Source organism: Streptomyces sp. NPDC059582, assembly GCF_042735715.1.
Taxonomy (GTDB): Bacteria; Actinomycetota; Actinomycetes; order Streptomycetales; family Streptomycetaceae; genus Streptomyces.
Window position 1 is genome coordinate 1 of sequence record NZ_JBHWCC010000048.1, and the last position, 57,671, is coordinate 57,671.

The window sequence follows — 57,671 nt, forward strand, 5'->3', positions numbered from 1 at the left end:
ACGATTTCCGGGACATCAAGATCTCGGTGAAGCACAACGACCCGGTCATCATGGTCGAGGCGTACCGGCAGCTGGCCGCGCAGTGCGACTACCCGCTGCATCTGGGGGTGACGGAGGCGGGTCCGGCGTTCCAGGGCACGATCAAGTCGGCGGTCGCCTTCGGCGCGCTCCTCTCCCAGGGCATCGGCGACACCATCCGTGTGTCCCTGTCGGCGCCTCCCGTGGAGGAGGTCAAGGTCGGCAACCAGATCCTGGAGTCCCTCAACCTCAGGCAGCGCGGCCTGGAGATCGTGTCCTGCCCGTCCTGCGGCCGTGCCCAGGTCGACGTCTACAAGCTGGCCGAGGAGGTCACGGCGGGGCTGGAGGGTATGGAGGTCCCGTTGCGGGTCGCGGTCATGGGCTGTGTGGTGAACGGTCCGGGCGAGGCGCGGGAGGCCGACCTGGGTGTCGCCTCGGGCAACGGCAAGGGGCAGATTTTCGTCAAGGGCGAGGTCATCAAGACCGTTCCCGAGTCGAAGATCGTCGAGACCCTGATCGAGGAAGCGATGAAGATCGCCGAACAGATGGAGCAGGACGGCGTCGCGGCGGGGGAGCCGGCCGTCACCGTGAGCTGAACAGCACGGACCGAAGGGGGCCCGAGCGTGACGATTCTGGAGAGCATCCGGGGACCACGCGACCTTAAGGCGCTGTCCGAGGCGGATCTCGGCGAACTGTCCGAAGAGATCAGAGAGTTCCTGGTGCACGCGGTCGCCAGGACCGGTGGGCACCTCGGACCCAACCTGGGAGTGGTGGAACTCTCCATCGCGATCCACCGGGTCTTCGAGTCACCGGTGGACCGCATCGTCTGGGACACCGGTCATCAGAGTTATGTGCACAAGCTGTTGACGGGTCGTCAGGACTTCTCCAAGCTGCGCGGCAAGGGTGGCCTGTCCGGCTATCCGTCGCGTGAGGAGTCCGAGCACGACATCGTCGAGAACAGCCACGCCTCCACCGCGCTCGGCTGGGCGGACGGCCTCGCCAAGGCCCGCCAGGTACTGGGGGAGAAGGGCCACGTCGTCGCGGTCATCGGCGACGGGGCGCTCACCGGCGGTATGGCCTGGGAGGCGCTCAACAACATCGCCGCCGCCAAGGACCAGCCGCTGATCATCGTCGTCAACGACAACGAACGCTCCTACGCGCCGACCATAGGCGGCCTCGCCAACCACCTGGCGACCCTGCGCACCACCGACGGCTACGAACAGGTCCTGGCCTGGGGGAAGGACGTACTGCAACGGACCCCGGTGGTCGGCCACACGCTCTACGAGTCGCTGCACGGTGCCAAGAAGGGCTTCAAGGACGCGTTCGCGCCCCAGGGCATGTTCGAGGACCTGGGGCTGAAGTACGTCGGACCGATCGACGGGCACGACCTCAAGGCCGTCGAGTCCGCGCTGCGCCGTGCCAAGCGCTTCCACGGGCCGGTCCTCGTGCACTGCCTCACCGAGAAGGGACGCGGCTACGAACCCGCCCTCGCCCACGAGGAGGACCGCTTCCACACCGTCGGCGTGATGGACCCGCTCACCTGCGAGCCGCTCACACCGGCCGGCGGACCGTCCTGGACCTCTGTGTTCGGCGACGAGATCGTCCGGATCGGCGAGGAGCGGGACGACATCGTGGCGATCACCGCGGCCATGCTGCACCCGGTGGGCCTCGGCAAGTTCGCCGCCCGCTTCCCGGACCGGGTGTGGGACGTCGGCATCGCCGAGCAGCACGCGGCCGTCTCGGCGGCCGGTCTGGCGACCGGCGGGCTGCACCCCGTGGTCGCCGTCTACGCCACCTTCCTCAACCGCGCCTTCGACCAGCTGCTGATGGACGTGGCGCTGCACCGCTGCGGAGTCACCTTCGTCCTCGACCGGGCCGGCGTCACGGGCGTCGACGGCCCCTCGCACAACGGCATGTGGGACATGTCCGTGCTCCAGGTCGTCCCGGGTCTCAGGATCGCCGCGCCGCGCGACGCGGACCAGCTCCGTGCCCAGCTGCGCGAGGCGGTCGCCGTGGACGACGCGCCGACGCTGGTGCGCTTCCCGAAGGAGTCGGTGGGCCCACGGATCCCGGCCGTCGGCCACGTGGGCGGCGTCGACATCCTGCACCACGGCCCGGACACGCCCGAGGTGCTGCTGGTGGCCGTCGGCGTCATGGCGCCGGTCTGCCTCCAGGCCGCCGAGCTCCTCGAAGCGCGCGGCATCAGCTGCACCGTGGTCGACCCGCGCTGGGTCAAGCCCGTCGACCCGGCGCTCCCCGGCCTCGCCGCCGCACACCGTCTGGTGGCCGTCGTCGAGGACAACAGCCGTGCGGCCGGCGTCGGCGCAGCGGTCGCGCTGGCACTGGGCGACGCCGACGTCGACGTACCCGTACGGCGGTTCGGCATCCCGCAACAGTTCCTCGCACACGCCAAACGCGGCGAGGTGCTCGCCGACATCGGCCTCACCCCGGTCGAGGTCGCCGGACGGATCAGCGCAAGCCTGGCAGTCAAGGAGAAACCCGAATGACCGAGGAGTTCGACCTCGCCGCGCTGCTGGCCGAGCGCGGAGCCGAGCGTTACGAACTGCACGCCAAGCACCTCAACCACCAGCTCCCGCGGATGCTGCACACCATCGGCTTCGACAGGGTCTACGTGCGGGCCGAGGGCGCGTACTTCTGGGACGCGGACGGCGACGACTACCTGGACATGCTCGCCGGGTTCGGCGTGATGGGCCTGGGGCGCCACCACCCCGTGGTCCGCAAGGCGCTGCACGACGTCCTCGACGCCGGCCTCGCCGACCTCACCCGCTTCGACTGCCAGCCGCTGCCCGGACTGCTGGCCGAGAAGCTGCTCGCGCACAGCCCGCATCTGGACCGGGTGTTCTTCGGCAACAGCGGTACGGAGGCGGTCGAGACCGCGCTGAAGTTCGCCCGGTACGCCACCGGCAGGCCGCGCATCCTGTACTGCGACCACGCCTTCCACGGGCTGACCACCGGCTCGCTCTCGGTGAACGGCGAGTCCGGCTTCCGGGACGGGTTCGCGCCGCTGCTGCCCGACACGGCGGTCCCGCTCGGCGACCTCGACGCGCTGGCCCGCGAGCTGAAGAAGGGGGACGTGGCGGCTCTCGTCGTCGAGCCGATCCAGGGCAAGGGCGTGCACGAGACGCCGCCCGGCTATCTGCGCGCCGCGCAGGAACTGCTGCACCGGCACAAGGCGCTGCTCATCGCCGACGAGGTGCAGACGGGGCTCGGCAGGACCGGCGACTTCTACGCCTACCAGCACGAGGACGGCGTCGAGCCGGACCTCGTGTGCGTGGCCAAGGCGCTCTCCGGCGGCTATGTACCGGTGGGCGCCACGCTCGGCAAGGACTGGATCTTCAAGAAGGTCTACTCGTCCATGGACCGGGTGCTGGTCCACTCGGCGAGCTTCGGGTCCAACGCCCAGGCGATGGCCGCCGGGCTCGCCGTGCTGTCGGTCATGGAGAACGAGCAGATCGTCGCGAACGCCCGCGCCACCGGGGACCTGCTGAGGTCCCGGCTCGCCGCACTGACCGACAAGTACGAGCTGCTCGCCGACGTCCGCGGCCGGGGCCTGATGATCGGTATCGAGTTCGGCAGGCCGAAGTCGCTGAAGCTGCGCAGCCGCTGGACCATGCTCCAGGCCGCGCGCAAGGGACTGTTCGCGCAGATGGTGGTCGTGCCGCTGCTCCAGCGGCACCGGATCCTCACCCAGGTCTCCGGAGACCATCTGGAGGTGATCAAGCTGATCCCGCCGCTGATCGTCGGCGAGCGGGAGGTGGACCGGTTCGTCGACGCCTTCACCGAGGTGATGGACGACGCCCACAGCGGTGGCGGTCTGATGTGGGACTTCGGCAAGACGCTGGTCAAGCAGGCGGTGGCCAACCGATAGCAGGCGGTGGCCGACCCGGTGGAGGAGTGGCCGGGGACGTTCCGGGGCGAGTACGTTGCCGTGCGCCGAGGCGGGTTTGCCTCTGAGGCAAGAAATTTGCCGCAGAGGCAATAATCCGGCTCAATGGTGTGCATGAGCTCCCCCGAAGCCGTGCCCGACCCACCGCTCGGACCGACCGCGGAGCCGCGCCACGGCCCGGCCGCGGAGCCGCCGCACAAGCCTACCGACGAACCGTCGCACGGGCCGGCCGACGTGCTGCCGGTCGTCGCGCCGCAGCTGCGCTCCCTGCGCCGCCGGGCCGCCCTGACCCTGGAGGCCGCGGCCCGCGCCGCCGGGCTGTCGCCCGCCCATCTCTCCCGTCTGGAGACCGGGCAGCGCCAGCCCTCGCTGCCGATGCTGCTCGCGCTCGCCCGTATCTACGGTACGACGGTCTCGGCACTGCTGGGCGAGACGGTCCCCGACCGGGACGCCGTCATGCGGGCCGGTGACATGGAACCGACCGTGGCGGGCGGCTGGACGTACCGCCAGGCCGGGTCGCCCGGACGCGGGATGCAGGCCCTGCGGGTGCACGTGCCGTACGGCTCCCAGGGCGACATCGTGCGCGTGCACCCAGGCGAGGAGTGGCTGTACGTCCTCGCCGGGCGGCTGCGGCTGCGCCTGGGCGACGCCGCGCACGTGCTGGAACCGGGCGACAGCGCGCACTTCGACTCGCTGACCCCGCACCGCATCGCCGCACAGGATCCCGAAGGCCTGGAGCTCCTGTTCGTCCACACCCTGTTGCAGAGCCCGACGGCCGCGCTGTGCCTCGGCCCGACCACTGGAGAGACGTCATGAGCGACATCGAGGAGAAGTTCCCCCGCTCCCTCTGGATCCGGCTGATCATCTACATCGCCGTGGGGCATGTCCTCGCCGCGTTCATCTGGCTGCTCTTCGAGGTCGGCGCCCAGCAGTAGGCGCAGGCGCGGCGGCGGGCCCGCGTGGCGTCGGCGCCCAGCAGTAGGCGCAGGCGCGGCGGCGGGCCCGCGTGGCCGGGCGTCAGTCGAGCAGCCGCTCGCGCAGCCGCTCCCGGGTCTCAGGCGCCAGCCCGAGCCCCTGCTCCAGGTAGGTGTCGACGCCGCCCCAGGTCTCCTCGACGGTTTCGAGGGCCGCGCCCAGATACTCCGCGCGGGCGTCGAACAGGGGGCTGAGCAGCTCCATGACCTCGGGTGAGTAGCCCGCCGAGGAGGAGCCGCTGCGGCGCACCTTGTAGCGACGGTGCTTGGCGTTGGACTCCAGGTAGTCGGTGAGGATCGCCTCGCGCTCCACGCCCAGGGCGAGCAGCGTCACGGCTATGGAGAGTCCGGCGCGGTCCTTGCCCGCGGCGCAGTGCATCAGGGCGGGGACGCTGTCCTCGGCGAGCGAGTGCAGCACCTGGGAGTGCTCCCGGGTGCGCTCCCGGACGATCGTGCGGTAGGACGTGATCATCCGGTGCGCGGCCTTGCCCTCGCCGAGGAGGGTGCGCAACTGGTCGATCTCGCCGTCGCGGACCATCTTCCAGAACTCGGAGCCGTCCGCCGGGTCCGACAGCGGCAGGTTCACATTGCGCACGCCGGGCAGGTCGACGTCCTGGCCCTCCAGCTTCTGGTCCGCCGCGTTGCGGAAGTCGAAGACGGTGTGCAGTCCCAGGGAGGCGAGGAACGCCGCGTCCTCGTCGGTCGCGTGCGCGAGGTGGCCGCTGCGGAAGAGCACACCGTGGCGCACCCGCCGTCCGTCGACGGTGGGCAGCCCGCCCACGTCACGGAAGTTGCGCACTCCGGCCAGCTCGGGTTCGGTCGACGGGACCTGCTGCGTCAAGGGGGGCTCCTCCCGCTCGCCCCGGCGGCGCGGCTCGGCGGGTGGCCGACGGGGATGCGCTCTCGACGATACGACATGGATTCCTGGGGCAACGGGTTGTCCACAGCAGGGGCGGCCAGGGCGGACGCCGGCGACGACTTGTCCACAGGCGAGGGCCGGGACGCCGGTCCGTGGCGAGGACTTGTCCGCAGGACATTGCCCGGGAGGCCCCGAGCCCTTGATGATGTTGGGACCTGTTCACGTCTGTTCGACTCTGTGAGGCCTTGATGCTGGAGATCGCGGGAAACGGCCGTACATGGCTGCTGTCGGGACCGCAGAGCAGTTACGCCGTCCATCTCACCGGGGACGACGAGCTCCTGCACCTGCACTGGGGCCCCAGGATCGGGCTGGCCGACGCGGAGGCCCTCGCGACCCGCCCGCTGCCCGACTACTGGCCCTTCGAGTCCCCGCTCGACGGACGCGAGGAGTACCCGGCCGAGGGCGGTCCCCGCTTCGTCCGGCCCGCCCTGTCCCTGCGCACCGACGAGCGGCGGGGCACCGAGTGGAGCTTCGACGGGGACGAGACCGAGGGTGACGAGCTGCGGCTGCGGTTCCGGGACGCGGAGACGGTCGTCACGCTGCACTACCGGATGCGTGACGACGTCGTCGAGCGCTGGGCGACCCTGGACAACCAGGGGCCCGCGCCCCTGGAGGTGCTGCGCGCCGACTCCGCCGTCTGGACCCTGCCCGACCGGGACGGCTGGCGCCTGTCCCAGCTGCACGGCCGCTGGGCCGCCGAGTCCCGGCTGACGCGCTCCGAGCTCACCTACGGCGAGCAGGTCATCGGCAGCCGCCGCGGCCACACCGGACACCAGCACCTGCCCTGGGTCGCGCTCGACACCGACGCCACCGAGGAACGCGGCGAGGTCTACGGCTGTGCGCTGGGCTGGTCGGGGTCCTGGCGGATCGCCGTGGCGCAACTGCCCGACGCGCGCGTGCAGATCACCGGCGGCGCGGGGTACGACGAGTCGGGCCTGCTGCGGCTGGCCGCGGGGGAGTCCTTCACCACGCCGGTCTTCGCCGGGCTGTGGAGCGACGGCGGATTCGGCGGTGCGAGCCGTGCCTGGCACGACTACCAGCGGACGTACGTCGTCCCGCAGGCCGACCGGGACCGGCCGGTGCTGTTCAACTCCTGGGAGGCCACCGAGTTCGACATCTCCGAGGAGCAGCAGCGGGCGCTGGCGCGGCGCGCCGCCGCGATCGGCGTCGAGCTGTTCGTGGTCGACGACGGCTGGTTCGGTGCCCGCACCAGCGACCGGGCCGGGCTCGGCGACTGGACGCCCAACCCCGACCGCTTCCCGGCCGGCCTCAAGCCCCTCGCCGACGATGTGCACGCCCTCGGCATGCAGTTCGGGATCTGGGTCGAGCCCGAGATGGTCAACGCGGACAGCGACCTGTACCGGGCACACCCCGACTGGGTGCAGTACCAGACGGGACGAAAGCGGACAGAACTGCGCAATCAGCTCGTGCTGAACCTCGCGCGCGAGGATGTCCAGGAATACCTCTGGGAGCGGCTCGACGCCCTGCTCAACAGTGCCCCGATCGACTACGTGAAGTGGGACTTCAACCGCTGCTTCACCGACGCCGGCTGGCCCGGTGAACCCTATCCGCAGCGGCTGTGGGTCGACCACGTGCGCGCCCTGTACGCCTTGTTGGACCGGCTCCGGGCGGCCCATCCGGGCGTCGCCTTCGAGTCCTGCTCCGGGGGCGGCGGCCGGATCGACCTGGGGATCATGAGCCGTACGGACCAGGTGTGGACCTCCGACAACACCGATCCGCTCGACCGGCTCGCCATCCAGCACGGCTTCAGCCAGATCCACCCCGCGCGAGTCATGGCCGCCTGGGTCACCGACAGCCCCAACGTCCAGCTCAACGGCCGGGCCAGCTCGCTGCGGTTCCGGTTCGTGAGTTCCATGGCCGGGGTGCTCGGCGTCGGCGGAGACCTCACCCGGTGGACCGAGGAGGAGCTCGCGGAGGCTGCGGACTGGGTCGGTCTCTACAAGGAGATCCGCCCGCTCGTGCAGCACGGCGACCTCTACCGGCTGCGGGCCCCGCAGGGCGGACTCAGTGCCGTGCAGTACGTCCGCGGGGACGAGACCGTCGTCCTCGCCTGCCTCCAGGCGCAGCGGTACGGCGAGCCCGTGCCCGCGCTGCGGCTGCGCGGCCTCGACCCGGAGGCTTCGTACAAATGCCATGAAACGGGCGAAGTTCACCGAGGGGCGGTGCTGCTGCATCACGGGATGCGTACGGGGCTGCGGGGCGACCTCGACGCGACGGTCATCCGTCTCCGCCGCGTCTGAGCGAAGTGCCCGGATTGCGGCTTTCGTTAGAAATCGCCGTGGAATAAGGGAAATCGTCGAGGGGTGCGTGAGGAGCGTCATACCGGTGACCGTGAGTCGCCCGGCATGTTCACGTAATTCAGGAGTTCTCCCAGGGAATTACGGAAAAGGGGCTGAGGGAATTCACGGAGGGTGACCGTGAATTCCCGTCATGGATCAAGCAATTCGGGAACTTCCGAAAACACCTGCTTGTTCCCCTGCTTCCCACTCGCCTACGTTCGCCATCAATCCGGGCGAACGCCTAATCCTGCCGGCGCCCGGTGTCCGCACACTGACCCGTGCCCGGCAGGAGCGGGGGACCCACAGGCACGACCGCCTGTTCCGGTCTCCGGAACAGGCTCGGGGTACAGCCGCGCCGCGAGCGCGGCCGGGCATCTCCAGCCCGCACCCGACAGCTCACCTCGCAGGCGCCGGAGAGGAATTCGCCATGCCCGCGAAGGGTAAGCACCGCCGCCCCAAGGCCCAGCGCTTCACTCGCTCGATCGCCGTCGCCGGAACCGGCGGCGCCGCACTCGCCCTCCCGCTCATGGGGGCCGCCGGCGCGCACGCTGCGACGCCCCAGACCCCCGCCGGGTCCGTTGCCGGACAGGCCGCGCAGTCCGCTCCGGTGGCCCACGAGCAGACCGCCGTGAAGCAGGTCGCCGAGAAGGCCGCCGACAAGGGCGAGGGTGCCCGGACCTACACGGTGCGGACCGGCGACTACCTCTCGAAGATCGCCGACGCGCAGCACGTCAGCGGTGGCTGGCACCGGCTCTACCAGGACAACCGTGCGGCGGTCGGCGCCGACCCGTCGCTGATCCACCCGGGCCTGAAGCTCAGCATCGGCGCGAAGGCCCGCGCCGGGTCGGGTGTGGAGTCCTCGTCGGCGAAGTCGTCGGCGAAGTCGTCGTCCAAGGACGCCCCCTCCGTCTCGACGCCCGACCTCGAGCTCGCCGCCGCCACCACCGGCGGGGCTCCCACTACTTCCACCGGCACCTCCACCGGCACTACGACCGGCACTTCCACCGCCACCGGTTACACCCTCCCGGTCTCCGGCGGCGCCGTCGGCACCGCCTACCGCGTGGCGGGCGGCATGTGGTCCAGCGGCTACCACACGGGCGTCGACTTCGTCGTCCCGACCGGTACCCCGCTCAAGGCCGTGGGCGCGGGCACCGTCGTCTCCGCGGGCTGGGCCGGCGCCTACGGCAACCAGGTCGTCATCAGGCTCGCGGACGGCTACTACGCCCAGTACGGCCACCTCTCCCAGCTCTCCGTCTCCGCCGGGCAGACCGTGACCGCGGGCCTGCGGGTGGGACTCTCGGGCGCGACGGGCAACGTGACCGGCCCGCACCTGCACTTCGAGATCCGCACCACGCCCGGCTACGGTTCCGACGTGGACCCGGTCGCCTACCTCCGTTCGCACGGCGTCGCCGTCGGCTGACCGGAGTACCGCCGCCCGCGACGTCCTTATTCCCTGGTTGGCCAACTCTTTAGCAGTGGCTTATCTCACCGTCCGTCAACCCCTTCCTACGGTCGCGTAGGTCACATTCGAAGGGGAATCATGGGCCGACGTGGCAGACGATTCGAAGAGTGACAGCAGATCAGTGATCGGGTCGTACGTGGCGGTGGGGGACAGCTTCACCGAGGGCGTCGGCGACCCCGGCCCCGACGGGGCGTTCGTCGGCTGGGCCGACCGGTTCGCCGTGCTCCTCGCGGACCGGCGGCCCGAGGGCGACTTCACGTACGCGAACCTCGCCGTGCGGGGCAAGCTGCTCGACCAGATCGTGGCCGACCAGCTTCCGCAGGCCGTCGAACTCGCGCCGGACCTGGTCTCCTTCTGCGCGGGCGGCAACGACATCCTCCGCCCAGGGACCGACCCCGACGAGGTGGCCGAGCGGTTCGAGCGCGCGATCGCCGCGCTGACCGCCGTGTCCGGCACGGTCCTGGTGACGACCGGTTTCGACACCCGCGGTGTGCCCCTGCTCAAGCACCTGCGCGGCAAGATCGCGACCTACAACGGGCATGTCCGCGCCGTCGCGGACCGGTACGGCTGCCCGGTGCTCGACCTGTGGTCCCTGAAGTCCGTCCAGGACCGGCGGGCCTGGGACGGCGACCGGCTGCACCTCTCGCCCGAGGGGCACACGCGGGTGGCCCTGCGCGCGGGCCTGGCCCTCGGCCTGGACGTGCCGGCCGACCCGGAGCAGCTCTGGCCGGCGCTCCCGCCGCGCGGCACCCTGGAAGTCCGGCGCGACGACGTCCACTGGGCGCGCGAGTACCTGGTTCCGTGGATCGGCCGCCGACTGCGCGGGGAGTCCTCGGGCGACCACGTGACCGCCAAGGGCGCGCTGTCCCCGGACGACATCAAGGAGCGGATCGCGGCCGTGGCCTGAGCGGGCGAGCGGCATGGATGGGGGGCCGGTGCGGCTGCCGGCCCCACCGCTACGCCGTCAACGCTCCCCGGGCGAGTCCCAGTTCCCGGGCCAGCGCCTCGTCCACCCACTCCTGCGCACGGGCCCGGGACACGGCACCGGCGTACGACGTCAGCTGCACGGCGAGACCGTCGAGCAGCGCCGTCAGGCGCAGGGCCGTGCCGCCCGGGTCCGGGCAGGCGAACTCGCCGCCGGCCACGCCGTCCGAGATGACCTCGGCGATGGCCGCCTTCCACTGCCGGTCCAGGTCCCGTGTGACGTCCTGGAGCGCGGGCTCGCGCAGGGCCACCGCCCAGCCCTCGATCCACAGCCGCCACCCCTTGGCCTGCCCCGTGGGGGCGTACCAGCGCACGGCCGACCGCAGCCGCCGTACCGCGGTCGTCCGGCGGCCGAGCAGCTTGCGCAGCTGAGCCAGATCCTCCTCGGCGGCGTGGGTGAAGGCGGCGGCGACCAGCTTCTCCTTGGTCGAGAAGTGGTAAAGCACCAGCGCGTTGCTCACCCCGAGCGCCGAGGCCACGTCGGCGATCCTGACCGCCGCCACGCCCCGTGCCTCGATCTGCTCGACGGCGGCCCGCAGCAGCTCCTCCCGCCGCTGCGCCACACTCAACCGGACTCTCGCCACGCGGTCACCCTAGTCGGTCGCCCCCGGCCGCACCGCTCACCGGTACCAGCCGAACCGCTCCGCGATCACCGGCAGCCGGTCCGCGACGATGGCGTGCGCCGCGGCCCGCGGAGTCGTCCCGTCGGCCTGCGCGCGGGTCAGCATCAGCTCCACCAGGGCACGCATCGAACGGCGTGTGTACGCGAACGCCTCGTCGGCGTCCGGCCCGATGTCGCCGAAGAGCGTCCACCACCACCAGGCGTTCGTCCCGGAGTTGACCACGACGTCCGGCAGCACCGTCACCCCGCGTGCGGCCAGCAGCTCCTCCGCCTCGGGCAGGACCGGCATGTTGGCCGCCTCGACGATCCAGCGGGCCGTGATCCGCTCCTGGCCGGCGCTGTCGATCGCGTACGAGACGGCCGCCGGTACGAGCACCTCGGCGTCGGCGGACAGCCAGGCGTCGCCCGGCAGTTCACGGTCGGCCGGGCGCAGCGCAGCGCGGTCCACGGTTCCGTACGCGTCCCGTGCCGCGAGCAGCGCCTCCACGTCGAGCCCCGCCGGGTTGGCGATCGTGCCCTTGACGTCGGCGACGGCCACCACCGTCAGTCCCGCGCGGGTGAGGAAGCGGGCCGTGGCGCCGCCCATCGTGCCCAGACCCTGCACGGCGACCCGCGTCCCCCGGTGGGGCACACCGGCCCGGTCCAGGGCCGCGAGCACCGACTCGGCGACACCGCAGCCGCCGACGAGCTCGTCCAGGCCGATGCCGTCCACCTCGGTCGCGAACGCGTCCGCGAGCCGCCGCCGGGCCGCGGCCTCGTCCTCGAGCAGCGGATAGACGGCCTGGACGGAGGAGACCAGACCGGCTTCGGCCGCGGCCCTGTCCACCAGGTCCTGGGTGAGGCCGAGATCCTCGCCCGTGGTCCACACGCTCTCGACGTACGGCCGCATGGCCCGCAGGTAGCGCACCAGGAGCCCGTACGCCCCGGGGTCGCGCGGGTCGCAGTCGATACCGCCCTTGGCTCCGCCCAGCGGGATGTAGCGGCCCTCGGGGTTGTAGTGCAGGGCCTCCTTCATGGTCATGCCGCGGGCGAGCCCGGCGATCTCGTCCCGCGTGCAGCCCTCGCGCATCCGCAGCCCGCCGCTGGAGACGCCGCGCACCAACCGGTCGACGACCAGGAAGCCCTGGCGGCCGGTGACGTGGTCGGTCCAGGTGAGCGACAGCAGAGGGGAGGTCATGCGGACTCCTGGGGAGCGGGGGTGCCGAAGTTACTGAATGACGAGTCAGTATCCGGAGACCTCTCGCGGCCTGTCAACGCGGCTCGGCGCGTGACGGCGGACACGAGAGCGGTCCGGCCGGACGGGAAGGGACGACCGGGGTCCGGTGTTGTCGGAGGAGCCGACCATAATGGAACGCCCCGACCCCACCTGGAGGTGCCGTGACCGGTTTCCGTTCCCCGAGCTCCGGGCTCCGCGCGCTGCGGCCCGCAGCCTTCGGCGCGGACCCGAGCGGAGAACGCATGGCGCGCATCCGCCGATCACCCCACTTCAAGGACGGGGTCTTCCAGAACCCCGGCGGTGCCTCACGGATCCGGCCCTCGGGCTCGGCGTCGACCCTGGCGAAGACCTACTTCGACAAGGAGGCCAAGTCCCACCGCGCGCCCAGCGGCACGATCCCGGTCCACGCCACCACCCTCGCCGACCTGGCCCGGCCGCCGGCCACCGGACTGCGCCTCACCTGGATGGGACACTCCAGCGTGCTCGCCGAGATCGACGGCCACCGGGTGCTGTTCGACCCGGTCTGGGGCGAGCGCTGTTCTCCGTTCGCCTTCGCCGGACCCAAGCGGCTGCACCCGGTGCCCGTGCCGCTGGCCACGCTCGGCCCGGTCGACGTCGTCGTCATCTCCCACGATCACTACGACCATCTCGACCTGCCCACGATCAAGGAACTGGCCGGCACGGACACCCTGTTCGCGGTGCCGCTCGGCGTCGGCGCCCACCTCGAGCGCTGGGGTGTGTCCCCCGACCGGCTGCGCGAGTTGGACTGGCACGAGTCGACCCGGATCGGCGGGCTCACCCTGACCGCGACCCCGGCCCGCCACTTCTGCGGGCGTGGGCTGCGCAACACCCAGCACACGCTGTGGGCCTCCTGGGTCGTGGCCGGCGAGCGGCACCGGGTCTACCACAGCGGTGACACGGGCTACTTCGACGGCTTCAAGGACATCGGGGCGGACCACGGCCCGTTCGACGCCACGATGATCCAGATCGGTGCCTATTCGGAGTTCTGGCCCGACATCCATATGACACCGGAGGAGGGCGTCCGGGCTCACCTCGACCTGCAGTCCGGTGACCCGACGGCCGGCGTCATGCTGCCGATCCACTGGGCGACCTTCAACCTGGCCCCGCATCCGTGGGCGGAGCCGGGCGAGGGCACGATGCGCGCCCTGCACAAGGCGGGCGCGACACTGGCGGCACCGCGGGCCGGGGAGCCGTTCGAGCCGACCGAGGCATCGCCCGCGAACCCGTGGTGGCGCGCCGTCGCGAAGCCGCCCACCGGGGGCTGGCCGACCTGGCCGCCGGTCGCGTCGACCGGTCCGGAGCCGGCTCTCGCGGGGGAGTAACTCGCGAGGGAGTAAGGGGAGTAGCGGGAGCCGGGGGAGCGGCGGAGGCCGGTCCGGGACGACCTCCCTCCGCGGTCGCCGAAGCCCGCGTGCGCGGGGCGGTCGGGCGATGTCGGCGTTTCGGCCGACGCGTCATGCCGACCGTTGCCCTGATGTCGTCCGACACCGTCGTCGCGTCGGCCGGGAGACGACTGTTCCGGTCGGCCGGCCACTCCTCCGTCCGCCGCGAGTCGGTGCGCTCCACAGGCACAGGCACAGGTACGGGTACGGGTGCGGGTACCAATCCGCGCCCTTGCCGTGCCCCGGGACGGGAACGCGGTGCTTCCCGACCGCAGGCCCAGGCGCAGGTATCAGGGGTAGGCGCAGGGGTAGGCGCGAACGTGAGCGCGGCAATGAGTCGCTGTGAGAGCCACCCACGCACATTACCGACAGTGACCATTTCTGATCGGGTGAGACCGTTCATTGCCTCTTGGGAGGCCCTTCGGGAGCGAAGGTCTGAGGGGTTATCGGTCTGTCGTACGAGGCCTCATACCAGAGCGGGAAGCTCGCCGTAGGACTTTGTCAACTGCCCACCGCACGTGATGCGGTGACGACTACTGTGAGTGTCCGTCGGGCGACGTAGGGCCGAATTTCTCGGCTCTCGCGACCGACACCGCGATGGCGTATGCCCGAGCTGCGCATCACGCGCGAGCAACCAGGCCCGACGGACCAGTACGAGGACACCGATGTCTCACCTCCGCGCACCGGCCGCACGCGCAGACCGCCGTGAGGGCGGCGGGCGGCACGGACGGCCGGTAGCCCGCACCGCCCCTCCGCTGCCCGAGACCCACATACGGTCTCAACTCCTGCGCCTCGCCGTGCTTCCGCCGGTCGCGGTCGCCCTCAGCGCGTGCGCGGCGATCCTGGTCACCGTTCGCACCGCGGGGGCGGAACACGGTCTCACCCTGTGGGCGGTACTGACCGCGGCCCTCACGGTCAGCGTCGCCGGCATCGTGATCGCCGCCGTGGCCGCCGACCGCGCCGCCCGCTCGGTGAACGACCGCGTCGGCGCACTGCGCCGCAGCAGCGCGCGCGGCGAGGCCGAACTGCGCGCCGTGGTCGAGGCCTTGCGCCGTGGCGAGAACGCGCCCCAGCGCAAGCCGCGCGGCGGGCCGCCCGCGGACGCCGACGACTTCGAACTGCTCGCCGCGGACCTGGCCCGCGCGCACGACGGCGCCGTCACCGCCGTCGTGCAGGCAGCCCAACTCTCCAGCCAGACCGGCAGCGAACAGAAGCTGGAGGTCTTCGTCAACCTCGCCCGCCGACTCCAGTCACTCGTCCATCGCGAGATCTCGATCCTGGACGAGCTGGAGAACGAGATCGAGGACCCCGACCTGCTCAAGGGGCTCTTCCACGTCGACCACCTCGCCACCCGCATCCGCCGCCACGCCGAGAACCTCGCCGTGCTCGGCGGAGCGGTCTCGCGACGGCAGTGGAGCAACCCGGTCTCGATGACCGAGGTACTGCGTTCCGCGATCGCCGAGGTCGAGCAGTACTCCCGGGTCAAGCTCGTCCCGCCGATCGACGGCGAGCTGCGAGGGCACGCGGTCGCCGACGTCATCCATCTGCTGGCCGAACTCGTAGAGAACGCCACGGTGTTCTCCGCGCCGCACACCCAGGTGCTGCTGCGCGCCAACCTCGTCACCTCCGGGCTCGCCGTCGAGGTGGAGGACCGCGGCCTCGGCATGCCCGTCGAGGAACAGGGCCGGATGAACGCGCTGCTGGCCGACCCCGACCAGGTCAACGTCGCCCGGCTGCTGGCAGACGGCCGTATCGGACTGTTCGTGGTGTCCCAACTCGCCCGCCGGCACGGCATCAAGGTCCGCCTCCAGTCCAACATCTACGGCGGGGTCCAGGCCGTCCTGGTCGTACCCCAGGGGCTGCTCGGCACGATGCCGGGCGCCGACGGCGCCGTACCGCAGCAGCAGGCCCTGACGGACGGTGGGACAGGACCGCGGCCGCAGGCCCAGCCGGGCGGCCCGAGCGGACCGCCCCCGCGATCCGGCGCCGCGCCGTCGGGCGCACGGCACCGGCAGCCACGCGGCGGCGAGCAGGGATCAGGAGCCCCCGCCCACGGCAGGGGACCGGCCGCCGGGCCGGGAGGCGGCGGCTCGGCACCGACCCGGAACGGCGGCGGTCCGGCACCGACCGGGAACGCCCGGGGCCCGGCCCCGGCTCGGGTCCCGGGTTCGGCCGCGGGCCCTCCGGCTGCCGTGCCGGGCATCGGCGAACCGGTCCGGATGGCCGCGACCGGCTCCACGACCCTGCCGGGTGTCGGCGGTTCGGTCCCCGTGTCGGGCAGCAGCGGACCGGTGCCGGTACCCGTCTCCCGTGCTGGTGGCCCTACGACCTCCACCTCTGCCACGTCTGCCACGACCTCGACGCCCTCGACGACCCCGTCGGGCGTCGGCGGCCGGGGCCCGTTGCCGGGCGGCACCGGCGCCGCGGGCACGACGGACAGCGCCGGACCGTCCGCCGCGGCGCACGGCACCGGCTGGACCCCGCCGCCGAACGGCAGCGCGCAGGCGACGACACCACCGCACGGCACCGCATCGGTCCCGGCTCCGCCGAACGGCGGCGGCACGATCCCGATGCCCGGCCATGACGGCTCGCTCCCCACGGCGGTCGGCGGCGACGCGGCTCCGGCGGCGGACGGTGCCGCGGCGGTGTCGTTCGGGACCGGCGCCGGATCCGGACCGACCTCGTTCGGGAACGACGCGGGCCCCGCCGTCCAGCCGAACGGAGTCACCCCCGCCCCCCTCCCCGTCCGCGGCCCCCGGGGCGAGCGGTCCACCCCCGCCTCGGCCGTGCCCGGGATCCGCCCCGACGAACGGCGGACCGTCGCGGAGAACACGGCCGGGGGCCTGCCCGCCCCGCGCAACGGCGCCGTACGCGGCACCATGGGCAAGCCCCAACTGCCACGCCGCCGCGCTCAGGAGCACATCGCACCCCAGCTGCGCGGCGGCCCCGCGCCGCGCCAGGACACCGAGTTCGTCGCGGGACACGACCCCGGTCTGATGGCCGCCTTCCAACGGGGCGTCGGCCTCGCCGAGGCCCAGCAGAGCCTGGAGTCGGCGGCGCCGCCCGGCGCGTCCCTCAGCGACGTGGCGCTCGTGCCGACGCCGCCCCCCGCCGCCGTACCCCGGTCCTTCCTGGACACGACCGCCATAGCCCAGGCGCACCCCGCACACGCGCCCGCGTCCCCCGAGGCGCACGGCGCGCGTGACGGCCGGCCCGCGCCGGCGCCCGACCACCACACCACCCGGCACGACGGGAGCGCACCAGCCGGATGACCACCTCCGCGCACACCCCCACGTCCACCCCCACATCCACCCCCACCGCTCCCGCGGACCTTCGTACCCCAAGGAGTCGATCCACCATGGCGAGCGATGCGCCGACCGGTCAGGTATCCGATCTCGACTGGCTGATGAGCGGCCTCGTGCAGCGCGTGCCGCACACCACCAGTGCGGTCCTCCTCTCCTGCGACGGCCTGGTGAAGTCCGTCCACGGCCTCGACCACGACAGCGCCGACCACATGGCCGCCCTGGCCTCGGGCCTGTACTCCCTCGGGCGCAGTGCGGGCATCCGCTTCGGCGACGGCGGTGACGTACGGCAGGTGGTGGTCGAACTCGACTCGACCCTGCTGTTCGTGACCACCGCGGGCTCCGGTACCTGTCTCGCGGTGCTCGCCGGCCGCGAGGCCGACGCGGCGGTGCTCGGGTACGAGATGGCGATGCTGGTCAAGAGCGTCCGCCCGTACCTGGTGACCGCGCCCCGGCAGCACGCCGTCGAACCTCCGGTGATGAGGCGTTGAGCATGACGACGGCCGGCGACGGGCCTTGGCTCGACGACGCGGCCGGACGGCTGGTGCGACCCTTCACGGTCAGCAACGGCCGTACCAGGCCGAGCATCTCGCTCGACCTGATCTCGCAGGTGAGGGCCACCGGAGTCACCCCACTCGGCTATCTCGGCCCCGAGCACGCGCAGGCTCTCGCCCTTTCCTACGCGCCCGTCTCGGTGGCCGAGGTCGCCGCCCATCTGAAGCTGCCGGCGGCGGTCACCAAGGTGCTGCTGTCCGACCTAGTCGACTGCGGGGTGCTCACCACCAAGCCACCCGAGTTCCACCACAACCCCACCGACCGGGCCCTTCTGGAGGCAGTGCTCGATGGACTACGACGACAGCTCTGAGTACGAGGACCGGCCCGATCCCTTCCCCACCGCGTTGAAGATCCTGGTGGCGGGCGGGTTCGGCGTCGGCAAGACGACCTTTGTCGGCGCGGTGAGCGAGATCGCGCCGCTCAGCACGGAGGAGCTGCTCACCACCGTCAGCGCCGCGACCGACAACCTCGACGGCATCGAGAACAAGGTCGAGACGACCGTGGCGATGGACTTCGGCCGCATCAGCCTCGACCCGCAACACGTCCTGTACCTGTTCGGCACACCCGGACAGGAGCGGTTCTGGTTCATGTGGGACGAGCTCTCCGAGGGCGCGCTCGGCGCGGTCATCCTCGCCGACACCCGCCGGCTGGAGGAATGTTTCGCGGCCGTCGACTTCTTCGAGGAACGCGGCCTCGGCTTCATCGTGGCGATCAACGACTTCGACGGCGCCCACCGCTACGCCCCCGACGAGGTCCGCGCCGCGCTCGACCTCGGCCCAGGGACCCCCGTCGTCCGCTGCGACGCCCGGATCTCCGCCTCCGGCGTGCAGACCCTGCTGACCCTCGTACGCCATCTCATCGCCCATGCCCCGGCCGCCCCCGAGCCCAGCCGCGGCGCCCACATGTGACCCACACCGCCCACGGAGCCCGTAGATGACCCACGCCCGACCGGCCGGAGTCCGGCCATGAGCTACGACCCACCGCGCCCGGCGGGACGACTGCTGCTCACCCCCGAGGACAAGGAGGCACCCGCCCGTACCCGGCGGCTGCGCGGACTGGGACTGGGGAAGCAGCCCGAACCCGCGCTCGACGCCTTCGCGGACCGCCTTGCCCACCTCACCGGGGCGCCGTACGCCATGGTCAACTTCATCGACGAGGACCGGCAGTTCTTCGCGGGCCTGCACCTCCCGGAGGTCCGCCAGGCCGTCCCGGCCGGCCGGCCCGAGGTCGGCCGCTGGCTGCCGCGCGACCACGGCTACTGCCCGCATGTCGTCGTCCGGCGCAAGGCGCTGGTGCTGGAGGACGTCCGCGACTACCCGCGGTTCGCCGGCAACCCGATCGTCTACGAGTACGGCATCCACTCCTATCTGGGCGCCCCGCTGATCGACACCACCGGGATGGTGCTGGGCACGGTGTGCGTGGCCGACGCCGCACCCCGGCCCTGGGGGAGGACCGGGCTGGAGACCATCAAGTCGACGGCCGCCGAGCTGGCCGCCCGCCTGGAGCGGTGCGAGGAGGGCGGCCTCCCGCTCTGAGCGGACCGGGTCGACCGGGGAGTGGGCCGACGGGCGCGGGTGACCACGATCGGGCCGACCACGATCGGGCCGACCACGATCGGGCCGACCACGATCGGGCCGACCACGATCGGGCCGACACGGGGACCGGGTCCGCCGACACCCCGGGACCGGGTCCGCCGACAAGGGGACTGGGCCGACAGGGGGACGCCGGGACTGGGCCGACAGGGGGACCGGACGGGTCCGGTGGACCGGGCCGACCGGGCAGCGGGGGCGTGCCGGTGCAGGCCGGACGGGCGGGCGTGAAGGAAAGCTGCGGTTCCGCTTAAGAAAACCTCGATGGCCAAGGGCCCCGCGATGCGGCAGATTGCTAGGCGATTCCACTCCTCTCCCCGGATACGGACGCCTTCGGCATTCCCGCGGCCGGGACCTCACCCACAGGAGCCGTAGCGTTGAAGGCGCTGGTCAAGGAGAAGGCGGAGCCCGGGCTGTGGCTCACGGACGTCCCGGAGCCCGTCGTCGGGCCCGGTGACGTACTGATCAAGGTCCTGCGGACCGGCATCTGCGGCACCGACCTGCACATCCAGGCCTGGGACGGCTGGGCGCAGCAGGCCATCCGCACCCCGCTCGTGGTCGGGCACGAGTTCGTCGGCGAGGTCGTCGGGACGGGCCGCGATGTCACCGACATCAAGCCCGGCGACCGGGTCAGCGGCGAGGGCCACCTGGTGTGCGGCAAGTGCCGCAACTGCCTGGCCGGACGCCGCCACCTGTGCCGGGCGACCGTCGGGCTCGGCGTCGGCCGCGACGGGGCCTTCGCCGAGTACGTCGCCCTGCCCGCGACCAACGTCTGGGTGCACCGCGTCCCGGTGGACCTCGACATCGCCGCGATCTTCGACCCGTTCGGCAACGCCGTGCACACCGCGCTGTCCTTCCCGCTGGTCGGCGAGGACGTACTGATCACCGGTGCCGGCCCGATCGGCCTGATGGCGGCGGCGGTGGCCCGGCACGCGGGCGCCCGTCACGTCATGGTGACGGACGTCAGCGAGGAGCGCCTGGAGCTCGCCCGCAAGATAGGCGTCAGCCTCGCGCTGAACGTCTCCGGAGCCACCATCGCCGACGGCCAGCGCACCCTCGGCCTGCGCGAGGGCTTCGACATCGGCCTGGAGATGTCCGGCCGCCCCGAGGCCATGCGCGACATGATCGCCAACATGACGCACGGCGGCCGGATCGCCATGCTCGGCCTGCCGTCCCAGGAGTTCCCGGTCGACTGGGCCCGGATCGTCACCTCGATGATCACCATCAAGGGCATCTACGGCCGTGAGATGTTCGAGACCTGGTACGCGATGTCGGTGCTGCTGGAGGGCGGCCTCGACCTCGCCCCCGTGATCACCGCCCGGTACGGCTACCGCGACTTCGAGGCGGCGTTCGCCGACGCGGCGAGCGGCCGTGGTGGCAAGGTCATCCTCGACTGGACCGTGTGACGTCCTTCCGGCGCAAGCATTCCTAGGAGCTTTCCCCATGTTCGACTCCGTGCGCGACGACCTGCGCGCCACCCTCGACGAGATCCGCGCCGCCGGTCTGCACAAGCCCGAGCGCGTGATCGGCACCCCGCAGTCCGCGACCGTGAGCGTCACCGCGGGCGGCCGTCCCGGCGAGGTCCTCAACTTCTGCGCGAACAACTACCTCGGCCTCGCCGACCACCCGGAGGTGGTCGGCGCCGCCCACGAGGCACTCGACCGCTGGGGTTACGGCATGGCCTCCGTGCGCTTCATCTGCGGCACGCAGGAGGTGCACAAGGAGCTGGAGGCGCGGCTGTCCGCGTTCCTCGGCCAGGAGGACACGATCCTGTACTCCTCCTGCTTCGACGCCAACGGCGGCGTCTTCGAGACGCTGCTCGGCTCCGAGGACGCGGTGATCTCCGACGCCCTCAACCACGCCTCGATCATCGACGGCATCCGCCTGTCCAAGGCCCGCCGCTTCCGCTACGCCAACCGCGACATGGCGGACCTGGAGCGGCAGTTGAAGGAGGCCGGTGAGAGCGGCGCGCGCCGCAAGCTCATCGTCACCGACGGCGTCTTCTCCATGGACGGCTATGTGGCGCCGCTGAGCGAGATCTGCGACCTCGCCGACCGGTACGACGCGATGGTCATGGTCGACGACTCCCACGCGGTCGGCTTCGTCGGCCCCGGTGGCCGTGGCACCCCCGAACTGCACGGCGTCATGGACCGCGTCGACATCATCACCGGCACTCTCGGCAAGGCCCTCGGCGGTGCCTCGGGCGGCTACGTCGCCGCCCGCGCCGAGATCGTCGCGCTGCTGCGCCAGCGCTCCCGTCCGTACCTCTTCTCCAACACCCTCGCCCCGGTGATCGCGGCGGCCTCCCTGAAGGTCCTCGACCTGCTGGAGTCGGCCGACGACCTGCGGATCCGGCTGGCCGAGACCACCGCGCTGTTCCGCCGCCGGATGACCGAGGAGGGCTTCGACGTCCTTCCCGGCGACCACGCCATCGCGCCGGTGATGATCGGCGACGCGTCCAGGGCGGCCCGCCTCGCGGAGCTGCTGCTGGAGCGCGGTGTGTACGTGATCGGCTTCTCGTACCCGGTCGTCCCGCAGGGCCAGGCCCGCATCCGCGTCCAGCTGTCCGCCGCGCACTCCACGGACGACGTGAACCGCGCGGTCGACGCCTTCGTGGCGGCCCGGGCCGAGCTGGAGGCCTGAGCCGACAGCGGGGCCGGGGCCAGGGCGAGCGGACGGGGGGCGCCCGAGCAGGGCCATAGGGGTCATTTGAGAGAATCGACCCATGATCGAAGCGCGGCGGCTCCACATCCTCCGTGCGGTGGCCGACCACCGTACGGTGACGGCGGCTGCCGCCGCGCTGTATCTCACCCCCTCGGCGGTCTCCCAGCAGCTCGCGGCGCTGGAGCAGGAGACGGGCCACCGCCTGGTGGAGCGAAGCGCCAAGGGCGTACGGCTGACCCCGGCCGGCGAGATCCTGCTCGGCCACACCAACATGGTCCTCGCCCAGCTGGAGCGGGCGGAGGCGGAGCTGGCCGCCTACGGCTCGGGTGCGGCCGGGACGGTCACCGTCGCCGCCTTCGCCACGGGCATCGCCGAGGTCGTCGCGCCCGCGCTGGCCCGCCTCGCCACGGCGGCGCCCGGCATCCGCATCCGGGTCCAGGACGCCGAGGGCGACGCCAGTCTTCCCATGGTCCTGGACCGGCAGGTCGACGTGGCCGTCGCCGTCGAGTACCGGGGCGCCCCCGCCGCCGACGACCCCCGGCTGACCCATGTCCCGCTGTACGCCGAGCCCTTCGACGCGGTCGTCCCGGTCACCCACCGGCTCGCCGACGCCGCCGAGGTCCCCCTCGCCGAGCTGGCCAAGGACCCCTGGATCGGCCCCTATCCCGGCAACCCCTGCCATGACGTGGTCGTCCTGGCCTGCGAGAACGCCGGCTTCCAGCCCCGCCTGGAGCACTCCTCGGACGACTTCCGCGCGGTGGTGGCGCTGGCCTCGGCCGACGCCGGGGTGGCCCTGGTCCCGCGATCGGCGCTGCGCGGCATGGACCTGACCGCGGTGGTGGTCCGCCCGGTCGACGGAGTGGCCCCCACCCGCCGCGTCTTCGCGGCCGTACGCCGGGGAGCCGAGGAGCACCCCCTCATCCGCCCGGTGCTGGACGCTCTGGGCGAGGCGGCCCAGCTCTGAGGCTTGGACGCGGTGGGCGAGGCGGCCCAGCTCTGAGACCTGGACGCGCTGGGCGAGACGGCCCGGCTCTGAGACCTGGACGCGCTGGGCGAGACGGCCCGGCTCCGAGGCCCGACCCTCTCCGTCCCGTATCCGGGATATGCTCCCTGATATGAAACGGGAGAGCGGTGGGATCGGCGTGCCCGGCGGGCAAGGGCCCGGCGACGAGCGCGACGTCGACGTCCGGCTCGGAGCCCGGCTGGCCGAACTGCGGGCCGAGCGCGGCTGGTCGCTGGGTGAGCTGGCGGAGCGCAGCGGGGTGAGCCGCTCGACCCTGTCCCGCGCCGAGCGGGCGGAGACCAGCGCGACCGCCGCGCTGCTCAACCGTCTGTGCGCCGTGTACGGGCGGACCATGTCCCAGCTGCTCAGCGAGGTGGAGGCGGAGCCCGCCCTGCTGGTCCGGGCCGCCGGACAGCCGGTCTGGGAGGATCGGGCCTCCGGGTTCGTGCGTCGGTCCGTGTCGCCGCCGCACGCCGGACTGCGGGGTGAACTGGTCGAGGGGCGGCTCGCCGCGGGCGCCGACATCGCCTACGACCGGCCGCCCGTGCCCGGCCTCGAACAGCACATCTGGGTGCTCGAAGGGTCCCTGGAGGTGACCGCCCAGGACATCTCCCACCGTCTCGACACCGGCGACTGCCTGCGCCTGCGGGTGTGGGGGCCGACCCGGTTCCGGTGCCCGGGTGCCGTGGACGCCCGCTACGTACTGGCGGTGGTGCTGCCGTGACCGCGACCGTGACCCGCCTCGACGCACCCCAAGTGCTCGCCGCCGCGGATGAGTTGGCGGAGCTGCTGGCCGACACCGTGCACGGCGGTGCGTCGATCGGCTTCCTCGCGCCGCTGGGCCGCGCCGAGGCCGTCGCCTGGTGGCGGCAGCGGGCCGCGGGCGTGGCCGCCGGGCAGCTCGCGGTGTGGGCGGCGCGGGGGGCGGGACGCGTGCTGGGCACCGTCACCCTGGCTTTCGCCGACAAGCCCAACAGCCGCCACCGGGCCGAGCTCGTCAAGCTGATGGTGCACCGCGACGCTCGCGGCCAGGGTCTCGGCCGCACGCTGCTGACGGCCGCCGAGACGGCGGCCGCCGCGGGCGGCATCACCCTCCTGCACCTCGACACGGAGACCGACAGTCCCGCCGAACACCTCTACCGCGCCACGGGCTGGACCAGGGCCGGGACGATCCCCGACTACGCGGCGAGCCCGGACGGGGTGCTGCGGCCGACCACCCTCTACTACAAGCACCTGGGCGGGGCGGTCGCCCCCGGGTGACTGTCGGTGGCAGCCGCTACCGTGCCCCTCATGCCGGATGCCGAAGACGTACGCCGTGTCGCCCTGTCCCTGCCGGACACCTCGGAGAAGGTCGCCTGGAACATGCCCACGTTCCGGGTCGCGGGGAAGATGTTCGCCACGCTGCCCGAGGACGAGACCTCCATCGCGGTGCGCTGCCCCAAGGAGGAGCGCGACGAACTGGTCCTGGCCGAGCCGGAGAAGTTCTGGATCGCCGACCACGAGGCGCAGTTCGCCTGGGTCAGGACCCGGCTCGCCGCGCTGGAGGACGAGGACGAACTGCACGACATCCTCGCCGACTCCTGGCGCCAGGCGGCCCCGCCCGGGCTGCTGGAGACGTACCCGCGACTGGGCCGCCCGACGGCGGACTCGTGACCGTCGACGATGTCGTCGGCGGGCGTCGCCATTGCCGGTGCCGCGTGGCATGATCCGTCGGCGGGAGCGGGGCCCGGGGGGCCCGCAGGTCGTCGGGGAGGGCGAGCGGGTGTACGGCAAGGTGCGGCCGGTCTGGTCGCGGGACTTCGCGTTGTTCTTCGTCGCCCGTGCCGTCGCCCGGCTCGGCGACACCATGCTGCCGGTCGCCCTCGCCGCGGGCCTCCTCCAGCACGGGTACGGCGCGGGCGCGGTCGGTCTCGCCATGGCCGCGACGGCCGCGGCCTTCGCCGGGCTCGTCGTCTTCGGCGGAGTCGTCGCCGACCGCTTCAGCACCCGCAGGCTCATGATCGGCGCCGACCTGGTGCGGCTGGGCACCCAGGCCCTGGCCGCCGCCCTGTTCTTCGCCGACCACGTGGTGCTCTGGGAGATCTGCGTGATCGGCTTCCTCAACGGCGTGGCGGGCGCCGTGTTCCAGCCGGGCGTCGCCAGTACCGTGCCCCGCCTGGCCACCGACATCCAGGGCGCGAACGGCGCCATACGCATCGCCGAGTCCGCCGCGCAGCTCGCCGGGCCCGCCCTGGCCGGAGTGCTCGTCGGCTTCGCCTCGCCGGGCGGGGTGTTCGCGGCCCATGCCGCCACCTACGCCGTGAGCGCCCTGTGCCTGCTGCTGATCCGCCTCCCCGCGCCCGCCCCGGGCGGCGCCGCGTCCGCGGCACACGGCCCCGGCACCTTCCGGACCGATCTCGTCGAGGGCTGGCGGGAGTTCCGGGCCCGCACCTGGCTGTGGGGCGTCATCGCCGTCTGGTGTCTGTACATGGTCGCCGTATGGGGCCCGACCGTGCCGCTGGTGGCGACGGAGGTGGTGCAGCAGCACGGCCCCCGCGCCTACGGCCTGATCAACTCCGCCCTCGGCGCAGGCACCGTCGTCGGCGGTCTGCTCGCCCTGCGGCTGCGACCCCGCCGGATGCTGCGCGCCGGAGCCGTCGCCCTGTTCGCCTTCGCCGGGTTCCCGGCCGCCGTCGGCGCCGGTCTCGGCATATCCGCCATGGCGCTCGGGGCGGCCGTCGCCGGGGCGGGCATGTCGTTCTGGGGCGTGATGTGGGCGACCAGCGTGCAGACCCAGGTCCCGTCCGACGTCCTCAACCGCATCCACGCGTACGACGTCGCCGGCTCCCTGGCGATGATGCCCGTCGGTCAGGCCCTGGCCGGGCCCGCCGCCTCGGCCCTCGGCGCGGACCAGGTGCTCCTCGCGGCCGGAGTGGTCAGTCTCGTCGTCCCCGTCGCCCTGCTCGCCGTGCCCGCGATCCGTGACCTGGTCCGCGCCGACGCCGTCAGGCCGGGCGCCCCGGCCGTCCCCGCGCCCGCCGCGGAACCGCGCCGCCCGTCGCCCTCCGAGCACGGCTGACCTCTCTCGTCACCCGTCATCAGCCCCATCGGACAGGACCAGTCCCGGTAGCCGTACGTGCGGCCGGCTTCCCCGGGGATCGCCTTGGGCATCGTCATCCGGACGATCGCTCAACCTCGACCAAACTTGAGGTCAAGAGGGCGCGAAGAAACGAGTGCGCGACCACCGACCTGAGTGCGGTATTGTTTCCATGCGCGTTCGGCCGGGGGAAACCCCAGGTCAGAAGGCACCGGGACGTGGCGCAGCTTGGTAGCGCACTTGACTGGGGGTCAAGGGGTCGCAGGTTCAAATCCTGTCGTCCCGACAGTTCGAACGTATCGAACGTCGCAGGTGAAGGGCCGTTTTCACAACGGCCCTTTTTCTGTTTCCGGATCCGCTCCCTGGGAGCAATGGGGGGGAGCCAAGCTCCCTCCCAGCCCGCTTAACGGATGGCTCCCACTTGGGCCGCTGCCCACATATTCGATTTCTTGCCCACGCGTTCACATCCGTATCCGTTTTGTGAGCGCCGGCTCCCCGTCGTTCGGGGGGCGATGTCGGTTGCAGTGCGCCTCGTACTCGCGCAGGGTGTGCCGCAGGTGGGCCTCGTTCCAGACCTAGTGCCGCAGCAGGCAACGTTCGCCCCGTCGCGACGCCCGGCACGCACTCCCGCCGCACCGGACGAAAGCCCGAGTACGCCCAGTACGAGGACTTCCGGCCGGCCCGCCGGGAGCACGCACCGGACGCCGCTCCTTCACGGGCGAACGTTGTCTGCCACGGCACTAGGTCCGGTCGAGGAGTTCGTGGCGGCAGGTCTGCACCGGATCTCGGCGTCGGCGAGCAGCGCGGGGTACTTCGCATCCCGGTCCCGGATCAGGAACCTCGCCTTCACGCCCGCTTCCTCCAGATCCATGAGCAGGTTCTTCATCGTCTGGGTGACCCAGGCGTGACCGGGAGGGGCGATGGTGCCCCCAGGTCGGGTTCTCGCGTGGCAGGCGCAGGAGCCGCAGACGGATCGAGCGGATGGTGCGCGGCCGTCCGACACGGTTCGGCTGGGGCTCCTCGGCGTGCCGCGTCGTGTCAGGTCCCGCTGCCAGCGCAGCACGGTGTCGGGTCGGACCAGCAGCCGAAGGCGCTTGAGTACGGTTCGTGGCAGTGGGGACAGCGGCGCCGCCAGGAGTGCGCGGTCCTTGGGCGCGCACCGTACCCGGTCTCGCTGCAGTCGGTGCTCCAGGACCGCGAGTTGGTGACGGAGCACCAGGATCTCGGCGTCCTTGTCACGGTCGCTCATCGGCAGCAGTCGGAGCGCGGTGAAGGCATTCGTCATCGAGAGGCAGGCCAGACCCAGCGGCACAGCTGATCATGATGCCGCAGGCCGCCAGCACCACTTGACCAGGGTGGACGACATTCTCAGCAGGCGCAGCGTCGCCACTGGTGGACCGACTCCTCGCTCACCTGTAACTCCGGGGCTATGCACGGGACTTTTGCGGCCTCCTCGAAGAAGTCAGCGGCACACATGCGTACCTCTTCGCGACGCTTGTGCTGCTCGGCGGTCAGCGGTTCGGATGCCGCATATGTCCGGATTACCAGCCAAGACGGGCCCTGTCACCAGGTCCGGCGAAGACCCAGACGCTATGACACCAAGGTCAGTAACGTCGCCCGCGGGCGGTCCCGGCCCTGTACGGCTCACAGCTTCACGGACGGATGCGGTTTGCTCCACTGGTAGTGCGACTGCCCCGAACAGTCACAGCACAGGCATCCGAAGATCGACCAATGGCCGGACTCACCGCGCACGGTGCAGTGGTATTCGATCGCGGGCGCTCCGTCGCAGTCGTCGATCCGGCCTGCCGGGATGCCCTTGCGGACAAGCTGGCACTGCCATACGGCGGTCATGGGACGTCCGGCGTTCCACAGGGCCTGTTGCAGGATCTCGTCGCGGGCCGCCTCACTGGTCGGGGGCGGCTCATCGCAGGCGATCGCACCGGGATTCTTGCTGAAGCAGTCCCGCCGGCGACGCTCGCGCTCCTGTGATACGGCGTCAGGGGCGGGGTCTTTCCCGGCGAGCCAGTCCCGGACGACCGCCGGGTCCGGGTCCGGCGTGGCGGAGAAGGAGCCCGACGCGTGGGACGACGGTTGTTCGCGCGAGGGTAGATGACAACCACCCACGCACAGCGCCAGGGGCGATTCGAGGATCACCAGCCCTCCGTTACGCAATTCGTTCTGGAACTGACCAAGACTCCACAAGGAATACGCACAGGCGACGCATACCGCGACGAGGGCCGCGATTCCGACGGCGGCTCCCAAAGCCGCCGCCGACGGCGCCGCGCCGGAGGCGGGCGGGGGAGCCGAGGGAGGCACGAGACGCAGCTGCGGTACGGGAGCGACCGGGCGGACGAGTGCGAGTGCGGGGACCGCCATCGCGAGGCCGGCCTCTACCACGCCCCGATTCCCGCCGCTGGAATTGGCGAGAGCGTAGAGCCTGTGGGTCTCTTCGGCCGTCAGGAGCCGCCAACACGCCATGGCGCCCAACTCCCGGCAGCGGCGTACGGCATCCGCGCGGTGGGCGTCACCCTTTCGGCGGTACTGGTCCTCGATTTCCTCCCCCCACTTCTCTCGGCCCACGCCTGCAGTTGGCGGGTTGCTGGTCCGGACCGTGGTGTGGAGTGGGGCAGCGGCGGGTTGCCGCTGGATGCGCCGCGGCCGCGTGCCGCCGTCCTGCTGGACGACGTGTGCCAGTTCGTGGGCCAGCAGGCGGGCACCTGCGGCTGTGCCCGGAGCGTAGCGTCCGCCAGCGAAGACGACGTGCGGTGCCACGGTGAACGCGGCAGCTGCGACATGCGCAGCGGCCCGATCCGCGTCGGTCCCGGTGTGGACGCGGACGTGAGCGAAGTCGTGTCCGAAGTGTTGTTCGAAAACGGTCCGGACTGGGGTTTCCAAGGGCTGTCCCGGGGAGTCGAAGACAGCGTCCACCGATGCTCGTGACCGGTCGGCCGTGGGCAGCAAGCCGGTGGCCTTGCGTTGCAGCCGCTCTGCGTCGTTTTCGTGGCGGCAGGGGACGGGGCCGCAGCCGCCGGGGCATCGTTGCAGCCGGGTCCCGACGCCGGACGCGGGACCGACGTGTTGCCCTGTCGCGGCCCGCTCCGCGAGTTCGTCCGCTTCGCGCTCGTCGGCATCGCCGGGCGCACTCACCGGCAATCCGGCGAACCGGGATGGTGCGGAGGCAACCTCACGCCGGGTCATTGCGCTGGGGCGGGGGGCGTGTGGGGGCAGCGTCACCTGCTGCCGTTCCTGCGGAGCCAATCGTTCGTGCACGTCATCACTACCCAAGGCCGCACCCGACGAGTCCTGCTTCATTCAGTAAACGTTCGCCGTTCCAGGTCGTCCAATGGGCGGGGAGTTCGCGGAGGCGGCGGGCTTGAGCAGGCGTCGACGGGGCCCGGCGGTAGAATCGTGATCATGAGACCGGCTGCGCGCCGCCGGTCTCAGTGTGTGGGCCAAACCAATACGTCGGTGTTCGATGAGCGCGGGGGTGCGAGGGTTGGGGGTGCTGGTCGACGTGCGCGATCTGCTTAGGGAGTTTGCGAGTCGTGACGTGGCATTTCGTCGAGCCGGTGCCGGAGACGCAGGTTCGGGGCACTCGGGTTGCGGCCCGTTGCGCCCCGCGTAAGCATCGTAGGTGTAGAACTTTAGTCGGAAAACCCCCGATGGCCTCTTAGGATACCTTTCCACTTCTTCAAGTGGCCCTTATGCATCCTATGTGAGGGCTTTCAATTCACCCTGTAGGCCTTCCGCTTGGGGAAGTCAAGTAGCGCCGATCGGTTTCTGTGCTTGAGTAAGTGAACTGGGTGCGTGTACAGGAGTGGGCGCATGGCGAGTGACTGGATATCGTGCGAAAACTGCGGTAGCCGACAAAGGAAATCGCCTGCGGTCAACACATGCGCACGTTGTGGTTCCCGATTCGACCTCACGGATTTGTTTGACGATAGGGTAAACCCTCCGCCGCCACCGCCACCGCCACCGCCGCCGCCGCCGCCGCCGCCACCTCCACCTCCTCCGCCACCACCCCCACCTCCTCCGCCACCACCCCCACCTCCGCCGAAATTGGAAATCGTGGAGGGGGCGGTCCGTGATGTCCAGACCCGAACGCAGCACGGGGGGAAAGATTCGGCAAGCGTGTTCGTCGTGAATTTTCGGGTAGAGGAATACGACGCTGCCCTCGATCAGGTGAGACTCGTGCCGATCGAGATGCAGGGGATCATATTCGAAGGCTCTGTGGCCAACGGTGACCGGGTTCGCGCGAGTGGCCGGATGAGATCCGGGACGCTGCGCGTGAAGAAACTGCACAACCTGACGACCGGCGCGGACGTCTCTGCCAAGTCGTATTCGAAAATCGGGTGCGCCATCTTCCTGGTCTTCGTTGTGTGCATGGCCGTGTTCATCATCGTGACGTCACGCATCCAACCGTGAGGCTCGATGAAGGGCGCCGACCGCGGGGCCACTGACCCACCCTTGGTAGCCGTAGCCGTAGCCGTAGCCGTAGCCGTAGCCGTAGCCGTAGCCGTAGCCGTAGCCGTAGCGGATGTGCGGGAGCTTCGGCGGTCACTGCCGTCGATGAGGGAACGGCACCCGCAGATCCACCATGGTGTACTCGGTGGCGTTCTGGGGCAGTACGACTGCCAGGGGTGCGTAGTGATAGTCGATGCCCTGTGGTCGTTTCGGCTGAGGTCGGCCATTGAGCCCTTTGGGCCACTCGACGTCACCGGTGACGACCCGGACCGGAATCGTCCAGTAGTCACCCCGGCGGTACTGCGGGGCTCGCTCGACGTCTCCCTCGAAGCGCACTTCGACGCCGTCCTCGAGCACCAGCCAGGTGCCCTCCCTGATCTGCTGGGTACCTTCGCTGTCCACACCCGTGTAGGTGTCGGTGTCCCCCCGCTCCCTGCCTGCCGCCCCGTGGTCCCAGCGGCGAAGCAGCGGGTGACGTCCGGGGACCGTTCCGGCGTCCGGTTGGTACGGATCTCGGGCCGGCTCGTGGTCGAGGACGACCTTGCGCCTGGCGTGGTCGATCTCCTTGATGGTGTAGAGGCGAGGGCATTCCTCCTCCCACGCGTCGGCGGCGGCCCGGCAGACGGAAGCGTCGTCGACGATCTCCACCACGTCGTCGATCTCGAGCCCCAGTTTGTCGTCCCGGCCCAGCGTCTCCAGCTCGATAGACGCACCGCTGACCGCCCTGATCGGCAGAGTCACCGAGCCGTTTTCCCGGGACCACTTGAACGTCGCGGTCTCGGCGTTTCCGCCCCGGTGCACCTCGACTCGGTAGAGCTGATTCTCCGGCCCGCGATATCCGGACTGGGGCGGCACGTCACAAGGCGTGCTGTTGCCCTCGGGGTTGCGGACGCGGGCGGAGAGCAGTGGGCGAGGCCTGAACCTTCGACCGATCTGATCGCGCAGGAACTGCGGTGCGGTTTTCATGTCGGGAATAAAGGATTCAGAGCCCAGATCCATCCAGCACAGCTGCCAGACCACCCGGGTCCGGACCGTCGTGTCCGGGCCGTGCAGCCCCAGAGCGACCTCGCGAATGCGGGGTGCTTCCACAGCCGTGACCATGCGCTCCCACACCCGCAGGTAGACCATGAAAGGACTGGTCGGGAGCCGGTCACGCTCCCGCCCTCGGTCGAGGTGCCCGTCCGGCTGGCTCCAGTAGTCGGTGCCATCGCATTCGCACAGGATTCCATCCACGTAGATCCTGCCCGGCGTCACGGTGAAGTTGCCTCCGTCGAACGTGTCGACGCAGAACCCACCGGCGCTGTGACCGGGACCGGAAGGAAACGCGACCGGCCCGAGCAGGTCGGCGGCCAGGGTGCGCATGTAGTGAAGCAGGATCGCTGTCTGCTCGTTGATCTCGGAGTCGAGCTGTACCCGGCCCTGCTGGGAAAGTACGGCCGAGAAGCGCTGGGCCGGGTCGAAGGTGACCCGGGAGAAGTCTCCCTGCATGCGGTTGTGCTCCCTGAGTGAACGAACGTGTACCTATTGGTTGGTGACGACCCGTCAGCGCTCGGCCCGCTCGGGCGATGCGCTCATGTGGCCAGGAAGACTCCCGCGTTGCACCCGGCCGGGGTGTATTCGGCTAGGCGGGCACGCAGGTTGTCCTGACGCTGTGGACGGAACAGATCGTGCAGCGCCCCGGGTTCCGACCCGTCGTCCGCACCGCGCCGGATCTCCTCAGCGCATGCGTCGGCGAGTCGGACGTAGTCGGGTGTGCCGTACCGCGTGCTGGCGAACTTCAGCGCGACGCGGTCCGGGTCGCCCGAGTGCTCGGGCTGGCAATACAAACGACGCGGAGTACGGGAGCCGGGCGGCAGCCAGCAGAAACGCACGCGGCCTTTTGTCCGCTGGGCGATTTGGACGTCGCCGTCCAGCAGACAGTTCTCCACCAGGTCGACGGCGCGTGTGCGTACCGAGCCGATGACGGTGGTACGCCGTGCCGTGAGGAGAGCGTGAGCGTACCGCCCCTCCGGACCGGCCAGCGCCGCAAAGTCCCGGTAGGTGGCGTCGAGCACGCTGTCGGAGAGGAAGAGCCTGTTGGGTTCGGTCGCGGCCTCGTCCCGGCTGACGACGACAGTGCCGAGAATGCTGTGCTCGACCTCGACGCATACCGGCGTGTCGATCAGTTCCAGGCTTGCCTCCTCGGGTGACCGCGGCAGGCCATTTGCGCCGAGGTCCCAACCCGGTACGAACGTGCAGTGCCGGATGATGAGTTGTCCCACCTTGCCCCGGACCTGGACGCTGCCCCCGGTGACCATGAGGCCGTCGAGGACGATGCGCGGCAGGGGCCCTTCACTCGCCGCCGCTGTCGGCGTCCCGGTGCCGGTGATCCGCAAGGAGGCGGGGCTGCTCTCGGTCCGGTCGGGCAGTGCGAGTACCGGTCGTGAACCGTCCTCGGCGCGCAGGGTGAGACGGTCTTCCGGCTCGAGGAGGATGGTTTCGAGGTCACGATGGACGTCGTTCCCGGTGATTTCGATGATCGCTTCGGAGTTGTGCGGCCTTTCGGAGCGCCACCGCTCGATCGCATCGGTGATCCTGTGGTGTTCCTTGCCCGGACCGACCCGGTAGCGAGCGACGGTTGGGCCCGCCGTGTTCCCCGGACGGGGGTACTCACCGCCGCCGAAGTCACTCGAAAACGCATGGTGGTAGGTCACCCGGACGCCTCGCTCCAGGTCCGTCTGCTCGTGAAACTTGACGCGTCCGAGAACCGGGTCGAGAGCCACCTGTCCGGCGCGTGGGGAGTAGCTCCATTCGGACAGGTCTGCGGACACGATGCGGTCGAGGGCCACGACATCACGGTCGGGGTGTGGTCCGGTCCATACGCACACGCTCTTGAGCGGGCCGTAGTAGTCGTACAGCCGCTCGGTCAGAGCCCTGCGCCGGATACGCGCCGGGACATTCATCTCGTCCGCGACGTGGCAGGCCGACGGCTCGGGAACCGGCTTGGTGAACAGCTCGGTATCGTTCCCGAGAATGCTGAAGGTGTAGCACGACCGGACCTGGTCCACGCAGAGCGCCGGGGCCCGGGTCACCGGGTAGGCCCGCAGTCGCCACACGTGGAGGCCGACGCCGGGGATGTTGTACTGGCCGGCGCGGCGGGTGGCGTCGGTGCGGGGTACTTCGACGGTGTGAGCCAGCTCGTCGAACGGGCCGTCGATCCGGTCCAGGATGTTGATTCGGCGCAGGTCGACCAGGCCGCCTCGGCGCAGTCGCCGCCGTGCGTCGTCGTCCTCGCCGGTGTATCGGCGGATCGGTTGAGTGACAGCGAGCAGACGGCGGTATTCCACCGCCCGGCTGGGCCAGTCCGCCACATCGGTGGCCAGGTCTTCGAGGAGGGCAAGGGTGCCCTTGCGCCGGCGGTTGGCGACTGTGTTCGCGACCTCTCTGCGGGGCGCGGCTGCGGCGAGCAGCCCATACGCGGGCGAAGAGTTGTCGGAGAGCGCGGCGGTCGTCCCGGGCAGTATGCGGTAGCCGACGAGGTCGCCGATGTACGGCACCACCCAGTCCTCGCAGGTCTCGATGAACCAGTTGTCATAGAGCTGCTCGATGTCGTCCTGGACGACACGGGCCTGAGCGGCGATGACCGACAGCAGTTCGTACAGCTTGCTGCCGTGCTCCGCGTCGAGCCGTCGGTGGACGGCGGGCAACAGCGCGTACACCTGGTCGGGAGTCATGGGATCCTCCGCAGGACGAGAGTCTCGGGCACCGACGGATCGAGGAGTACGAGCTGGGCAGGGCGCAGGGCCCGCCGCACCACCATCGCGGTGCCGGGAGTTCGAGGGACGCCGTCGGGATTCAGCAGAGCAAGCTGCGCTTCGGTGAGTCCGTTGGCGGCGGCCACCGAGGCGCTCGTTTCCTCGGGGGCCGGTGTGTAGAGGGTCTCGCGGTACCCCGCCGGGTGGCCTGGCACGCAGGGGGCGGCGGTGAGTTCCCGGGCGAACCGGATGACGCCGGCCGCGTCGACATCGTCCCCCACACCGCCGAAGGCGTCGACATCCACGAAGTCGACCCCGGGGACTGCCTGCGCGGCCGCGATGGCGGCACTCAGGAAGACGGACTGGGCGAGCTTTGCCGCGGCGAATCCCAACCGGTCCAGGAGGGCGTCCCGGACAGCCTGTTCGACCACGTCCCGCGAATGGTCCGGCAACGTGCGGACACCGAGCGACAGTACAAGCCGTACCCGTTCGCAGACCTCCACGCGCACCGGCAACGCTGGATCCCCGTACCGGCTGAGAGCGGACTGAAGAGCGTCCAGGAGCAGCGAGCGGGCATCGAGGGGGGCGTTGTCGGCGGCGTCGACGGTCACGTGCACGAACTGACGAGCGCCGTCGGGGCAGCGGCGCGCGGCGGCTTTGCCGATGCCGGCGAAAGCCAGAGCGAAGTCCTCATAGTCGCGGACCGACACCAGTCGGTCGAGGGCGCTGAGCCGCAAAGGGATACTCAGGCGGGCCTCTTCCCGGCCGTCGGCATCCGCGCCTCCGGTGGCGGGCAGCGGATTGGCGACGCCGCTGACCCCAAGGGGCCGGCTGACCACGTGGTTGACCTGTCCGGCCGCGACATTGCCCGCGGTGCCTCCACCGATGCGGTAGTGAGCCGTGACGTTCTCCACACCGGTCGGAAGACGGGACCCATGGCGTCCGTCGCCGAACTCGACCGCTGCTCCGCCGTCGACGCCGACGCGCAGACGGTAGGCAAGAGTGGCCGGGTCGGCCTCGTTCAGATCGGCGATCCGGGGCCACTCCACACCGGAAACCCGGACGGTCAGGGTTTCTCTCGCACCGTCGGGCGTGCGCGCGGGAAGCCAGGTGAGGGGGCCCTGACGCAGCGGGAAGACCTGCCCTGCCTGCGCGGCGTCTCCGCTGCCGAGAATCTCGTTCCGGGTCTCACCGGCGGTCGCGAACACGACGTTGCCATGAATGATCACGGTATCCCGGCGGTACCGGTAGGCGAGTTTCGTGGTCAGGGCGAGCGTGCTGCGTACGCCGTGGCCGGAAGGCGTGTCGTCGAGTCCTTGATGGACTCCGCCGAGCATGACGAGTTCGGTGCCCTGGACTCCGGAGACGTGCGGGACGTCGGTGCGTTCCCCGGAGACGATCAGCCAACGACCGGGAGTGAGTCCCTCGTACACACCGGCGAGTTCGATCGCGTCGCCGGCTACCACGGACGGATCCGGGGGATCGGCGAGGGGAAGCGTCTCGCCGGCGGCCCAGACGGTGGTGGCGCGGCGGGCGGCGAGGTCGTCGGGATCTTCGGTCCACGGCTCGGCGAGCCGCAGACGGGTCACCCGTACGGCATAGTGCTCGTCGGCCACGGCCAGTTGAGTGACGTCGGTGACCTGAATGATCCGGGTTCTCGTTTGGCCATCCGTCTGGCGCACGGCAATCCAGGTGCCGGGCAGGATCGTGTCGTACACCGAGTCCAGCAGGAGAACTCTCCCGTCGTCGGGGGATTCGTCCGTGCCGGGCGGGTCGGCGGAATCCGCCGACCTGAGCAGCCTTCTGACGTGCGCTGCGTCAGGGATCGTCGCACCGAGGGGAGCTGCTTTCACGCGGAAGCACTGCACGCCTGGCGGATCGGCCGCTGTGACCGAGACGGTACCGAGGGCGCGGTAGAGCGTTTCGGTGAGGTGGGGACTCTTCGCGGTGAGCAGTCGTGACATGGCGTCAGAGTCCGGGCCGAAGAGTTCGGTGACAGGGGTGGCCATTTCGCTGGGGTTGCGAGGAGGCCGGGACGGGGGTCGCTCGAGCCCGTGCAGAACCTGACGGCCAAGGTTCAGTGGATTGACGAAGGGTTCCCCGTCAGAGCTGCTCGGGGAGTGTTTCCCGGCGGCGCCCGCGGACGAGCCCGTCACGGCGCCAGCGGCATTTCGGACGGCCGCGACCCGAGCGGTCACCTTGTCGAGCAGTTCGCCACCGTGCGCAGCCCCGGCCTCCGCCCCGGAGAGGCGCTCGCGGAACGATTGGAGCTTGTCGTCGAGTGTTTCCGCCAAGGCGTCCGGATCACGGAGGATGTCACCGGCGTGCAGGACCTCGCGCAACACCCTCAGGAAGTCCTCGAACGGTTTGGACGGCTGCGGCTTGCGAACGGCCTTGTCCACGTCCTCGCGAAAGGCCTGTACCTCGCGCTTCAACTGGTGGGCCAGGCCTGGTGTTTTGAGGAGCACGGTGGTCCGCCCGCGGTACGGGTCCAGGTGAATGCTCTCCACGAGACGGGTGATGTTCCGGCTGGGGTCGCCGAACGTGAATAGCAGACGGTCACCGGCGCCGAGGTTGGGTTGGACGCCGTCGAGTTCGAGTGACGGCATGATCTCGGCGGCATCGGGATCGATCGAAGCGGGAATGATCGCACGGACTGGAAGCTGGTTCCATTCGGCGCGGGCGTTGAGATCCTCCGAGGTCTCGAAGACCTGGGGCAGTCCACCGGGCGGTGGGGCGCTTTTCACCTGCGAGCCGGCCGGGATGGTGCAGCGAGTTCCCGCGTCGAGGGTATAGGCGAGGAACGTGCCGGCGCCGAGTGGCGGTCGAGGACGGTGACCGACAAGCCGGCCGAGCCTGGCCAGGGACTCCTGCTCGGTTGCGGTGCGCAGGTATCCCTCGTTGACGATCCGTTCCTGATAGAAGGTCAGGATGTCGGCGATCAGGGCCCAGCCTTCCACGAGAGCGATGGAAGGGTCGTCCGGCTCACGGGTGGTCAGCCCGGCGAGTGGCGCGTGATCGGTACTGGACAGGGCGGCGAGCATCGACTTCAGGAACTGGTCGTAGGTACCCGCGCGGTACTGCAGCGCTGGCAGTGCAGGCCTGTTCCAGATCCTTGACGGGGTGGTCGACCGGGTACCGGGGCAGCTGCCGCAACGGCATGCCGAGGGGCTCATCGCCCTCCTCGCAGCTCGAGGGTCAGCCAGCCGTTCTCCGGCCGGGTGGAGTCGCCGTCGAGCCGAGCGATCTCCAGGGGACGCAACCTGAGCACGCCGGAGGGTGGGACATCCGGGCCGGGACTCACCCCGCCGTCCGTGAATCGGTGGAGCCGACGCAGCCTGGTCACCTCGGCATGCCGGACGCCGGGGATCCCGGCCACTGCGGCGACCAGCGCACTCGCCCGTACCGGTGTGCCGAATGTGAGGACGTCGGGATCGAAGAAGCCCAGTCCACCACCGGGTTGCGGGCCGGGCCGCAGCGCCCGCAGCAGGGCTTGGCGGACATGACCGGCGAGGTGATCGGGGTCGACGAAGACGGTGAGGGCCACGTCGAGAGGTACCTGAAGTGCGGGTCCGGTGACCACGTCATGGCCGATGCGGCGAAACCGGTGCAGGGCCAGCCGCACGTCCTCCGACAGCCTGTGCGGTAGATCGGATGTGCCCTCGGCGTCGAGTGCTACGTCGGCTTCGTACCAGCTACCTGTCCAGCGCAGGGCAGCGGCGGCCCGTTGTACTCCCGGGTGCCTGGCGGCGAGGGTCTCGTAGTCCTCGGCTGTGACAGCCCTGAGCAGCTTGCGGAATGGCTCGTGTGGTGCTGCCAGCCGGACTTGCGCGACGGGTTCGGGGTCGGTACCACCGGTTGCGGGCAATGGATTGCGAACCCGGATGACGCCGTCCAACTGGGAGGAGCGGGACGCAATCCGGTTGATGGCTTCGCTGCCGACGTTGCCGGCCCGGCCGTTGCCGATGCGATAGGAGGCCAAAAGTTTCTGTTCCCGAAGCGGTGCCGTTCCGGTACGACCGTCTCCGAACCTGAGGCTGAGCCGGCCCGCCTCGTCGGTCTCGCCGACCACATGGCGGTCGCGAGGGCCGCTGGCCAGCAGGTCGCGGCGCGGCGTCCACGCATCGCCACGGCTGTCGGTGCCCGCGGCCCAGATCCGTACGGCGGGGACAGCCTCGCGCGGGTCCGGACGCAGGGCGGCGCAGGCCGGGCCGTGCAGTGCGGGGTTGTCCGGGTCGATCAGCCAGGCGGCGTCCTCGCCCCAGGTCTGCGCGAGTTCCCAGCCGATGTCGGCTTGGTCGAGTACGTAGCCGGATCGGGCCCGCCCGGCCAGCGCTTCGAGTCGGCGCAGTTTGGGGTCCAGGTACTCGTCGAATCGTGAGAGGAGGGAGGTGAGGTCGAATCGTGAACTGCGGTCGTCGCGAACCCTGGTGAGGAGGCCCGCCTCGAACAGCGTTTCCAGGAAGTCGCGGTCGGCCGCGGACAGCGTCGCATCCGAGCGATGCATGTCTCTGAGCCGGTCCCGGGCACGGGCGGCCAGGCGGGACAACTGCTGGCTCTGCCCGGCGGAGACGTCCGCCAGCCGTGGATGGGGCGCGGACCAGGTGATCTGCGTGGCGCAAAGCGCGGACACGAAGCGACGGGTGATGCGAGGAGCGGCCGAACTGGGGCAGCTCTGTCCGGGGCCGCATTCGGCGGGACCCTCGACCGTTTCGGGGAGGCCGTCGGGGCCCCAGGTGTTTTCGATGCCGTGCTCTACGAGAATGGTGTTGCCCCGCGCGACGACGACGTCCGTCGGATCGCGGTCGGATCCGCCGTGGGTGGTGACGCGCAAGGGGAACGCGAGAGCGTCCTCGTCCGCCCATTCGACATCGAGCACCTTGGTGTCGTAGAGCACGTCGATGCCCTGGGTGACGCGGGTGAGGCGGACGGCCTGCCGGTGAGCGGGATCGCGATCCGCCTGACTGCCGGTCCAGGGGTCCGCGGTCTCCTCGAACACGATCACATCGCCGGGGGCGAGTCGCAGGGCGCGGTCCTTGCCCGTGCCAGGGGGCCGTTGGTCCAGCAGTGTGGCCCGCGTGGTCCCGGCGGGCAGACAGTGGTCCTGATCGCCCCAGGTCCACAGGCCGATGCTGTTGTGTTCGGGCCGGAGCACGATGTCCCGCCGTTCCAGCGGCCGGTAGACGGGGTGGTGGCCGGCCGCCAGCAGCTCGGCCGGCAGTACGGCGCCCGTCTGCGGGACACGGCCCGGCGGAAAGGCGGTGAAGGCGAGGTCGTCCGGCCGCACGTTCAGCTGTTCGCTGGTCTCGACGCAAACGAAGGTACGGGCCGCACAGCCGTCGTGCATCGGATAGTCGACCAGGCGGGCATGGCGTCGTACCGAGGTACGCAGCCGTGCCGTGTCGAAGTACGCCTCGGTCGCCACGGCGTCCTGCTGGTAACTGAGCTGGTCACCGACGTGGGCGAGGAGCTCGACGAGGGTGACGCCGAGATCGGGTGCGCGCCGCTCGGTCCACTCCGGCATGGTGAGGGCGAGCCGTTCGAACAGCAGGCGGCGGAAACTTGCGTAGTCCTTGGCGAGATAGTCGATGGCCGGTGCTGGGTGGGTCGGCAGCGAACCGGTGCCGACGGTTGGGGCCGGGACCGGAGCCTCGGGGTCGGTTTGCCGAAACGAGAATTCAAAGGTGTCGTAGCAGCGGTCGAAGCCCGGCCCGAGTGCGTGGAGCCGGTGGACGGTCCCGTCGCCCGGCCGGTCGAGCTCCATCGTCAGACAGTTCGCGGGGTTGTCCGTGCCGGTGACTGAGACGATCCGGATGTCATTGCCCCGCCGTCCGCCCTCGACACGGAAGCTGTGCCGGTCCAGCCGCTCCGGGATGGTGCCGAAGAAGAGGACGGTAAGAATGCGCCTGTCGGGATCGACCGAGACACTCTCGATGCCGGCCAGCCCGGCCGCCCGAACCGCGGCACGTCGCTGCTCGTCGTTACAGAGCGGAGGGGCGCTCATGAGGCTGTCCCTCCGCGCATGAGCACGTTGTGGCTTTCCCCGGTGGCTGTCAGAACGTAGTTCAGGGAAACGGTCAGGGCCGACTCCTCGGCTCTGACCGCCAGAGACTCCACGGTGAGCAGGTCGCCGAGCCAGCGCTGCAGGGCAGCCTGCGCGGTCATCTCGACGGCCGCCGTAAGTTCCGGGCCGTTCTGGGCGAAGACCAGGTCGAGCAGGCCGCAGCCGAAGTCCGGCCGGTTCACACGTTCACCGGGGGTGGTGAAGAGCACCTGCTCGACCATGTCACGGACATGGTCGGCGTGTCGGGTCGTCGCGGTCCGACCGCTGGCGTCGACGTTGTAAGGGAAGTCGATGTGCATCGAGCTCACGTCCCCCGCACCCGAAGTTGCATCGCCTGGACCATGGGGGGGCTGGGTGGGGTGCCGACACCGACGCCCGCGCCGCAGCTCGGGGGCGGTGTCGGCTGGAGTAGCAGCGGCAACCCATTGACCAGTACGCGGGTGGATGTCTGGGTCCACCGGATACTTGTACAGGGCGGCGCCCCCAGTGAGGCCGCTGGGAAACCGCAGCCGAGGACGACGAAGGTGTCCGCTGTCGTCGCTACGGGTTGCGTGCCGACGAACACCCTCTGCTGGGCGGGTGCCGGAGGGTTCGCGGACCCTTGGTGCGCGCACGTCATCGTGGCACCGCTGTGGAGAATCAGTCCGGGCATCTCGACCTCTTTACAGCACCGTCAGCGCATCGCCGTTGACGCGCACCTGTTTTCCCTCGAGCACGATGCTGGCGCGTCCCGGGCCGCACGAGATCTCGATGGACGTCTCATTGATCTTGATGAACGGCCCTCCGACGCCGTGGAGTTGCATGGTGATGGCACCACCACCGGCCGGCCCACTCTGATCACTGATGACCAGGGCGTTCTGGGAGGGTGTGGCGAGCACGATCTGCGGAACCCCCGGCGGGGTGGACTTTGCTGCGGGCGGTACATCGCCCGCGCCGCCTCGCCAGAAACCGGTCCACACCGCCCTGTTGGGATCACCGTCCAGGAACTGCAGCCATACTCCGGAGTTCTGCAGCGGCACGACGTACATGCCGCTGGCCGTCCCCGCCATGGGAGACAACGGCGAGGCCCAGATGCACGGATCATCCCCGAGGACCTCCGGTACCCGAACCAGCAGCCGCCCCATGTCGGTGGTGTCCACGTTCGACACCACCACTCCTTGATAGAGGCCGTGCCATTTCTTCACGGGCTGAGCCGTCACGGGACCACCACCGGCATGTGGGAGACGAGAGCGTCTCGGGTGAGGGTGAAGCTCTGCTTGTACGCACCGCGGGCGATGTCGTGGGTGACACTGCGCACGTAGTAGAGGCCGTCGTAGGTCAGGCCCGCGCCGCGTACCCCCACCAGGTTCCGGGCACTGAGCACGTGTCCGTAGCGCAGGACGTCGAGTCTGCCTTGACCGGTGACGGCGTCGGCGGACTGGGCGCTTCGGCTCAGTCCCCACAGCAGGGTCTCTGCGAGTGACCGGCCGGTCTGTCCGGTCAGTGGTTCCTCGCGCAGAGCCGGGGCCGGACGCAGTGCAAGGGGCGGGTGGAGCAGGCTGACGTCGGGTACCGGAACGGTCTGTTGGGTCTTGGCGACGGGTTCGACGAACCGAGCCGTGTACTGGGTGCGTGACAACCCGTCGAAGCTGAAGCTCAGCGATTCGACGTTGTCCGCCGTCCCGGAGTCGACCGTGAGCGCCGGCTGTGGCAGACCCGCGCGGACCTCCGGGCCCCAATAGGCGATGCTCACTCCCGGGGCGGGGCCGGGTTCGATGAAGAACACGTAGCCGACCTCGTCGGCCAGCGTGCGGAGATAGGCCAGGTCCGTTGCGGACTGGACCGGGACCTCGACGGCCGGGTTCGGAAGGTTGCTGATCACCGGCGGGACGGCCAGCGGGACGATCCCGTACTGCGCGTATCCGGCGCACACCAGCATCACGCGCAGATGATGCGGCAGGCCCGGGTAGCAGCGTTCGACGTGCCGGAGGTCCATGAGTAGCGACAGGTCCTCGCCGGTCACGGTGAGGGTCGAGCTGCCTGGAGCCTGACCGGGGTTCATCTCCTGGCGGGTGATCACCCCGTCCATGAGGACGTGTGGCAAACCGGCGACCACGGCCACCACGACGACCCGGGTCTTGGGATCCAGCAGCCCCGAGGGCAGCATCACCTCGGTCACGGGCGACCGCTTGCTCACCGCGAAGGTCAGCTGGAATCCGCTCGCCGAACCACTGGACGAGGTGACCTGCACGGACTGCAGGGCGTCGATGAGGACGGGAGGAGCGGGCACCGGCACCACTTTGCCCATGAGTAGCAGGAGTTGGAGGCTGCGCGTCATGACGGTGCCGGGTTCATGGCCATGGGCAGGCTCCCGGGCACGCCTGCGGGAAGAGCGATCCGCAGTCGACGACCGGGCACCGAAGTGAGATCTTCCGGCCTTATCGCCCCGTTGGCATCGGCGATCCTCCACGCCTGCTCCGGGGCTCCGTACTGCCTGGCCGCGATCCGATCCAGCCGGTCGCCGGGTTCGACGACCTGCGTGCCGACGGACATGAGATCCTCCGGCTGCGGCAGAAAGCGGCGCCGCACGTACGTGACGGTCCGTCCGTCGGGTGTCGTCAGGGTCGTTGTGGCGATGCCGTGATACCGGCTGGTGGGGTCGAACATTCCTGCCTCTCGGGGTCATCCCGTCGCACTCAGATCGCGGTGTAGCCGACCGCTCCCGGGCCGTATCCGATCAGTGCTGCGAACCGCTCCTTGCTCTGCTGGTAACGGATGTAGAGGGCGCCCGCCTTGTGGGAGAAGCCGACGTCGTCGACGGTGAGGACTCGGACGGACAGACCGACCTTGGCTCTGATGGGATTCAGTTCTCCGTCGTAGGCCTCCTCCGTGACGGTGAAGTCGGTGATACGCACGGGAAGGACTCGGCGCCGACCGAGCACCAGCACCGTCAGAGGGGCTTCCACCGGGGCGATCTGCAGCATTCCTTGCGACGCCATGTCATTCTCATGCGCCAGCTGCACGCTGCTGGGACAGACCGCCGTCTCCAACGCGGACAATGCCCCGAACAGCCCAGCACCTGCCATGGGAGCAGCACCGGCCACCAGCTGCAGCTGATCTGCCGCATCGAACTCCGCGTCGATCTTGAACGTCTCATGCGGCGGCCCCTTCAGCCGCAACGCCTCCAGCCGGTCCCCTGGCTCTCCGCCGATGCCCTGCGGCTGGAGAGTGCGCGTGAGCGTGTCAGGGTTGTACTGGAACGGCGCCACCCGCAGGACACGCCCCTGTTCGGGGTCGAGAAAGACAAAGCCTCCGCGGGGCGGGCTGGGGGTGTTCACGAGGGACGACCTGCTCTCCGGTGTCTTGCTGGTGTCGGGTGCCGCGCGGAACAGGAGCCCGGTTTCACCGACTGTCCGCGACAGCCGGATGCGGCGCCGTTTCATGAGGACGGATCTGCTCTGAGGTCAGCGAGGAAGGCTGATCGTTCGCTCGGGAAGCGCGTTCCTTCATCCCGTTCCCCCTAGCGGCAAGCGCAGGCTGCCGTGGACCGCGCGGGCGATATGGCGTCCGAAGGCGGCCGAATCCGCTGCGGCGGTAATCGTTGGCGGGGTGGCGCGGTGCGGTTGCTGGTCCTGACGGGGGGCGACCGGGTCGCGGGACAGCAGGTCGCCGAGCTCGGATTCCAGGGCCGTACGAAGAGCAGCAGTGTCGCCGGGAGCGATGCCGTCGAAGATCAGTCGTCCGATGTGCAGCTCGATCCTCATGACGTCACCCCCGTCGAGCCGTCCCAGACGAAGTCGCCTTCGGACAGCGGCATTTCCACCTTGCGCAGTTCCGTCCGGGCGGCCGCCAGGACCGTCGCCATCCCGATCGCGGTTCCCTCGCCGGCGGCGGTGAAGGCGGCATTGAGAGCGATGTTGCGGATCATTCCGCCGCTCAGCGGCAGCCCGGCGAGATGGTCCAGGTCGAGGGCGTCGACGGGGGCTGAGGCCGGGAAGACCCGTGCCCACATCTCGCGGCGTTGCGTGGTGTCGGGGAAGGCGAAGGGGACGATGAACCGCAACCGTCGCAGGAAAGCGGTGTCCAGGGACCGGCGCAAGTTCGTGGCGAGGATGGCCAGGCCCTGGTACGCCTCCATTCGCTGCAGCAGATAGCTGACCTCGATGTTGGCGTACCGGTCGTGGGAGTCCTTGATCTGGCTGCGTTTGCCGAACAGTGCGTCCGCCTCGTCGAAGAAGAGGATCGCACCGCCTGGCTCGGCGGCGTCGAACAGTCGGCGCAGGTTCTTCTCCGTCTCGCCGATGTACTTGCTCACGGCCGCCGACAGATCGACCCGATAGAGGTCGAGGCTCAGATGCCGAGCCAGGACCTCGGCGGCCATCGTCTTGCCGGTACCGCTCGGACCGGTGAACAGGACGCTGATACCCAGTCCCCGGTTGTGTGTCCCTGCGAAACCCCAGTTCTGATAGACCGTGCAGCGCTGCGCCACCTGATCTCCGATCTGCCGCAGCAGGGCGGCCTCCTGGGCGGGCAGCACGATGTCGTCCCAGGTGGCCTTCGGCTCCAGACGCTGGGCCAGGGCGCCCAGGCGCGGCCGGGTGCGGGCCAGGCACGCGCGCCAGGCGATGTCGGGGTCGGTGCCCGACGCTGTCGCGATCTCCTGGATCGCGGACAGGCCCAGCGCGAACTGGCCGGCCAGCCGGTCCGCGTCCTTCGGCGGGAACGCTGTCCTCCAGGTGGCGGCACGTTCGGCGATCGGGGGCGGTGCGATGTCCACCCCCGACGTCGGAGCCGGTACGTCGGGCCGCAATTCCCGGGTCGCGACGAAGCACGGGCCGCCGCTGCGCTGCAGGAAGCGCCCGACCAACCGGTCGCCTGCGCCGTCTGTGCCGCCTACGAACTCGGTATCGTCCGCGTCGAGGTAGAGGGCGAACGGGAGCAGCAGGGCCTCCCGCTGCCAGAGCCTCGCGATGCTCTCGAGTTCCGCCGTCGGCTCGGGAAGCAGCCCTGCCGGCAGCCTGTACAGCAGCAGACCCAGCTGGGCGGCGGACTGCGCGGCCACTGACTGTTTGCTCTCCCGGTCGGCGCCGAGAAGCTGGATGACAGGGAGTCGACCCCCGGCCCAGGAGGGTGTGTGCCGCCAGCACTCCGTGATCGCCTCCTCGGCGGAGTGCTGGGACGGCGCAAGACCGGCTGGCGCGGCCTGCGACTCCACGGCTGTCAGGAAGGGCTCGAGGCGGTCGTCGAGATAGTCAAGTCCCTTGACGTGGTTCACGATCCGCTCGTCGGCGCGCAGTGGGCTGGTCACCAGGAGCTGTTCGGCCGTCCGGCTGATCTCCACGAGCTGCCAGAAGCGCAGCCCGCGGTACGGCGACATGACGTCCCAGGCGGGCTCCGGGAAGAGGGACAGAGCCAGCGCGAAGGTCGGGCCGGACACCATGGGGCGGCCCTGGGCCTGGGCGCACAGGTCGGCGACCGAGGGGTCCAGCTCCTGGGCCACGCAGAGCAGCAGCGTGTGCAGTTCGAAGGAGGAGAGTCCGAGAAGACCGCCGAGACTGATCAGGGCGGGGGGAGGCTGGGCCTCCGCCGCGTGTTCCATGTCCTTCTCAGCAGTCTTGAGTTCTTCCTCGGTGACGGTCACGACGGGGGGTTCGGAGCGCGTCTCGATGTGCGCGCGGAGCGCCAGCCGTAGCCATGCGAGCGCGGCCGACAGATACCGGCTGTTGTCCGCCTGCCAGCTGTCCTCGCGGTCCTGCGTCGACTTGGAATTCGGTGCCCACAGGGGACCGGCCGGGATCTCGGGCCCGGAGGCGGAAGCGGTCGTCATGTCACCACCACCGCTGTGTCGGCCGCGAATTGCGGCTGCGCGGAGTCGGCATCCAGCAGAGGGCTGTCTACACCGTCGACCCGCAGTCGCAGTGCGTACCGGCCGGGCCGCACGTCGGCCATCCGAAAGTGGAGCGTACGGGTGGCCTGATCGAACTGATCCGCTGGTACCGGCAATTCCCCGACAAGCAATTCGACGCGCTGATCGGGGTGCGCCGAGGATTGACACGTCACCGTGAGCAACGCTGTGCCTCTGGCATCACGCATGACGGACAACGGCAGGCTGCTCGTGATCCTCGGAGCGATGCTCACCGGGAGGGCCTTCGTGGTCTGTTCCCTTCCGTCAGCCGCCGCGAGCACCAGTGTCACCGACCAGGTGCCGGCGGCGAGATCGTCGGGGAGGTGGGCACGGACCTCGGTGCCGCCGACGTTCCGGACGTCCTGGACAAGGCGATTGCCGTGCAAGGGGTGAGTGAGGCGGAGAGACGGGACACCGGAGTCCAGTTGGTTCCCTGTGAGGACCAGATCTTCCCCGGGCAGCATGACCGGCACAGTGACCGCCTCCAGGGCCGGCCAACGGTCGGCGGCGCTGGCGGCGGCCTCAAGGCCTCTGCCGTCCTCGCCACGGCGTACGACTGGCAGGGGAGCCCGCCCCGGCAGCGTGCTGTCGATCAGCACTACGCGGGCCTCGTAGGCGACCGAAGTGCGGTACTGGCTCTGGAACGCGGTCCACAGTTTGGTGCTGTCTTCGACGCCGAGAGGGACGTGAGTGATTCTCACCCGCTCGCTCTGCTGGTGGAGGTTGCTGAAGAGAGCGGCGGACTTGAGGTCGTCCGGACTGAGTTCGGGGTGGTCGTGCAAGGCCGACATCGCGGCGCCGAGGATGCGGTCCGCGGCCGAAGCTCCCGCGTCCCCGCTCGCGTACGGCGTGACCAGGTAGTGCAGGACCAGAGGGAGCATGGGGCGGCGGGTCTCACCGGGGCGCGTGCCGTCGGGGTCGGCGTTGAGCCACCCACCGTCGATCGATGTCCGGTAGAGAAAGATGTTGAGTCCGGCGGAGGGATGCTCCGTGAACGCTTCGTCAGGGGGATGGGCGGTCACCATGATTCCGGGCACCATGCGGCCCACCGCGCCCTGCAGGATGGCGCGGAGAGTCTCCGTCACTGCGGCGACAGCGAAGGCGTCGCTCACGACCGCCCCCGCAGGTATTCATCGAGACTGAGCTGGGGCCGCCTGGGAGCTGAACGGGGTGGGGCGGCTCGTGGCGGGGCGGCTCGGACCTCGAGCCGGTCGATGGTGATGCGTACGACCGGTTCGGCGGCCTTCGGTGTGCCAGGCGCCCGCCCCTCCCTGGGCGGCGCCGTGACGGCAAGGGGTGTGACCGCGGGCCGTACGGAGTGGGAGGTGTGGGCATGGTCGCCCGATGGGCCAGGCTGGGCTCCCGGAGCGAAAGGCGGAACGCTGTGTACAGGTAGGTCGGCTTCGGGCGTCTCTGTGGCAGGTGGTGAAACTCGCTCATCGCCAGGCGGGGCTCCGTCGCTCTGGGCGGAGGCCGCTGCTTCTTGGGTATGGGCAACCCGCGCCTCGGCCCGCACGACGAAGTGACAGCCGATTCCGCCCTGAAGGCCGTCCACGGACGCCCGTTTCGGCGTCGGTGACGAGCGGTTCTTTGGCTCTGCGACGACCTTGCGGTCCCCAGTGTCGGCCGCACCTGGCGTGATGGCCGCTCCCAGGGGGGAAGGCGGTCTAGTGGGGGTGTTCGACGCAAAGGTGGTCGTCGGTCTCGTAGGGATGCCCGGCGCACGGGTGGCGGACGGCCCGAGTGGGGCATCCGAGCCCGGTTCGATCGATGCTGCCGGCGCGAGGGGGAATCGTGGGCGGGGTCCGGCTCCGGGGCCTGGGTTGCTGTCCAACGCCAGTCCGGGGTCGGGCTGTGGGGCCGGTCCGCGCCGCGGGGAGATGTCGGCCCAAGGGGGGTCGGTGTGCATGCCAGAGCCTGGGAGGGCCTCGCTCACGTCTGTAGGCCTGGACGTTGCCCGGGGCAGCGGTCGGCCAGGGGAAGGGGGCGCACCGGCTGCCGTCGCCGTCCGTGGCCCCTGCTCTGCTTCCGGAGCCGTCCTAGGTGCTGGCTCCTGATCCGGCCGTGATTCGGTCGCAGGTTCGTGCCGGAGTTGTGGCCCTGGTCCCGGCGCCGACAGCGTGGAGGCACGTGGTTCCTGGACGGCAAGCGCCGGGGGGCGCCGTTCCACAAACGCAGGAGGAACGGGATCGCCGTCCGTCTGCAGGCGTGGCGCCGCCGCGTCGAACACGTTCGGCAGCAGCGGCCGCAGCCTTGGGCCCGGCTCCTGCAGCAGCCGGCCGATGAAGTCGCTCATCCGGCCGACGCCGCCAGGTAGAACCTGCGCCGGGCCGGGCTTACAGCGAGGACTTCGGACTCCGACCATCCGTACACACAGGCGAGCGTGTGCACTTCATGGAGGAGGCGACGCGCATACCCCTCGACCTCTGCCCACAGATAGTCGGCGACGTCGAGCGCCGCAGTCCAGGCGTGTCGGCAGTACGGACAGGTGAGCGGGAGGACTGTGTCGGCGCCTGGATCGAGGTCGGCGAGGCGCTGCGCCACTGTTTCGAGGACCCCTTCCGGTAGGTCGTCAGTTGCGGGGGTCGTGTCGACCACACAGCGGCTGAGCAACGTACGCCGGGCTTCGGGGGAAGCGGGGTCGACAGCCAGCAGATCTCGTCCGGTGAGTGCGCGGTACGTGACCTCGTACCCCTCGGCCAGCAGCGTGGCCGGATCACGTCTCGGGCCCGGAACGTTCCGTCGCCCCGGCGGGCGCAGTTCGTCCGTGGTGACCGAGACCTCGAGAGGCTCGTCGCAGTTCGGGCAATCGGCAGCGCAAGGCAAGGCGGCACCGAAGGACGCCTCGCGCAGGTCGAGCAGCAGCGCGTTCAGGTCGGCAAGGGGGAGGTCGGCGACTGCTTCGCCGGGCGATGCCGCTGCCGCGGCGAGCAGGAGAGCGCGGGCAGGCGCTGCCTGCCCGTCTCCGGTCTCCCACACACTGAGCAATTGGACCTCGGTGAGTTCCGGCCTCATCGGGTCACCCCGAGGCCGTGTCACTGAACTGCGGCTGCTGCGGCGGGTTCGTGCGCTCCCGTACCCAACCGTGGTGCTCCAGCTTGATGTGCTCGAAGGCGACGCCGTTGGCGTTGGCATCGAGGTCCGGCAGACCCTGGTACTCCGAGACCCAGCAGTCGTGGACGGAGTACGAGAGCACCTGCTGACCGGCCTCGTCGAACACGTCGATGATCAGGTCGCGGCGGAAGTCCTTGAGGGAGGTCTCCAGGCCTCCTGCCGAGTTCCGCAGGCTCCACACTCGGTTGGCCCACTCCTCGAACGCCGTGTCGACGGTGCAGCCGCGTTCCAGCGTGATGGCCTCGTATTCGGTTCGGCCGGGAAGTTTGTGGCTGCTCCCCGGATCGCCGCCGTCACGGTGCTTGATGACTTCGGTGGTCCGCTTCAGCCCGCTGACTTTGCTGATTCCCGCGATGTACTCGGTGGATCCGCTGAACTTCACCCGGAACCGGAAGTTCTTGAAAGGGTCCCGGCGCGTGATTTCCGGCATCAGCCGTCCTCCTAGACCTGGATCTGCCCGGCGAGCTGTTGAATATGGACGACCACGAATTCAGCCGGCTTCAGCGGGGCGAAGCCGACCTGGACGTTGACGATCCCGCGGTCGATGTCGTTCTGCGGATTGTTCTCCCGGTCGCACTTGACCAGATACGCCTCCTGGGGTGTCCGTCCCTGGAAGGCACCCGCACGGAACAGCGAGTTCATGAACGCCCCGACGTTCAGTCGGATCGACGCCCACAGCGGCTCGTCGTTGGGCTCGAACACCACCCACTGGGTCCCACGGAAGAGGCTCTCCTCGACGAACAGGGCAAGTCGGCGCACCGGCAGGTACTTCCATTCGTCGGCGAGACGGTCCGCTCCCCGCATGGTGCGCGCGCCCCAGGCCACCGGCCCCACGGCCGGCAGTCGACGCAGACAGTTGATGCCTAGAGGGTTGAGTCGGCCGTTCTCCAGGTCGGTGAGCGGCACCTCCAACTCGCTGACGCCGTTGAGTGAGGCGTCCGTGCCCGCCGCGGCCTTCCACACGCCGCGCTGCACGTCGGTCCGCGCGAGAACGCCGGCCATGACGCCGCAGGGTGGGAAGGGCCTGGTCGCACCCTGGCGCAGGGGATCCGGTGCGATGATCCGCGGGAAGTACAGTGCGGCGTTTTTCGTGGAGTCTCCGGAGGGGAGGCTCGGCGCGGTGTTGTTCGTGACCACGTCGAGGGAAAGAGCGGAGCCCCCTGCTTCTGGGATCCATTCCCACGGTGGATCCACCAGGAGGATGGCACGCCGGGCGACGCAGAGCTCGAGTGCCCTGTCCTGAAGTGCTTTCACCGCGTCCTGGCTGCCGAGATGGTCATAACAGCCAGGTAGACAGAGCAGATTGAAGATGTCTGTCTTGAGCAGGTGGTAGAGGCCTGTCTTGTCGTTCTCTGCGTGCAGATAACTGTCCAGCGTAGGCATGACGTCGGCAGGGGGGCTGCCTTTGGGCGGGGCGGTGAAGCATTCGCGTGCCTTGCCCTCGTCCGACTTCTCGGGGTCGGCGAAGGGGTCGGCGCCGGGCGTTTCCGGTTCGTCGTTCTCGGGGGGCAGCCCCACGACGGGATTTTCCGGGTCTACCTTGACCAGCCGGGACGTGGCAAGCACGTCTGCGAGGCTCCGCGGGCTGTCACTGTCGATGCTGACGTTGAGATATCGCTCCTCAGCGCCGGTTCCGGTGTCGCGGATGGTCAGGTTGTACAGTTTGCGTTTGCTGAGGGGCAGCTTCGGGTCTTCGGACGTGTCGTGGTCGACCCGGGCGCGAAGATTCAGTGCCCAGGAACCGGGGCTGGCGGCCAGGAGGCCGGGAGTCCTGCGGGAGCGAGCAGCTGCCGGGGCCTCGGGAGCCCTGTCCCCAGGATCGGGCTCAGGGGCGGTAGGGGTGGCGGCGCCGCCAGTTGCCCGCTGGGAGCCACCAATGGGGAGCGCCACGGGAACGGATTCGCCCACCACCCTGACAATCTCGGCTTCACTGCCGCCGTTCATATAGAACTGGTAGACGGCGTAGCTCAAAGGACTGTCCGAGTGCAGGCCGCCAAAAACGTTCTCGTAGTCCGCCCAGCCGGTGATGTGCACTGGTCGGTCTACCGGCCCGCGGGACGCGTATCCGACGAACGCGGCGATAGCGGTCGGAACTCCGGTGATGGTCCGGACCGCGCTCTTGACCTCATCGATATAGACGCCGGGATAGGTGGTGTTCACAGGCATGGAAGCCTCTTTTCTCCAGCCCGGATACGCCGCCTTCCCGGGGCATCTGCCGGCGGGGCTCCGGCAAGCCGAGGCGGCCGCGCAGGCGCGAACGGTGAATGACGCTGTTCGAAGATCCTTTACGCAGCGTATGCGGACTGCGCGGCGGGTGGGGAGCAGGGGAGAGGACTTTCCTTCTCTGGAGTGATGTCTTTGGGCTGATCGCCGCCATGCCGACGGACGGCGCCTGCCTTGGCCGCTGTACGGACCTGGCAGCCGGATTCGGGACGGTGGATCCTTCGACTAGATGCTGGCGAGCATGATCGCCTGACACCAGTGCGGCCTGCAGTACGGCGCGGTCACACGTTGGGTGGAAGGCCAGCCCAAGGCCGTCCCAGCTATGCCCCACCCCCGCTTCTCTCCCCACCGCCAGGCCGTTGACCACGAGGAATGCGGAAGTCCTGCTGGAGTACCAGCCGTCGGTCGCCCCGGTCACTCCGGCGGTGTCCGGTTGACGCCGGGCGCCGGACTTGAGGTTGCCGCCACGCGGGCGGACGGTTTGGATTTGGATCGATCCAACGATCAGGGCGCCATCATCGATGTGCTGACGTCGGGACGCCGAGGACAGCGTCAAACAATTCTCCGGGATGCACCGTGTCCAGAACCCATGCCGCACCGCATACGACGCCGCAACCGGAGCATCGCCCCGCCCCTAGGTCGCCCAGCGGCCCCCAGAGCCAGTCCCAGTCCCGTTCCGCATCGCCGGGGGCGGCCATCACAGGGGAACGGACCACCAACGGAGCCTCCGGACCACCTGATGCCTCGTACCTGCTCCGCATCGAGGATTTCACCCGTGTCCCGGTGTGCTCTGCCACGGCGGATCAGCTTCAGCCACGGCTGGCGGCACGATCGTCCGGCGACGTCTTCGAGCAGGAAGCCGACCGGGCGGCGGAGCACGTGGTCGGCGGGGCCCCGTCCGGGTCGCCGCCACCACACCCTCCTGAGCGCGGGACCGGGGTTCAGCGGGCAACAATGGTTCCGGCAGCGTCCACCGCCGTGCCGACAGAGGTGGACGACGTCGTGCGCTCGTCGGGACAGCCCCTGGAACCTGACGCGCGGGCGTTCATGGAGCAGCGCTTCGGACGTGACTTTTCGGGGGTGCGGGTTCACACCGATGCCGAGGCGGCGCGGTCGGCCCAAAGCGTCCAGGCCCTCGCCTACACCGTCGGGAGGCACATCGCTTTCGCCCCGGGCATGTATGCGCCGGCCACTCGCGAGGGACGGCGCCTGCTGGCCCACGAGCTGACCCATGTGGCTCAGCAGACGGAAGCCCGCGGTGCGGGTGCGCGTCCGACGCTCCAAAGACAGCAGGCCCCGGCCCAGGGAGCCACCAAGGTGTCCCCGAAAAGGGGCTTCGTCATTTACCTCGCCGACCCCGATGGCGACAAGCTCGAGGCAGAGCTCCTGCGGCGCGGCATCCTCAAACCCGGCCTGTACGACGACACCTGGCGCTTCGCCGGGGACGGCTACTACTTCGAAAAGGTCAGCGGCACCGGACCGACGGCGATTCACACCCATGTGCTCGATGCGATTTCCATCTTCAACGCGGCAGGGGTGATCATCGGCTTCCGCATCGTTTCCCACCTGCCGGGCCAAGGTCAAGGAGGCCAGGTGGGCGAGCAGAAGCCGGTGGAGAGTCCGGCTCAGCTGAAGGCCGAGTTCGACGCGTTGTCGGAGCCGGTCAAGGCCCTGTTGAAGGATGCGGCATCGCGCAACGAAGCCACCCTCGAGCAGGTCATGCGCATCGCGAGGAAGCTCGATCGGCTGGCGCCGGAGGATCAGCAAGTGTACAAGCCGCTGGCCAAGCACTTCGCATCCGACCTGGACGCGTTCGAACGATCGATCGACGCCTATGTCGAGTTCAAATCCAACATCAAGGCGCAGGCGGATGCCGAGCGAAAGGGAGCCGCGTCCGGGAAAGAAGGATCCGGCAAGGAAGAGACCCTTGAGCAGAAGCTGGCCAAGACGTGGAGCCGGTTCGACGAGAAGAACTTCGCCAACATGAGTGTCGCCCAGAAAGAGGAGTTGGCTCGGGAAGTCGCTTCGGAACAGCGCAGCATCCAGCTGGAACACATGGCGGAGCACCCCGGAGAAACGGCCGTCGGTATGGCCGAGGGAATGGTCCGCCTGGACAAGACGGCTGCAAGGATCGTCGACGACGTGAAGGAGGCTGCCGACGGGAAGAGAGGCGTCTACGCCCGTCTCGCGGGCGCCGCAGGCGCTTACAACAAGTACGTGGCAGCCGCCGCTTCCGTGGTGTTCGTCGCGCTCCTGTTCGTACCCGGCGTGAACCTGATCGAAATGGCCGCGTTCGGTCTTGCGACGGCCGCGGCGACCATCGCGGTGTCGGCGGCGGAATCCGAACTGCGCATCAAGGCCGCGGGTGAAGCCAAGAGTCCCGAGGAGCTCAAGAAGCAGACGGCCGGGGCGGCGGCGGCCCAGGTCCAGATCGTCATGGCCACTCTGATGCTGGCGCTGATGGTGGTCGCGAAGATCGTCGCCCGTTTGCCGTTGCCGGGCCGCTACCAGAACGTGGGGGCGGCGCTGAGCGCGGCGCAGAAGGCCCTGCTGGAGAAGAGCGGCATCGGTCCGGCATGGCAGGGCGTCAAGGCCGACCTGCTCGGCAAGCTCCGCGCGTCGAAGCGGGGGTTGCCCGAGGCCCTGGCGGAGCAGACGAACGAAGTCGCGGCGGAGGCGAAGTACGTGGAGGCCATGTCGGGCGAGGAGTTTGTGCAGCACCTGGCCGACGGCGACCCGAAGCTTGCCGATCTCGGCATTCCGCCCGCGCAGGCAAAGGGAATGCAGCAGATGGCGGCGGCGACGCCGGAAGGTGCGAACATCGCGGAGCAGCTCCGGCGCAACACGCTCCAGGCGTTGCAGGAAGCGCCGGCGGAGGCGGCGAAGAAGGTCGACACCTTCGTGAAGGGCGTCGACGGCTCCGTCGAGAAGGTGGCGGCAGCCAAGAATCCGGAACAGCTGAAATCGGCCATCGAACAAGGGAAGAAGAGTTTCGGCTCCGAAAGCCAGGCCCGCCAGGCGCTCGCCGAAGAGCAGGCCTTCATGAAGAAGAGGATGGTGGGGGCGCGGCGCCGGACTCTGGAGGAGCAGGCTCGCAAGCAGTTGAACGAACTGTCGGCGGCGATGACGGAGATCCAGACGAAGATCGCCGATTTGAAGGAGGCCGAGTTCGCGGCGGTGAGAAAGGTCATCGAGCTCAAGCGGAAGGTCGCGGGAAGCCCGGCCGGCAGCGATGCCCATGCAGCCGCACAGAGGGAACTGGCCGCGGCCCAAGAGGTGGTGGCCGAGCTGAAGGAGCAGGACGCGCTGGGGGGATACCGGGAAGAGGCAGAGAAAACGAAAGTGGCAGAAGGGAAGGTCTTCGCATCCCTGGGACTCGGCCGCCCGAACTTGTGGGAGGCGACGAAGGCAACCATCAGGAAGGCGGCCAAGACGCTGAACGGAAAGTTCCTCGATGCCAACACGTTGGAAGTCATCGAGGGGACTCCGGAATACGGCCACGTACGGGGCAGAGAAAACCGCCGACTCGTTCTGGAAGCCGCCGAGCAGGGCATGAACCAGGAGCAGTTCAACCGCTGGGTCAACGCGCACCCGGAGTGGTTCCAGTTGGAGACGCTGGAGAACAATCGCAGCCGCCGCTTCGAGAAGAAGGGGACCGACTGACGCTGCGTCGGCCCCACCTAGCCGCCGTCATCATCCGCCCGTCAGGCGATCCGAAGGAATCACCCTAGTGTGATGTCCCCGAAAGGGCGGTCTTGGACTGTGTCCTATGTGGTGAGGCGGATGTATCGCTTGTAGCAGCCGATGGCTGCTGCGAGTCCGACAGCTGCGCGTGAGGGCGGCGTACGGCGCACAGAGCGTGGTCACCGACGTCATTCGTCTTCGCGGTTGCCGTTGTTGGGCGCCGGAGGATGCCCTTGGCAGGGGAGTTGATCTACGGAGGCCCGGCGCCCCTGGCGGGCGGAAGAAATTTGAAGAGCAACGGCCTGCGCTTGACTGTCTCGAAGGGCTGGGCAAAGCTCTCGAACGGCCGCGGGCGCCGTGCCATTTGCAGGTACCGGTGCTCGGCGTACTGCACAACTTGCGAAGAGCGCACCGCAAGCGAAGGTCAAGGGGTCGCAGGTTCAAATCCTGTCGTCCCGACGGTGTCGACCAGCGGGTCTGCCCATACGGGCGGGCCCGCTGGTCGCGTTTGCGCGCCAGGTCGCGTGGGGCCGCCCGTCGGGAAATTCGCTTGGACTGCGGGTGTCGTCGCGGGACACTGCGATTCCTGGCCTGGCCCGTCGGGGCACGTCGGCATCGCCGCGAGCCGCGAGGGCCCCGTCGTCGTGATCACGAGGTGGGCATGGGATCGCCTGAATCGCGCGTTGCCACGCCGGGCAGGGGCCCGGTGCTGCTCGTCCTTCGATACTACGGACGGGAGTTGGTCCGGCTCAGGCTGCTGGCGGCGCCCGCGATGCTGCTGCCGGCGCTGGGCAACATCGGTATCAACTACCTCGCGCCGCTGGTCGTCGCGAAGCTCGTCGGCCGTATCGCCGACGGCTCCGGCATGGACTCCGGCTCGACACTGCCGTACGTCCTCGCCTTCGCCGGGGCCCTGCTGTGCGCTGAGGCGCTGTGGCGGGCCGGCCTGCACTGTCTGAACCGCCTCGACGCCCTGGGCATCGAGCACCTCTACGTGATCGGCATGGGCGAGCTGTTCGCCAAGGACGCCGCCTTCTTCCACGACAACTTCGCCGGGTCGCTGACCAAGCGGGTGCTGAGCTTCGCCTCCCGATTCGAGGAGGTCGTCGACACGATGACCTTCCAGATCATGGGCAGCTGCGTGCCGCTGCTGTTCGGATCGGTGGTGCTGTGGCGCTACGAACCGCTGCTCGTCGTCGGCCTTCTGGTGATGATCGCGCTGACCGCGCTGTGCGTGGTGCCCCTCATCCGGCGCCGTCAGGCGCTCGTCGACCAGCGCGAGGAGGCGATCGCCCGGGTCTCCGGCCATGTCGCCGACAGCCTGATGAACATGGACACGGTCCGGGCGTTCGCCGCCGAGGAACTCGAGGCCGCCGAACACCGCTCCCGCGTCGCGGAGTCGAGGCGGCTCACCCTGCTTTCGTGGGACTACGGCAACCTGCGCATCGACACGCTGGTCGCGCCGATGTCGGTGCTGACCAACGCGCTGGGTCTGCTGCTCGCGGTCGCCCTCGGCGGGGGCGGACACAGCGTGGAGACGGTCGTGGTCGCCTTCACGTACTACTCCAACGCGACCCGGATCATGTTCGAGTTCAATCAGATCTACCGCCGTCTGGAGAGCTCGCTGACGGAGGCCGCGCAGTTCACCGAACTGCTGCTGACCTCGCCGACCGTGCTCGACCCGGTGTCGCCGGAGCCGCTGCTGTCCCGGTCCGCCGACGTCCGGTTCGACCAGGTGACGTTCGCCCACACCGGCGCGGAGCCGCTGTTCGAGGGCCTCGACCTGACGGTCCCGAGCGGGTCGAGGATCGGTCTCGTCGGCCGGTCCGGCGGGGGCAAGACCACGCTCACGCGGCTGCTGCTGCGGATGACGGACATCGACGCCGGCCGGATCCTGATCGGCGGCCAGGACATCAGCCGGCTGCGCCAGGCCGACCTGCGCGGCCTGATCGCCTACGTGCCGCAGGACCCGGCGATGTTCCACCGCTCACTGCGGGACAACATCGCCTTCGCCCGGCCGGACGCCACCGACGCCGAGATCCGGCGCGCGGCCGAGGCGGCGCACGTCACGGAGTTCGCCGACGGGCTTGTGGACGGCTTCGACACCATGGTGGGCGAGCGCGGGGTCAAGCTGTCCGGCGGACAGCGCCAGCGGGTCGCCCTCGCCCGGGCGATCCTGCGGGACGCGCCGATCCTGCTGCTCGACGAGGCGACCAGCGCCCTCGACTCCGAGAGCGAGATCCTCGTCCAGGAGGCGCTGTGGCGGCTGATGGAGGGGCGGACCGCGCTCGTGGTCGCGCACCGGCTGAGCACGGTCGCCACCATGGACCGGCTCGTCGTCCTCGATCACGGACGGATCGTCGAGCAGGGCACCCACCAGGAGCTGCTCGCGGCCGACGGCGCGTACGCGAAGCTGTGGCAGCACCAGTCGGGCGGCTTCCTCGGCGACCGGCCCGTCGGTGACGGGCCCGTCCACGACAAGCCCGCGCGCGCCGACCTGCACTGACCGC

The 57,671-nt window shown here is 70.0% G+C and carries 44 protein-coding genes, 1 tRNA gene and 1 riboswitch; of the genes, 25 read left to right on the forward strand and 20 right to left on the reverse strand.

The genetic code is table 11. The features are described 5' to 3' along the window. The 5 genes from ACFV0T_RS31885 to ACFV0T_RS31905 all read left to right on the forward strand — a co-directional run. A partial coding sequence (locus tag ACFV0T_RS31885) for a flavodoxin-dependent (E)-4-hydroxy-3-methylbut-2-enyl-diphosphate synthase (protein ID WP_385786727.1) occupies positions 1-614 on the forward strand: 614 nt, incomplete at its 5' end. A gap of 27 nt (positions 615-641) precedes the next feature. Next, positions 642-2,525 carry a 1-deoxy-D-xylulose-5-phosphate synthase gene (dxs, locus tag ACFV0T_RS31890; protein ID WP_385786730.1) on the forward strand — a complete coding sequence of 628 codons (1,884 nt, stop codon included), beginning with the start codon at positions 642-644 and terminating at the stop codon, positions 2,523-2,525. Further along, a complete protein-coding gene (locus ACFV0T_RS31895) occupies positions 2,522-3,907 on the forward strand; it encodes an aspartate aminotransferase family protein (protein ID WP_385786733.1) in 1,386 nt (461 codons plus the stop codon). Before dxs ends, ACFV0T_RS31895 begins: the two co-directional genes overlap by 4 nt. A 132-nt stretch (positions 3,908-4,039) precedes the next feature. Next, a complete protein-coding gene (locus tag ACFV0T_RS31900) occupies positions 4,040-4,741 on the forward strand; it encodes a helix-turn-helix domain-containing protein (RefSeq protein WP_385786735.1) in 702 nt (233 codons plus the stop codon). Next, positions 4,738-4,860, forward strand: coding sequence for a DUF6126 family protein (locus ACFV0T_RS31905; RefSeq protein ID WP_385786738.1), 123 nt, complete (start codon positions 4,738-4,740; stop codon positions 4,858-4,860). The genes ACFV0T_RS31900 and ACFV0T_RS31905 overlap by 4 nt, the downstream gene beginning before the upstream one ends. Before the next feature lie 82 nt (positions 4,861-4,942). On the opposite strand, the gene ACFV0T_RS31910 is transcribed toward ACFV0T_RS31905, so the two are convergent. Beyond that, complete coding sequence (locus ACFV0T_RS31910; protein ID WP_385786741.1) at positions 4,943-5,740, reverse strand: tyrosine-protein phosphatase; 798 nt, start codon at positions 5,738-5,740, stop codon at positions 4,943-4,945. A 266-nt stretch (positions 5,741-6,006) separates the two neighbouring features. Here ACFV0T_RS31910 and ACFV0T_RS31915 point away from each other — a divergent pair, with 266 nt between their 5' ends. The 3 genes from ACFV0T_RS31915 to ACFV0T_RS31925 all read left to right on the forward strand — a co-directional run bounded on the left by ACFV0T_RS31915 (position 6,007) and on the right by ACFV0T_RS31925 (position 10,487). After that, positions 6,007-8,079, forward strand: coding sequence for an alpha-galactosidase (locus ACFV0T_RS31915; protein ID WP_385786744.1), 2,073 nt, complete (start codon positions 6,007-6,009; stop codon positions 8,077-8,079). A 302-nt stretch (positions 8,080-8,381) separates the two neighbouring features. Beyond that, positions 8,382-8,541: riboswitch (cyclic di-AMP (ydaO/yuaA leader) on the forward strand. Between the two features lie 4 nt (positions 8,542-8,545). Then, positions 8,546-9,538 (forward strand): peptidoglycan DD-metalloendopeptidase family protein, encoded by a 993-nt coding sequence (locus ACFV0T_RS31920; protein ID WP_385786747.1) that lies wholly within the window; start codon positions 8,546-8,548, stop codon positions 9,536-9,538. Between the two features lie 163 nt (positions 9,539-9,701). After that, positions 9,702-10,487: an SGNH/GDSL hydrolase family protein gene (locus ACFV0T_RS31925; RefSeq protein ID WP_385786892.1), complete on the forward strand. Its 786-nt coding sequence runs from the start codon at positions 9,702-9,704 to the stop codon at positions 10,485-10,487. A gap of 49 nt (positions 10,488-10,536) precedes the next feature. On the opposite strand, the gene ACFV0T_RS31930 is transcribed toward ACFV0T_RS31925, so the two are convergent. After that, positions 10,537-11,148: a TetR/AcrR family transcriptional regulator gene (locus tag ACFV0T_RS31930; protein WP_385786750.1), complete on the reverse strand. Its 612-nt coding sequence runs from the start codon at positions 11,146-11,148 to the stop codon at positions 10,537-10,539. Between the two features lie 36 nt (positions 11,149-11,184). After that, positions 11,185-12,363, reverse strand: coding sequence for a Glu/Leu/Phe/Val dehydrogenase dimerization domain-containing protein (locus tag ACFV0T_RS31935; RefSeq protein ID WP_385786753.1), 1,179 nt, complete (start codon positions 12,361-12,363; stop codon positions 11,185-11,187). A gap of 200 nt (positions 12,364-12,563) precedes the next feature. Between ACFV0T_RS31935 and ACFV0T_RS31940 the strand changes: the two genes are divergently transcribed. From ACFV0T_RS31940 to ACFV0T_RS32005, 14 genes are all read left to right on the forward strand, one after another. After that, positions 12,564-13,745, forward strand: coding sequence for an MBL fold metallo-hydrolase (locus tag ACFV0T_RS31940; RefSeq protein ID WP_385786755.1), 1,182 nt, complete (start codon positions 12,564-12,566; stop codon positions 13,743-13,745). A gap of 725 nt (positions 13,746-14,470) precedes the next feature. Continuing rightward, positions 14,471-17,077 (forward strand): ATP-binding protein, encoded by a 2,607-nt coding sequence (locus ACFV0T_RS31945; RefSeq protein WP_385786758.1) that lies wholly within the window; start codon positions 14,471-14,473, stop codon positions 17,075-17,077. An 86-nt stretch (positions 17,078-17,163) separates the two neighbouring features. Then, positions 17,164-17,598, forward strand: a complete 435-nt coding sequence (locus ACFV0T_RS31950; RefSeq protein ID WP_385786761.1) for a roadblock/LC7 domain-containing protein — start codon at positions 17,164-17,166, stop codon at positions 17,596-17,598. Positions 17,599-17,600: 2 nt separating this feature from the next. Next, the gene (locus ACFV0T_RS31955) at positions 17,601-17,972 is read left to right on the forward strand and encodes a DUF742 domain-containing protein (protein WP_385786764.1); all 372 of its coding nucleotides are present in this window, start codon (positions 17,601-17,603) and stop codon (positions 17,970-17,972) included. Next, the gene (locus ACFV0T_RS31960; protein WP_385786767.1) at positions 17,950-18,570 is read left to right on the forward strand and encodes an ATP/GTP-binding protein; all 621 of its coding nucleotides are present in this window, start codon (positions 17,950-17,952) and stop codon (positions 18,568-18,570) included. The genes ACFV0T_RS31955 and ACFV0T_RS31960 overlap by 23 nt, the downstream gene beginning before the upstream one ends. 57 nt (positions 18,571-18,627) lie before the next feature. Next, positions 18,628-19,197 carry a GAF domain-containing protein gene (locus ACFV0T_RS31965; RefSeq protein ID WP_385786770.1) on the forward strand — a complete coding sequence of 190 codons (570 nt, stop codon included), beginning with the start codon at positions 18,628-18,630 and terminating at the stop codon, positions 19,195-19,197. 431 nt (positions 19,198-19,628) lie between these two features. Next, entirely contained in the window at positions 19,629-20,657 is a 1,029-nt protein-coding gene (tdh, locus tag ACFV0T_RS31970) for an L-threonine 3-dehydrogenase (RefSeq protein WP_385786773.1), read from the forward strand. Positions 20,658-20,694: 37 nt separating this feature from the next. Next, the gene (locus tag ACFV0T_RS31975; RefSeq protein WP_385786776.1) at positions 20,695-21,894 is read left to right on the forward strand and encodes a glycine C-acetyltransferase; all 1,200 of its coding nucleotides are present in this window, start codon (positions 20,695-20,697) and stop codon (positions 21,892-21,894) included. Positions 21,895-21,976: 82 nt separating this feature from the next. Then, entirely contained in the window at positions 21,977-22,879 is a 903-nt protein-coding gene (locus tag ACFV0T_RS31980; protein WP_385786779.1) for a LysR family transcriptional regulator, read from the forward strand. Positions 22,880-23,030: 151 nt separating this feature from the next. Next, positions 23,031-23,642, forward strand: coding sequence for a helix-turn-helix domain-containing protein (locus ACFV0T_RS31985; RefSeq protein WP_385786782.1), 612 nt, complete (start codon positions 23,031-23,033; stop codon positions 23,640-23,642). Then, on the forward strand, positions 23,639-24,178 hold the full coding sequence (locus ACFV0T_RS31990; RefSeq protein ID WP_385786785.1) for a GNAT family N-acetyltransferase: 540 nt from the start codon (positions 23,639-23,641) through the stop codon (positions 24,176-24,178). Before ACFV0T_RS31985 ends, ACFV0T_RS31990 begins: the two co-directional genes overlap by 4 nt. Before the next feature lie 30 nt (positions 24,179-24,208). Then, a complete protein-coding gene (locus ACFV0T_RS31995; RefSeq protein WP_385786788.1) occupies positions 24,209-24,571 on the forward strand; it encodes an MmcQ/YjbR family DNA-binding protein in 363 nt (120 codons plus the stop codon). A 49-nt stretch (positions 24,572-24,620) separates the two neighbouring features. Then, positions 24,621-25,976, forward strand: a complete 1,356-nt coding sequence (locus ACFV0T_RS32000; protein WP_385786791.1) for an MFS transporter — start codon at positions 24,621-24,623, stop codon at positions 25,974-25,976. A gap of 230 nt (positions 25,977-26,206) precedes the next feature. Beyond that, positions 26,207-26,280, forward strand: a tRNA-Pro gene (locus ACFV0T_RS32005). A 426-nt stretch (positions 26,281-26,706) separates the two neighbouring features. Here ACFV0T_RS32005 and ACFV0T_RS32010 read toward each other — a convergent pair. Both ACFV0T_RS32010 and ACFV0T_RS32015 read right to left on the reverse strand, forming a co-directional pair. Continuing rightward, positions 26,707-27,279, reverse strand: a complete 573-nt coding sequence (locus tag ACFV0T_RS32010; RefSeq protein WP_385786793.1) for a hypothetical protein — start codon at positions 27,277-27,279, stop codon at positions 26,707-26,709. A 359-nt stretch (positions 27,280-27,638) separates the two neighbouring features. After that, positions 27,639-29,306: a DUF4157 domain-containing protein gene (locus ACFV0T_RS32015; protein ID WP_385786796.1), complete on the reverse strand. Its 1,668-nt coding sequence runs from the start codon at positions 29,304-29,306 to the stop codon at positions 27,639-27,641. Between the two features lie 819 nt (positions 29,307-30,125). On the opposite strand from ACFV0T_RS32015, the gene ACFV0T_RS32020 reads away from it, so the two are divergent. Further along, the gene (locus ACFV0T_RS32020; protein ID WP_385786799.1) at positions 30,126-30,419 is read left to right on the forward strand and encodes a hypothetical protein; all 294 of its coding nucleotides are present in this window, start codon (positions 30,126-30,128) and stop codon (positions 30,417-30,419) included. Between the two features lie 132 nt (positions 30,420-30,551). Here ACFV0T_RS32020 and ACFV0T_RS32025 read toward each other — a convergent pair whose 3' ends face one another. The 15 genes from ACFV0T_RS32025 to ACFV0T_RS32095 all read right to left on the reverse strand — a co-directional run bounded on the left by ACFV0T_RS32025 (position 30,552) and on the right by ACFV0T_RS32095 (position 51,420). After that, a complete protein-coding gene (locus tag ACFV0T_RS32025) occupies positions 30,552-31,946 on the reverse strand; it encodes a DUF6519 domain-containing protein (RefSeq protein WP_385786802.1) in 1,395 nt (464 codons plus the stop codon). An 83-nt stretch (positions 31,947-32,029) separates the two neighbouring features. Continuing rightward, the gene (locus tag ACFV0T_RS32030) at positions 32,030-34,171 is read right to left on the reverse strand and encodes a hypothetical protein (protein ID WP_385786804.1); all 2,142 of its coding nucleotides are present in this window, start codon (positions 34,169-34,171) and stop codon (positions 32,030-32,032) included. Beyond that, positions 34,168-37,368: a putative baseplate assembly protein gene (locus ACFV0T_RS32035; RefSeq protein WP_385786807.1), complete on the reverse strand. Its 3,201-nt coding sequence runs from the start codon at positions 37,366-37,368 to the stop codon at positions 34,168-34,170. The genes ACFV0T_RS32030 and ACFV0T_RS32035 overlap by 4 nt, the downstream gene beginning before the upstream one ends. After that, positions 37,365-40,196, reverse strand: a complete 2,832-nt coding sequence (locus ACFV0T_RS32040) for a putative baseplate assembly protein (RefSeq protein WP_385786810.1) — start codon at positions 40,194-40,196, stop codon at positions 37,365-37,367. Before ACFV0T_RS32040 ends, ACFV0T_RS32035 begins: the two co-directional genes overlap by 4 nt. Further along, the gene (locus ACFV0T_RS32045) at positions 40,193-40,555 is read right to left on the reverse strand and encodes a GPW/gp25 family protein (protein ID WP_385786895.1); all 363 of its coding nucleotides are present in this window, start codon (positions 40,553-40,555) and stop codon (positions 40,193-40,195) included. The genes ACFV0T_RS32040 and ACFV0T_RS32045 overlap by 4 nt, the downstream gene beginning before the upstream one ends. 363 nt (positions 40,556-40,918) lie before the next feature. Beyond that, entirely contained in the window at positions 40,919-41,455 is a 537-nt protein-coding gene (locus tag ACFV0T_RS32050) for a phage baseplate assembly protein V (RefSeq protein WP_385786813.1), read from the reverse strand. Continuing rightward, positions 41,452-42,525 (reverse strand): hypothetical protein, encoded by a 1,074-nt coding sequence (locus tag ACFV0T_RS32055; protein WP_385786816.1) that lies wholly within the window; start codon positions 42,523-42,525, stop codon positions 41,452-41,454. The genes ACFV0T_RS32050 and ACFV0T_RS32055 overlap by 4 nt, the downstream gene beginning before the upstream one ends. A 44-nt stretch (positions 42,526-42,569) precedes the next feature. Continuing rightward, positions 42,570-42,902, reverse strand: a complete 333-nt coding sequence (locus ACFV0T_RS32060; protein WP_385786819.1) for a LysM peptidoglycan-binding domain-containing protein — start codon at positions 42,900-42,902, stop codon at positions 42,570-42,572. Between the two features lie 29 nt (positions 42,903-42,931). Continuing rightward, complete coding sequence (locus ACFV0T_RS32065; RefSeq protein ID WP_385786822.1) at positions 42,932-43,573, reverse strand: hypothetical protein; 642 nt, start codon at positions 43,571-43,573, stop codon at positions 42,932-42,934. Between the two features lie 168 nt (positions 43,574-43,741). Next, positions 43,742-43,999, reverse strand: a complete 258-nt coding sequence (locus ACFV0T_RS32070) for a hypothetical protein (protein WP_385786825.1) — start codon at positions 43,997-43,999, stop codon at positions 43,742-43,744. Then, on the reverse strand, positions 43,996-46,062 hold the full coding sequence (locus ACFV0T_RS32075; RefSeq protein ID WP_385786827.1) for an ATP-binding protein: 2,067 nt from the start codon (positions 46,060-46,062) through the stop codon (positions 43,996-43,998). Before ACFV0T_RS32075 ends, ACFV0T_RS32070 begins: the two co-directional genes overlap by 4 nt. Then, positions 46,059-47,252 (reverse strand): DUF4255 domain-containing protein, encoded by a 1,194-nt coding sequence (locus tag ACFV0T_RS32080; protein WP_385786830.1) that lies wholly within the window; start codon positions 47,250-47,252, stop codon positions 46,059-46,061. Before ACFV0T_RS32080 ends, ACFV0T_RS32075 begins: the two co-directional genes overlap by 4 nt. Positions 47,253-48,432: 1,180 nt before the next feature. Continuing rightward, on the reverse strand, positions 48,433-49,155 hold the full coding sequence (locus ACFV0T_RS32085; RefSeq protein WP_385786833.1) for a hypothetical protein: 723 nt from the start codon (positions 49,153-49,155) through the stop codon (positions 48,433-48,435). A 4-nt stretch (positions 49,156-49,159) separates the two neighbouring features. Beyond that, on the reverse strand, positions 49,160-49,684 hold the full coding sequence (locus tag ACFV0T_RS32090) for a phage tail protein (protein WP_385786836.1): 525 nt from the start codon (positions 49,682-49,684) through the stop codon (positions 49,160-49,162). 11 nt (positions 49,685-49,695) lie between these two features. After that, complete coding sequence (locus ACFV0T_RS32095; protein ID WP_385786839.1) at positions 49,696-51,420, reverse strand: phage tail sheath C-terminal domain-containing protein; 1,725 nt, start codon at positions 51,418-51,420, stop codon at positions 49,696-49,698. Positions 51,421-52,455: 1,035 nt separating this feature from the next. On the opposite strand from ACFV0T_RS32095, the gene ACFV0T_RS32100 reads away from it, so the two are divergent. Together ACFV0T_RS32100 and ACFV0T_RS32105 are read left to right on the forward strand one after the other, a co-directional pair. After that, positions 52,456-55,140, forward strand: coding sequence for a DUF4157 domain-containing protein (locus tag ACFV0T_RS32100; protein WP_385786842.1), 2,685 nt, complete (start codon positions 52,456-52,458; stop codon positions 55,138-55,140). Between the two features lie 682 nt (positions 55,141-55,822). After that, positions 55,823-57,667 carry an ABC transporter ATP-binding protein gene (locus tag ACFV0T_RS32105; protein WP_385786843.1) on the forward strand — a complete coding sequence of 615 codons (1,845 nt, stop codon included), beginning with the start codon at positions 55,823-55,825 and terminating at the stop codon, positions 57,665-57,667. Positions 57,668-57,671 lie beyond the last annotated feature (4 nt).

Bases quoted from the DNA above. Each gene is read 5' to 3' on its own strand.
- ACFV0T_RS31895 (WP_385786733.1), top strand. From the start codon at position 2,522: ATGACCGAGGAGTTCGACCTCGCCGCGCTGCTGGCCGAGCGCGGAGCC.
- ACFV0T_RS31900 (WP_385786735.1), top strand. From the start codon at position 4,040: ATGAGCTCCCCCGAAGCCGTGCCCGACCCACCGCTCGGACCGACCGCG.
- ACFV0T_RS31905 (WP_385786738.1), top strand. From the start codon at position 4,738: ATGAGCGACATCGAGGAGAAGTTCCCCCGCTCCCTCTGGATCCGGCTG.
- ACFV0T_RS31915 (WP_385786744.1), top strand. From the start codon at position 6,007: ATGCTGGAGATCGCGGGAAACGGCCGTACATGGCTGCTGTCGGGACCG.
- ACFV0T_RS31920 (WP_385786747.1), top strand. From the start codon at position 8,546: ATGCCCGCGAAGGGTAAGCACCGCCGCCCCAAGGCCCAGCGCTTCACT.
- ACFV0T_RS31935 (WP_385786753.1), bottom strand. From the start codon at position 12,363: ATGACCTCCCCTCTGCTGTCGCTCACCTGGACCGACCACGTCACCGGC.
- ACFV0T_RS31945 (WP_385786758.1), top strand. From the start codon at position 14,471: ATGTCTCACCTCCGCGCACCGGCCGCACGCGCAGACCGCCGTGAGGGC.
- ACFV0T_RS31950 (WP_385786761.1), top strand. From the start codon at position 17,164: ATGGCGAGCGATGCGCCGACCGGTCAGGTATCCGATCTCGACTGGCTG.
- ACFV0T_RS31955 (WP_385786764.1), top strand. From the start codon at position 17,601: ATGACGACGGCCGGCGACGGGCCTTGGCTCGACGACGCGGCCGGACGG.
- ACFV0T_RS31960 (WP_385786767.1), top strand. From the start codon at position 17,950: ATGGACTACGACGACAGCTCTGAGTACGAGGACCGGCCCGATCCCTTC.
- ACFV0T_RS31965 (WP_385786770.1), top strand. From the start codon at position 18,628: ATGAGCTACGACCCACCGCGCCCGGCGGGACGACTGCTGCTCACCCCC.
- ACFV0T_RS31975 (WP_385786776.1), top strand. From the start codon at position 20,695: ATGTTCGACTCCGTGCGCGACGACCTGCGCGCCACCCTCGACGAGATC.
- ACFV0T_RS31980 (WP_385786779.1), top strand. From the start codon at position 21,977: ATGATCGAAGCGCGGCGGCTCCACATCCTCCGTGCGGTGGCCGACCAC.
- ACFV0T_RS31985 (WP_385786782.1), top strand. From the start codon at position 23,031: ATGAAACGGGAGAGCGGTGGGATCGGCGTGCCCGGCGGGCAAGGGCCC.
- ACFV0T_RS31995 (WP_385786788.1), top strand. From the start codon at position 24,209: ATGCCGGATGCCGAAGACGTACGCCGTGTCGCCCTGTCCCTGCCGGAC.
- ACFV0T_RS32000 (WP_385786791.1), top strand. From the start codon at position 24,621: ATGATCCGTCGGCGGGAGCGGGGCCCGGGGGGCCCGCAGGTCGTCGGG.
- ACFV0T_RS32010 (WP_385786793.1), bottom strand. From the start codon at position 27,279: ATGACGAATGCCTTCACCGCGCTCCGACTGCTGCCGATGAGCGACCGT.
- ACFV0T_RS32015 (WP_385786796.1), bottom strand. From the start codon at position 29,306: ATGAAGCAGGACTCGTCGGGTGCGGCCTTGGGTAGTGATGACGTGCAC.
- ACFV0T_RS32025 (WP_385786802.1), bottom strand. From the start codon at position 31,946: ATGCAGGGAGACTTCTCCCGGGTCACCTTCGACCCGGCCCAGCGCTTC.
- ACFV0T_RS32030 (WP_385786804.1), bottom strand. From the start codon at position 34,171: ATGACTCCCGACCAGGTGTACGCGCTGTTGCCCGCCGTCCACCGACGG.
- ACFV0T_RS32035 (WP_385786807.1), bottom strand. From the start codon at position 37,368: ATGAGCCCCTCGGCATGCCGTTGCGGCAGCTGCCCCGGTACCCGGTCG.
- ACFV0T_RS32040 (WP_385786810.1), bottom strand. From the start codon at position 40,196: ATGAGCGCCCCTCCGCTCTGTAACGACGAGCAGCGACGTGCCGCGGTT.
- ACFV0T_RS32045 (WP_385786895.1), bottom strand. From the start codon at position 40,555: ATGCACATCGACTTCCCTTACAACGTCGACGCCAGCGGTCGGACCGCG.
- ACFV0T_RS32060 (WP_385786819.1), bottom strand. From the start codon at position 42,902: ATGTTCGACCCCACCAGCCGGTATCACGGCATCGCCACAACGACCCTG.
- ACFV0T_RS32070 (WP_385786825.1), bottom strand. From the start codon at position 43,999: ATGAGGATCGAGCTGCACATCGGACGACTGATCTTCGACGGCATCGCT.
- ACFV0T_RS32075 (WP_385786827.1), bottom strand. From the start codon at position 46,062: ATGACGACCGCTTCCGCCTCCGGGCCCGAGATCCCGGCCGGTCCCCTG.
- ACFV0T_RS32085 (WP_385786833.1), bottom strand. From the start codon at position 49,155: ATGAGGCCGGAACTCACCGAGGTCCAATTGCTCAGTGTGTGGGAGACC.
- ACFV0T_RS32090 (WP_385786836.1), bottom strand. From the start codon at position 49,684: ATGCCGGAAATCACGCGCCGGGACCCTTTCAAGAACTTCCGGTTCCGG.
- ACFV0T_RS32095 (WP_385786839.1), bottom strand. From the start codon at position 51,420: ATGCCTGTGAACACCACCTATCCCGGCGTCTATATCGATGAGGTCAAG.
- ACFV0T_RS32105 (WP_385786843.1), top strand. From the start codon at position 55,823: ATGGGATCGCCTGAATCGCGCGTTGCCACGCCGGGCAGGGGCCCGGTG.